A 57092-nucleotide genomic window follows, 5' to 3' on the forward strand; every position below is an offset into this window, starting at 1 on the left:
CAGCCGCACCGCTGCGGAGATGCGGCGGCTGACTTCCTCGTGCCCGGTGTGCGGGGTGAGCTCTTCCAGCGCCGCATCGACCGCCGCGGTCAGCGGCTCGCCGTTCATCAGCCGCGACACCAGGAACGCCAGCGCGCCCGCGCTCAGCCAGGCCGCCGGGTGTCCATGGGTGAGCGCCGCGGTTCTCATGCCGACGTGGAAGACCTCCGCCGGGTCGTTGCTCCACAGCGCGGCCGGCACCGCCCGCATGATCGCGCTGCTGCCCTGCGAGTCGCTGACCGGGTGGTCCGGCGAGCCCATCCGCTGCTGGCCCTTGGCGAACGCGATGAGCGTGCGCATCATGGTGCGGCCCGGGTTGCGCGTCTGGAACAACGCCCGCTGGCGCACCAGCCAGCCGTCCGGCTCCGGGGTGCCGCCCAGGAACTCGCCGGCCGCGCGCGGCCAGCTCAGGTGCTGGGTGTGCAGCCAGCGCTGGTAGGCGTGCTGGATGTGCCGGGCCGGGTCGTCGGTGCCGGTGGTGCGGCGCGCGACGTTGGCTCGGATCGTGCCCTCCAGCGAGAACAGCAGCAGCTGGGTGTCGCTGCCGAGCCGTCCCGAGGGGTGCCCGGCCGGGATGTAGTCGGTGAGGCCGTCCGCGCCGTGCCGGGCCCGGATCTCGTCCCAGCCGTCCGCGGCGATGGGCATGCCGAGCGCCTCGCCGACCGCGCAGCCGAGCACCGCGCCGAGGAACCGGTCGCGGGACGCGGCCAGCCGGGGCACCGCGGTCAGCCCGGTTCGGTAGTCCGTCGTGGACGATGCTTGGGGCTCGGCGGATTCGGTGGTCGGATAGCGGTGCTGCCACCGGTCGGATTCGTCCGGGTACGGGCCGAATTCCGTTGCTGCGTCCGCGGAAATCCGCTCGACCAGCTCGGTGATCGGCAGCTTCTCCCGCCATTGCGACGGAATCGCCGTCGGGCCGTGCAGCGCGCCGAGCAGCTGCCCGCACAGCGCGGCCGCGTCGCCGCCGTGCAGGCTCGCCGATTCGATGGCGCCGGCGAAGTCGTCCTCGCAGGCCGTGGCGACCCGGGCCGCGATCGCCAGCGCGTCCAGGCCGCTGCGGCCAGCGGACATCGCGTCGAGGTGGGTCCGCCCGGGGCGGAATCCGGCGGGGCTGAGCCGGCCGAGCCGCATGGCCCGGGTCAGCGTCGTGCGTCCCGCCTGCCAGCCGGAAAGCCCTTGTCCCAGCGAGGTTTGCAGCGAGTTCCCGCGCAGCAGCCACAGCATCGTCACGCCGAGCACGCTGGCGGGGCTGTGGCCGCTGGGATGGCCGTGGGTGAGCGCGGCGAGGTCACCGCCGAGCGCGAACACCGTGCCGGGATCGCCCGACCACAGCGCTGCCAGCGCACCGAGCGGCACGGCGGATGCCGTGTCCGAGGCGTTGATCGGCTGTTGCCGGGAACCGGCGGCGTGCCCGGCGGCGACCCGGGCGAGCGCGGTGAGCATCGTCGGGTCGTCGCTGTCGGTGCCGCGCAGCGCGGGCTCGGCCACCAGCCAGCCGTTGGGCCGGGCGGTGTCGGCTCCGCAGTCGCGCCACGGCACGCCCCGGGTGTGCAGCCAGCGCTGGAGCCCGTCGAGGGCGAAGCCGACCGGGTCGCCGTCGCCCGTCGACCGCGCGTTGGTGTGCGCGCGGATCAGGCCCTCCAGGACGAAGAGCACGGCGGTGGTGCGCTCACCGACCCGCCCGAGCGCGACGAACTCGCCGACCGCGCCGCCGAGCAGCATGCCGAGCAACCGGCCCGGCGCTTCGGGCAGCGCGCCGTTGCGGTCGGCCAGGCCGGTGGCGGGTGCCGGCGGGGTTTCCGCGGCGAGCCGGTGTTGCAGAGCCGTCGCCCACAGCGGCCTGGTGGCGGGATGCCGCCGCCACTGCCGCCAGGTGTCCAGCAGCCGCTGCTCCACCGGGTCGCGGCGGCTGGTCGCGCGCGCCTCGCGCCAGGCCGCCAGCAGCGCTCGTTCCGTCTCGTCGAGCCCTATTTCGTCCACTGTGGATTATCCGAGGTAGCGCCCGGCCCAGTCGGGCGCCGGCGCGTCGGTGAAGATCTCCGTCCGGGCGCGGTGCTCGTCGGCGACCAACTGGGCGAGGACCTCCCGCAGTTCCAGCTCGCCGACCCAGTCCGCGGGGATCTCCTCGGCACCGCGGGCAGCGCCGATCAGGCTGCCGCAGATGGCTGCGGTGGCCGCGGTGTTCCCGGCGTGGGTGGCGGCCAGCGACACCGCGTCGGGGAAGGAGTTCGGGTGCGACAGCGCCGCCGCGACGCCGATGGCCAGGGCCTCCGGCGCGTTCCAGCCCAGGCCCAGTTCGTCGAAGCTGGTGGGCGAGGCCGGCCCGCTGCCGGCGATCTGGATCGCCGAGCGCAATCCCTGCGCGGTGTTCTCGGCGCCTTCCACCTGGTCGAGCTCGGCCAGCACCACGTGCACGGCGTCGACGAGTGTCTGGCCGCTGTTCAGCGCGCGCACCAGGCCGGCCAGCGCGCCCGCGGGCAGGTAGCCGTCCGGGTGGCCGTGGGTGATCACGGCGATCTCCGCGCCGAGCGAGATCGCGTGCGGCACGTCGGCGGCGTCGAAGCCCACCGCCGCCCCGCGCACCGTGGCGGCCGCGGTGCGGGCGGCGTTCGGCGGGCTGGCCGGAGTGGGGACGTCGCGCCGGTCGGCGAAGCGGGCTAACGCCGTCAGCGTCGCCTCGTCCGGGAACCGTTGCGCGCGAAGGGCTTCGGTCTCGGCGAGCACTCCGCCGAGCGACTCGTTCGACACCTGCGCGCCCTGGGTGTGCATCCAATGCAGCAGGGCCAGGCGCACCATCGACGGCCGATGCGCGGCGATGCCGCGCAGGGCCGAGCGGATGTGCGAGCTGATCAGCGCGTCCAGCACGAACGTGGTCTGCTGCGTGTACACCGTGGCCGAGCCGCGACGGCCGAAGAGCTCGGCGAGCTCACGGACGCCTTCAGGGTTCTCGCGCAGGATCTTGCGCAGGTCGGTGAACATCCACGGCGCACCTAGGGCGTCGCCGACGGCGGAGCCCAGCACGCAGCCTTCGAGCCGCTCGCTCCGGCTGAGCTCCACCTGGGTTTCGGCGGCGAGCTCGGCCTCGGCTTCCGGCTCGGCCGCGGCCTCGCCGATCAGCTGGGCGGCGCGTTCCGCGCCGAAGGCCTCGACGAGCAGCTTCTGCAGGCCCTGCGTGAGGTCGGCGGAATTCCCTTCGCCGTTGTCGCGGAACTTGCGCCACACGCTGAGCAGCTGCAGCTCCTCGTCCGACAGGCCCTCGTCGGCCTCGTCGACGGCATCGGCCGGCGCCTCCGCGACGGCGATTTCGTCAACCGGGGCTTCGACGACAGCAGCTTCGACGACCGGAGCATCGACCGCCGGGACATCGGCAGCGGCAACTTCGGCGATGGGAGCTCCGGCCGCAGAGGCCTCGACGGCCGGAGCTTCCGGGACTTCCTGGACCGGTTCCTCGACGACGACCTCCTCAACAACCGGCTCGGGTTCCGGCTCCGGCGTTTCCGCTGCGTGCGAGGGCTCTTCGACCGCTTCGACGACGGGCTGCGCGACCGGCGCTTCGACGACGGGCTGCGCGACCGGCGCTTCGACGACGGGCTGCGCGACCGGCGCCTCGGCGACGGGCTGCGCGACGACCGCCTCGATGACCGGCGGCTCGACGGCGGCGGGCTCGGCTTCGCCGATCGGGTAGCGTTCCAGCCATTCCGCGCCCGTCGGCGGGGTCGGGCCGAACTCCTGGATCGCGTCGCCGGCCATCGCCTCGATGACCTCGCGCAGCTCCAGCTTGTCGCGCCAAGTCTGCGGGATCGCGTCCGCGGTGTGCGCCGCGCCCATGATGTTCCCGCAGATCGCCGCGGTGGAGTCGCTGTCGCCGGAGTGGTTGGCGGCGAGGATCACCGCGTCCGCGAACGACTCCGGATGCGTCAGCGCCGCGCACACCGCGATCGCCAGGGCCTGCTCGCCGAACCAGCCCTCGCCGAGGAACTCGTGGATCTGCTCCGGTGTCGGGGTGCCCGCGGTGGCCAGCTCGATGGCCCGGCGCAGCGCGGCGCTGGTCTCCTCGTGACCGTCCCACGTGGACAGTTCGGTGAGCGCGCGGTCCACCGCCTCGGGCAGCGACCGGCCCGCCAGCAGCTGCTGGACGATCACCGCGAGCGCCCCGGCCGGCAGGTAGCCGCTGGGGTGGCCGTGGGTCAGCACCGCGGTCATCGCGCCGACCTGGAACACCTCGGCCGCGTCGGCGGACCACAACCCGGCCGGGGCAGCCCGCATCACGCCGCCGCAGCCCTTCGAGTCGTTGAGGCGGTTGGTGAACGAGCCCTGCTTGTTGCCGTTGGCGTAGCCGTGCAACGCCTGTATGCAGGTGGTGCCGGGCGCGCGGCGGACGAACAGGCCCTTCTGCTTGATCAGCCAGCCGTCCGGCGGGTTCGCGGCCAGCGGCCCGCCGGCTTCCCGCCAGTCGAAGCCCTGGGTGTGCAGCCAGCGCTGGTAGGCGTGCTGCACCTGCGTGGTGGGCTCGTTCTCGCCGAAGAGCCGGCGGCGGATGCTCGCCCGGATGAGGCCTTCCAGGGTGAACAGCGTCATCTGGGTCTCGTCGCTGATCGAGCCGCCGGGCCGGTGGGCGTCGACGAAGTCGGTCAGCCCCGCCACGCCGTACTTGCGGCGGATGTCCTGCAGCGAGTCGTCCTCGATCGGGTAGCCGAGCGCGTCCCCGGCGGCGCCGCCGAGCAGGAAGCCCAGGATGCGGTTCGGGCGGAGCTCGGCCGGGTCGGCGACGGGTTCGGCCTCCGGTTCGGCCGGTTCCTCGACGATCTCGGGCGCCGCGGCGGCTTCCGCCTCTGGCTGGTCGGCGGTTTCCGCCGATTCCTCGACGTCCTCGGGCTCGACGTCCTCTTCGGGAACCTCCGGCTCGGCTTCCGCCGGAACCTCGGGAACCTCCGGTTCGGCGGCGGCTTCCGCCTCCGGTTCGGCCTCGGGCTCGGCCGGCTCCGAACCCGCCAGCGGGAGGGTGGAGGTGAAGACGAGGTCGGAGATGTCCTTCGCGGCCGGGTAGCGCGAGGTCCACGCGTCGCCGCTCGGCGGTGCCGCGCTGAACTCCAGGAGCGCGTCCTTCGCCAGCGTCTCGACGATCTCGCGCTGCTTGAGGTCGCGCAGCCACACCCCGGGCAGGGCCGACGTGCCGTAGCGGGCGCCGACGATGTTCCCGCAGATCGCCGCGGTGGAGTCGCTGTCGCCGGAGTGGTTGACGGCCACCATCAGCGCGGCGGCGATGGTGTCGGTGCTCAACGCCGCGCACACCGCGATGGCCAGCGCCTCGTGCCCGGCCCAGCCGCCGCCCAGCGTGTCCTTGAGCTCCTCCGGGCTCGGCTTGCCCTGCTTGGCGAGCTCCTCGGCGGCCTGCAACGCGCGATCGGTGTCTTCGTGTCCCCGGTACTGCACGAGCAGTTCGCGGGCCTGCCGCACCGCTTCTTCCAGCGTCTCCTCGCGCAACAAGCGGTGCACCACGACGGCCAGCACGCCGGCGGGCAGGTAGCCGTTGGGCTGCGAGTAGGTCAGGGCCGCGGTCGCGGCGGCGAGCACGAAGACCTGCTTGGGATCGTCCGACCACAGCGCGATCGGGGCGGCCCGGACGACGCCGCCGCAGTCCTGCGAATCGTTGATCGGCCGCTCGAAGGTGCCGGGCGCGCCGACCGAGGCGAACTCCCGCAGCGCGGTGATGCAGCTGCTGTTCGGCGAGCGCACGACGAACAGGTCCCGCTGGTCGATCAGCCAGCCGTTGGGCTTGGGGTGGCTCATCGTGAACGGCCCGGCCGCGCGCATCCACGCGTAGCCCTGGGTGTGCAGCCAGCGCTGGTAGGCCAGCTGGATCGCCGACAGCGGGCTGTCCGCACCGGCCGCGCGCGTCGCGATGTGCCCGCGGATCAGGCCTTCCAGGGTGAACAGCGTCATCTGGGTGTCGTCGGTGAACTCGCCCGGCTGTTCACCGGCGCGGTCGTATTCGGTGACGCCCATCGCGCCGAACCGGCTGCGGATCTGGTCCACCGGGTAGAACTCCACCGGCGCACCGAGCGCGTCGCCGATCGCCCCGGCCAGCATCGAGCCGACGAACCGGCGGCCGAACTCGGTTTCGGCCGGATCGCCCGCCGGCTTCGGGGCTTGCTCGACAGGCGGCGCGGGCAGCTGCGGCGCGGCGCTCGGCGGCGTCACGACCGGCGTCCCGGTCGCGGGGGAGTGCACCGGCACGCCCGCTGCCTTCGGCGGCACGGCGGCCGCGGCCTTGGCCAGGTCCTCGGCGGGCAGCCGGGCCTTGACCGGGCTGGTCGGATTCACCTGCACGTCGATGCCGGTGAGGGTGTGCGTCGCCAGCTGCCGGCCGGTCATCCGCTGCCAGGTCGTCCAGTTGGGCGGCAGGAACCCTTCCGAGGTGAACACCTGCAGCTGCCGGCGGCCCGACTCGTGCTCCATCGTGAACAGGCCGTTGCCCTGCGGCTGCGCGAACAGGATCAGCTCGGCGTCCAGCATCGCGGTCAGCAGCGCGTGCCCTTGGGCGTAGCCGGTGGTGGTGAGCTGCAGGGCGCGCTCGACGTCGTTGGTCGGCGCGGGCAGCCGCAGCGCGACCGGCGACGGCCGGTAGTTCGGGTTCGGCGAGAAGTCGTCGGTGATCTCGCCCTGCTCATCGACCCGGTAGCCGCCGATGAAGCCCCACGGCGGCACCTCGGCGTTCGGATCGGTGAAGATCGGGTCGACCACGTACAGCCAGGTGTTCGGCTGCTTCATGGCCTGTTCTCGCATGGTCGGCGTGATGACCGGTCGATTCGGCTGCTGCGTGTTCATCTCGCGCTGTTGTCCCCGACTCCTCGTCCAGCCTTGCATTGATCGCCCCCACCCACCGGCGGTCACTCGATAGCGCGGGCCTGGCGGGTACGACGGACACAGGGAGCGGCCGGTTCCCCGTCCAGACGCTGGCAAGCAACTCTCTCATGACCACATGGGGTGAAGCTTAGTGTTCGGAAGAACAACTCAGAGTCAGGTGTTGATTTTCGCTCCCGCCGCTGGTCGCGGCTCACGCGGTGGTGTCGGCGAGCGCGGCTGCCATCAGGCATTGCAGGCACGGCATGCCCGCCGGGCCGTCGAGTGCCTCGGCCTCGCCGGGGAGGATGCCGAAACCGCAGTAGGCGTACAGCATCGCCGGCAGCGGGCCGTCGGCAGGCAGCGGGAAGAAGTGGCAGGACTTGTCCTGCTCGCTGCGGGCGAACTCGGCGCGGACCCGCGCCATGAAGTGCGGTTGCGAATTCATCCGGCGCACCGCCAAGTCGGGTCCGGCAGCGACCTGGGCTGTCGGGGGTGTCCGGGCCGCTGCCGGTTTTCGTGTACCCAGCTGGATGACACGGCCACATCATGCCCCGCAGGTTGCCCCGACCAACCCAGTTGTCGACTTTTGCTCAGCCGCGGGCAACCGGCGCGGCCCGGGGCCGGTGCCAAGGGCGGTCATGTGGTTCCGCGCGAACCTCGAAACCGCTCGCGGAGAACTTCCTCGGTTTGTTCAGCGAGGTCTGGTTCTGCGGTGAAGGAACCCGCATATCCACTCAAATCGCGCACCGGCTCATCCGTGAGCTCGGTGGGATCGTCGGCCATCCGTCACTTCCCGTAGTGATATCGGCATGCCGCGATTCGTATCTCGTCACCCGCGACCTTGTAAACCAGTCGGTGTTCGTCGGAGATGCGGCGTGACCAGTAGCCCTGGAATCCGTGCTTCAAGGGCTCTGGTTTGCCGATGCCCTCGTTCCCGTTGCGGCAGATGTCTTTGATCAGCGCGTTGATCCGCTTGAGGATCTTGCGGTCCTCGGTTTGCCACCAGACGTAGTCGTCCCATGCGAGCTCGTCCCAGACGAGTTTCATTCGGCGAGCTCGTGCTGTTCGCCGCCGCCGGCTTCCAGGCGCTCGATCGCGAGGATCAGGCGGCGCGCGTTCTCGGGGCTGCGGAGCAGGTAGGCGGTTTCCTTCAGGGACTGGTAGTCGTCCAACGACACCATCACGACCGGCTCGTGGCCGGCGCGGGTGATCACGACTTCCTCGCGGTCGTTGACCACGGAGTCGAGTGTCTCGGCGTACTTGGCACGAGACTCGGAGTAGCTCATCGTCTTCACCGGTCACCTCCTTGTACAGAATACTGTACGTTTCGCGGGTGAGGTGGGCAAGCCCGGTACTTGACTGAACGCTGGCGTCACAGGGCTGCGGGGAGTTGCAGGGGAGCGGCGCTGAGGGTTTCGGCGTAGCGGTGGAGGATCAGGCCGGCCACGCCCGCGTCGTCGGCCATCGGGGCCGCGATCAGCGGGTCGGTCGCGTGCTCGTGGGCCAGGCCGGTGATCCGGTCCGGGAGCAGGCCCGGGGCCAGGAACCAGGAGGCGACCGCGAAGCGGCGCGCACCGCGGGCACGCAGGGCCTCGATCGCCACCGGCACGTCCGGTTCGGCCGCCGCCGCGAAGGCCGGGACGACGCCCGCCCAGGCGGTCTTCGCCTGCCAGCGCTCGGCGACGTCCGCCACGAGCCGGTTCGCCGGGGCGTGCGACGAGCCCGCGCCCGCCAGGACCACGCCCAGCTCCGGATCGCCCGGATCGGCGCCCTCGTCCACCAGCCGGCGCCACGCCGCCTCGTCCAGCCTCGGGTCCGGGCCCAGCACGTCGGAAACGTGCACCCGGAACCGCGGATAGCGCCGTTCCACGTCGGCCACCGCCGCGGGCACGTCGACGCGGGCGTGGAACGCCCGGCCGAGCAGCAGCGGGACGACGACCGCGGCGGAATGCCCGTCGCCGTGCACCGCGCTGAGCACGTCGCCGACGCGCGGTGCCGAGAGGTCCAGGAATGCCACGCGCACGTCGAGATCCGGGCGCGTCGCGCGCACCACGTCCAGCAGGGCGTGGATCGTCGCGGCCGAGCGCGGATCCCGGCTGCCGTGCGCGACAGCCACCAGCGGAGCGGTCATCTCCGGCTCATTCCGGCGCGTCGGCCAGCGGCGCCAGCGGCACGCCGATCAGCCCGGCGGCCAGCGTGGTGCCGTCGGCCTGGTCGATCACCAGGAACGAACCGGTGCGCCGGCTCGCGGCGTAGTCGTCGACCGGCAGCGGCTCCGCGGTGCGCAACTGCACCCGGCCGATCTCGTTGAGCTGCAACGAATCCGGCCCGTCGACGCTCGACAGCTGCTGCTCGTCGAAGCGGGCGGACAGCTCGGTGACGATGGCCTGCACGGTGCGGGTGCCGTGCTTGACCAGCACCTTGGCGCCCGGGGTCAGCGGCTTCTCGGCCAGCCAGCAGACCGTGGCGTCGAGTTCGTCGGTCACCCGCGGCGGCGCCTCCGCGGCGGCGATCAGGTCGCCGCGCGAGATGTCCACGTCGTCGGCCAGCAGCAGCGTGACGGAGTGCCCGGCGGCGGCGCGCGGCTTCGCGCCGTTCGGGGTGTCCACCTTGGACACCCGGGTGCGCAGTCCGGCGGGCAGCACGACCACCTCGTCGCCTTCGGCGACGACACCGGCGGCGACCTGGCCCGCGTAGCCCCGGTAGTCCGGGTGCTCGGCGGTGCGCGGCCGGATCACGTACTGCACCGGCATCCGGAACGGCGCGTCGTGCGGGTCCGGCGCCACCGGCACGCTTTCCAGGTGTTCCAGCAGCGACGGCCCGCGGTACCAGGGAGTGTTCGCGGAACGCTCGACCACGTTGTCGCCGAGCAGCGCGGACACCGGGATGGTCACCACGGCGTCGTCCAGGTAGCCCAGGGCCCGGGCGTGCTCGGCGAACTCGGCGGCGATGCGGGTGAACACCGCCTCGTCGAAGTCGACCATGTCGATCTTGTTGACCGCCAGCACCAGCTGCGGCACGCCCAGCAGCGCCAGCACCGCGGCATGCCGCCGGGTCTGCTCGATGACGCCCTTCCGCGCGTCCACCAGCAGCACCGCCAGCTGCGCGGTCGAGGCGCCGGTGACGGTGTTGCGGGTGTACTGCACGTGCCCCGGGGTGTCGGCGAGCACGAAAGTGCGCTTCGGCGTGGCGAAGTAGCGGTAGGCCACGTCGATCGTGATGCCCTGCTCGCGCTCCGCGCGCAGGCCGTCCACCAGCAGCGACAGGTCCGGGGTGGCCAGGCCGCGGTCGGCGCTGGCCCGGTGCACCGCGTCGAGCTGATCGGCCAGCACCGACTTGGTGTCGTGCAGCAGCCGCCCGACCAGGGTGCTCTTGCCGTCGTCGACGGAGCCGGCGGTGGCCAACCGCAACAGATCGCTGTGCACCGGCAGGGTCACCTCGGTGCCGCTGTCCGGCGCGGTGCGGGTGGTCGTCTCGGTCATTGAAGAACCCATTCCTGCTTCATAGAGTGCTCGGCTCGGGAAGCTGAGTCGTGAGCGCAGGCCCAGCTAGTTGGTCTGCTCACGACGTCGGACTGCTTTTGACTTCGGTTTGATCTTTTTCTTTGAAGCGGCGAAGCCGCTTAGCCCACCTAAGCCGCTTGCACCGCCGCGGGTTCTCAGACGTCTTTCTCGCGAGGACAGCCCCGACGTGGTGAATTGGCTATTCATGATGTCGGGGATCCCACAGCGAGAAGGCGTCTGAGGGGCCGCCACCCGCACCGCCACGCAGGAAGAGTCCGTGGACGTTTTTCTCAGAAGTAGCCTTCGCGCTTGCGGTCTTCCATTGCCGCCTCGGACATGCGGTCGTCGGCGCGGGTCGCTCCTCGCTCGGTGAGGCGGCTGGCGGCGACCTCCGCGATCACGTCGTCCACCGTGTACGCCTCGGATTCCACCGCGCCGGTGCAGGAACCGTCGCCGACGGTGCGGTAGCGCACCATTTTGGAAGCCGGGACCTCGCCCTCGCGCGGGCCGCCCCACGGTCCCGAGGTCAGCCACATGCCGTCGCGCAGGAACACCTCGCGGCGGTGCGCGTAGTAGATCTCCGGCAGCTCGATCTTCTCCCGCTGGATGTAGCGCCAGATGTCCAGCTCGGTCCAGTTCGACAACGGGAACACCCGGACGTGCTCGCCCGGCCGGTGCTTGCCGTTGTACAGGTTCCACAGCTCGGGGCGCTGGCGGCGCGGGTCCCACTGCCCGAAGGCGTTGCGCAGGCTGAAGATGCGCTCCTTGGCGCGGGCCCGCTCCTCGTCGCGCCGGCCGCCGCCGAAGACCGCGTCGAACCGGTTCTCGCCGATGCCGTCCAGCAGCGGCGTGGTCTGCAGCGGGTTGCGGGTGCCGTCGGGCCGCTCCTGCAGCCGGCCGTCGTCGATGTAGTCCTGCACCGACGCCACCACCAGCCGCAGGTCGTGCCGCTCCACCAGCTCGTCGCGGAACGCCAGCACCTCCGGGAAGTTGTGCCCGGTGTCGACGTGCAGCAGCGAGAACGGCACCGGAGCCGGCCAGAACGCCTTCAGCGCCAGGTGCACCAGCACCGTGGAGTCCTTGCCGCCGGAGAACAGGATCACCGGCCGGTCGAACTCCCCGGCCACCTCGCGGAAGATGTGGATCGCCTCGGACTCCAGCGCGTCCAGGTTGTCCACCTGCGGCGGCGCTTCGGCCGGATCGCTCGGCAACTCGACTGTCGTCATGTCTCCTCCGGAGTTCCTCAGCCGTGCAGTCCGCACTCGGTCTTGGCGTTGCCCGCCCAGCGCCCGCTGCGCGGATCGGCGCCGGGTGCGGGCTTGGCGGTGCAGGGCTGGCACCCGATCGACGGGTAGCCGGCCGCCACCAGTGGGTTGACCAGCACGCCGTGCTCGTCGATGTAGTGCTGCATGTCGTCGTCGGACCACGCCGCCAGCGGATTGATCTTGACCAGGCCGTTGCGCTCGTCCCAGGTCACGATCGGCGTGTTCGCGCGCGTCGGGGCCTCCACCCGGCGCACGCCGGTCACCCACGCCTCGTAGCGGGCCAGGGTGTTGCGCAGCGGCACCACCTTGCGCAGGAAGCAGCAGCGGTTCGGATCCCGCTCGAACAACCGCAGGCCCTCGCTGGCGTCCTGCTCGGCGACGGTCTGGTCGGCGATCGCGTTGACGATGCTGACGTCGTGGACCTGCGCCACGGCGTCGCGGGTGCCGATGGTCTCGGCGAAGTGGTAGCCGGTCTCCAGGAACAGGACGTCCACGCCCGGCTTGGCCTTGGCCGCCAGGTCGACCAGCACCGCGTCCTGCATGTTCGACGCGACGATCAGGCCGTCGCCGAAGGTGTCGGCGGCCCAGCGCAGCGCTTCCTCGGCGCCGGCCTCGGCCAGCCGCGGCGCGGCCTCCTCGGCCAGTGCGCGGAGCTCCTCGTCGCTGCGCCGCGCGCCGATGTTCGTGGTGGTGGTGTCGGCAGTCATTGGTCTCCGTTTCCTCCAGCCGGGTCGCCGAGGGACAAGCCCACGAGCCGAACGGTGAACACCCGCAGGCACGACCCGCACTGCCACGCCCCGGCGGGCTCGGCCTCGGGCGTGAGGTCCTCGTCCCCGCAGTACGGGCAGTAGAACGGTGCCGCCCGGCTCACTTGAGGTCGTCTTCCTCGGCCCGCGCCACCCACTGCGCGAAGCGCTCGCCGGTGCCGCGCTGCGCCAGGTAGTTGCGGACTAGGCGCTCCACGTAGTCGCCGAGCTCCGCGGAGGTGACCTTGTGGCCGCGGATCTTGCGGCCGAACCCGGCGTCCTGGCCGAGGCCGCCGCCGAGGTGCACCTGGAAGCCCTCGACCTGGTTGCCGTTGCCGTCCGGCACCATCTGGCCCTTCAGACCGATGTCGGCGACCTGGGTGCGGGCGCAGGCGTTCGGGCAGCCGTTGAGGTTGATCGTCACCGGGTCGGTGACGTCGGCCTGGATGTCGGCCAGCCGCTCCTCCAGCTCGTCGACCAGCGCGATCGCCCGCTCCTTGGTCTCGACGATGGCCAGCTTGCAGAACTCGATGCCGGTGCAGGCCAGCACGTTCCGCCGCCACGGCGACGGGTCGGCCTTCAGACCCAGCCCGCCCAGGTCCGCGACCAGACCGTCCACTTCGGACTTCGGTACGTCGAGGACGAGCAGGTTCTGCTCGACGGTGGTGCGGACGCGTCGTGAACCGATCCGCTCGGCGGCCTTGGCGACCTCCACCAGCGTGGAGCCGCTGACCCGGCCCGCCGCGGACTTCGCGCCGACGTAGAAGTTGCCGTCCACCTGCGGGTGCACGCCGACGTGGTCGCGGTGACCGGTCGGCGTCTCCGGCGCGGGGCCGTCGACCAGCTTGCGGCCCAGGTACTCGTCCTCCAGCACCTGGCGGAACTTCTCCGGGCCCCAGTCGGCGAGCAGGAACTTCAACCGGGCGCGGTGCCGCAGCCGCCGGTAGCCGTAGTCGCGGAAGATCTCCACCACGGCCTGCCACACCTCGGCGACCTCGCCCAGCGGGACCCAGGCGCCCAGCCGCACCGCCAGCTTCGGGTTCGTGGACAGGCCGCCGCCGACCCACAGGTCGAAGCCGGGCCCGTGCTCCGGGTGCACGACGCCGACCAGCGAGATGTCGTTGATCTCCGGCACGGTGTCCCAGCGCGGCGAACCGCTGATCGCGCTCTTGAACTTGCGCGGCAGGTTCGACAGCGACTTGTCGCCGATGAACCGCTCGGCGATCTCCGCGATCGCCGGCGTGGCGTCGATGATCTCGTCCGCGGCGATGCCGGCCACCGGCGAGCCCAGCACGACGCGGGGGCAGTCGCCGCAGGCCTCGGTGGTGGACAGCCCGACGCCCTCCAGCTTCTGCCAGATCGTCGGCATGTCCTCCACCCGCACCCAGTGCAGCTGGATGTTCTGCCGGTCGGTGATGTCGGCGGTGTCGCGCGCGTAGGTCTGCGAGATCTCACCGATGGTGCGCAGCTGCTCGGTGGTCAGCGCGCCGCCGTCGATGCGGACCCGCAGCATGAAGTAGCGGTCGTCGAGCTCCTCGGGCTCGATCGTGCCGGTGCGCGCGCCGGGGATGCCAGGTGCGCGCTGGGTGTACAGCCCCCACCAGCGGAAACGACCCCGCAGATCGGCCGGGTCGATCGAGTCGAACCCGCCGTGGGCGTAGATCGTCTCGATGCGCTGCCGGACGTTCAGCGGGTTGTCGTCCTTCTTCGAGCGCTCGTTGGCGTTGAGCGGCTCGCGGTAACCGAGCGCCCACTGGCCTTCGCCGCGCGTCTTGCGCTTGCGGGCGGGGCGAGCAGGGGCTTCCGTCGGGGGGACCATGTCCGACCTCCGGGATTCGGGCGCGGCAGCGCCGCGTGGAAATCCCGTCGTCGGTGACGGTTCTCACTGTTCGGCGCTCCCGGCGCCGACTGGACAAAGCAGAACGCGGCAGCGGGAATTCAACCCATGGCGCGGCACAGCGCGCTGGACACACGCCGCAGGTCCACGTAGCGGCGGGTGACCAGCAGGAGCCTCGGCAAGGTCGCACCCATGGGTGGCAGCGTGCCACGCGCTCACCGGGCGGTCCATCCCCATCCGCATGGTGAGACAGTGGTGGAGTGCCTGCTCAACTGCCTGTCGGCGAACCCGCCCCGGCGGACGGAACGCTCCCGCCCGAAGCCCTGACCGGGCTGGGCTCGCGGCCGTTCGGGGTGTACGTGCACGTGCCGTTCTGCGCCACCCGCTGCGGCTACTGCGACTTCAACACCTACACCGCCGACGAGCTGGGCTCAGCAGCGAGTTTCGGCAGCTGGCTGGACGGTTTGCGCGCGGAGCTGGAGCTGGGCGCGAGGGTACTCGCGGCGGGCGGGCGGCCGGTGCCCGCGGTGGAGACGGTGTTCGTCGGCGGCGGCACGCCGTCGCTGCTCGGCGCGCAGCGGCTGGGCGAGGTGCTGACCGCGATCCGCGAGTCGTTCGGGCTCGGCGATGAGGCGGAAGTCACCACCGAGTCCAACCCGGAATCGACCTCGCCGGAATTCTTCGCCGGAATCCGCGAGGCCGGCTACAACCGGGTGTCGCTGGGCATGCAGTCCGCCGCCGAGCACGTGCTGCGGGTGCTGGAGCGGCGGCACACGCCGGGCCGCGCGGTCGCGGCGGTCGGCGAGGCGCGCGCGGCCGGCTTCGAGCACGTCAACCTGGACCTCATCTACGGCACGCCGGGGGAGACCGACGACGACCTGCGGGCCTCGCTGGAGACGGTGCTGTCCACCGGGGTCGACCACGTCTCGGCGTATGCGCTGATCGTGGAGGACGGCACCGCGATGGCCCGGAAGGTCCGCCGCGGCGAGCTGCCGATGCCCGACGACGACGTGCTCGCCGACCGCTACGAACTGATCGACGGCGTCCTCGGTGAAGCGGGCCTGGGCTGGTACGAGGTGTCGAACTGGGCCCGCGACGACGTGGCGCGCTGCCGCCACAACCTCGGCTACTGGCAGGGCGGCGACTGGTGGGGCGCCGGGCCGGGCGCGCACAGCCACGTCGGCGGCGTCCGCTGGTGGAACGTCAAGCACCCGGCCCGCTACGCGGCGGTGCTGGCGGATGGAAACTCGCCGGCGGCGGGGCGGGAGCGCCTCGACGCCGAAGATCAGCGCATCGAGCGGATCATGCTGGAACTCCGCCTGGCCACGGGCCTTCCGGTGGAGGCGCTGGACGAACAGGGCCGTGTCGCGGCGAAGCAAGCGGCGGCCGACGGCCTCCTGGAACGCGAAGCGCTGACGGCGGGCCGCTGCGTCCTGACGGACCGAGGCCGCCTCCTCGCCGACGGTGTGGTCCAGCGCCTGATCACGTGATCAGGCGTGCCGAGAACGGCTCTCGTCGGCACGCAATTGGGGTCGCCCGATTTTGCCTAAAATTGGGAATTTTCCGCTGCGGCAACCATTTTCGGTCCTGTTGGTGTCCCGATTCTGCCTAGAATCGGGAGGGCTCCGGGCCTGCCGGTCGGGTGGGTCGATGTAGCGCGTCGAGGTCGAGGACTCGGACGTGCAGGACCGTGCGCTGGTGGAGGGCCGCTCGGAGCGCCCGGTGCAGGCCGTCCTCCAGGAAGAGCTCGCCGCGCCAGCGGACCACGTGCGGGAACAGGTCGCCGAAGAACGTCGAATCCGGGCTCAGCAGCCGGTCCAGGTGCAGCACCTTCGTCGTGGTGACCAGATCTTCCATCCGCACCGGGCGCGGCGGCACGTTCGCCCAGTCCCGCAGCGACAGCCCGTGGACGGGGTACGGCTGCCCCTCCCGGACGTCCTTGAAGATCACGGCACCTCCTGGCGAACGGCCGAACCCGGCGCCCACCGCGGTTGGTCCACCGGCGGGTACCACCGCCGCGGCGGATGTGCTCCGCTCGATCGGCGGATCGAACCGGCGCCCGTCGTCGTGGCCGCAGGCTACCGCCGCGCGCCCGCGGCTCTCGGCTCCGGTGCACGAACACCGTAAACTCGATGGTGGTACCCGGGCGGCGCCCGGGCACCGGGTATGGGCGCTGAGCATTTGCGCTGCGGTCTTGGGCAGCTGCGGGGGTGCGGAGGAGGTGGCGTGGTGAACTCGGATGAACGTCGGTTCGACGTGCTGCGGGCGATCGTGGCCGACTACGTGTCGACCAAGGAACCGGTCGGTTCGAAGGCGCTCGTCGACCGCCACAACCTCGGTGTGTCCAGCGCCACGGTCCGCAACGACATGGCCGCGCTGGAGGAGGACGGTTTCATCGTCCAGCCGCACACCAGCGCGGGCCGGGTGCCCACCGACAAGGGCTACCGGCTGTTCGTGGACCGGCTGCACGAGGTCAAGCCGCTGACGGAGGCCGAGCGCCGGGCCATCCACAAGTTCCTCGAAGGCGCGCTGGACCTCGACGACGTGATGCGCCGCAGCGTGCGGCTGCTGGCGCAGCTCACCCAGCAGGTCGCCGTTGTGCAATACCCCACGCTGACCCGGTCGACCGTCCGGCACGTCGAGGTCGTCACCATCACCCCGGCCCGGCTGATGCTGGTGCTGATCACCAACACCGGCCGCGTCGACCAGCGGATGGTCGACCTCGGCGACGTGATCACCGACGACGACGTGGCCCGGCTGCGCAACGTGCTCAACGCGGCGATGGCTGAGAAGCGGCTCGCCGACGCCTCGGCCGCGGTGGCCGAGCTGCCGGACCAGGCGCCGTCGGAGCTGCGCGACGCGCTGATCCGGGTGTGCAGCGTGCTCATCGAATCGCTGGTGGAGCATCCCGAGGAGCGGATGCTGCTCGGCGGCACGCCCAACCTGACCCGCAACGTCGCCGACTTCCCCAACTCGTTGCGCCAGGTCCTGGAGGCGCTCGAAGAGCAGGTCGTGGTGCTGAAACTGCTCGCCGCGGCCCGCGACTCGGGCACCGTGCGGGTCAGCATCGGGATGGAGAACGAGGCCAAGGAGATGCAGACGACCTCGGTGATTTCGACCGGATACGGTTCGGATGGCATGGTGCTGGGAGGCCTGGGAGTCGTCGGACCGACGCGGATGGATTACCCGGGCACCATGGCGGCCGTGCGGGCCGTCGCCGCGTACGTGGGTGAGATCCTGGTCGGTCGGTGACGGTTCACCGACGCCTGACCGGCGGAAACCCGTTGATCGAGCAGAGGAAGTACGGAGAAGGTGGCCAGGGACTACTACGCGACCCTCGGGGTGGCCAGGGACGCGACACCCGAGCAGATCAAGCGGGCGTACCGCAAGCTCGCGCGGGAACTGCACCCGGACGTCAACCCCGATGAGGCCGCGCAGGAGCGGTTCCGGGAGGTGACGACCGCCTACGAGGTGCTTTCCGATCCGAAGAAGCGGCAGGTGGTCGACCTCGGCGGGGATCCGCTGGGCAACGGCGGCGGCGCCGGCGGCGGCGGCATGGGCGATCCGTTCGCCGGGTTCGGCGGGCTGGGCGACATCATGGACGCCTTCTTCGGCGGCGGTGCCGGTGGCGGCGGCCGCGGCCCGCGCAGCAGGGTCCAGCCGGGCTCGGACGCGCTGCTGCGGCTGGAGCTGACGCTGGAGGAGTGCGCCAGCGGCGTGAACCGGGACATCACCGTCGACACGGCGGTGCTCTGCGACTCCTGCGACGGCGGCGGCTCACGAGCCGGCAGCGCCCCGTCGACCTGCGACACCTGCGGTGGTCGCGGCGAGGTGCAGTCCGTGCAGCGGTCGTTCCTGGGACAGGTCATGACGTCCCGGCCGTGCCCGGTGTGCCGCGGTTTCGGCGAGGTCATCACCGACCCGTGCCAGCAGTGCGGCGGCGACGGCCGGGTCCGCGCGCGGCGCACCATCACCGTCAAGATCCCGGCCGGGGTCGGCGACGGGATGCGGGTGCGGCTGGCCGGCGAGGGCGAGGTCGGGCCCGGCGGCGGACCGGCCGGTGACCTGTTCGTCGAGGTCGAGGAGCTGCCGCACGAGCGGTTCACCCGCGACGGCGCGGACCTGCACTGCACCGTCGAGCTGCCGATGACGGCCGCCGCGCTGGGCACCGTGCTCATCTTGGAGACGCTCGACGGCGGCCGGGAGGAGGTCACGATCGAGCCCGGCACCCAGCCCGGCACCGAGCACGTGCTCGCCGGTCGGGGCCTGCCCAAGCTGCGGTCCAACGGCAAGGTCAGCGGGCACGGCGACCTGCACGTGCACCTCGACGTCGTGGTGCCGACCCGGCTCGACGACGCGCAGTCCGAGCTGCTGCGCCAGCTCGCCGCGCTGCGCGGCGAGGAGCAGCCGGAACCGACGGTGACCGCCAACGGCAACGGCAACCGGCACGGGCTGTTCTCCCGCTTCCGCTCCTTCGGCCACCGCTGACGCATGGTTTCGAACACGGTTCGCGCGGGCGGCCACCCGGCGGGAGCCGAGCGGCCGCTTCGCCGCGAAGACGAGAGCTGAGGCCGGAAGTGTCGGAATCCTCGCTGCCGGTGTTCTCCGTCGACCGGCTGCCCGCCGTCGGCGTGACCACGCTCGACGGCCCGGAGGGCAAGCACGCGGCCACCGTGCGCCGCCTGCACGCCGGTGAGCAGCTGCTGCTCTCGGACGGGCGGGGCGGCATGGCGCGCTGCGAAGTGGTGGCCGCGGCGAAGGACTCGCTGCAGCTCGCGGTGTCCGAGACCTGGCAGGTTCCGCAGCCCGGGCTGCGGGTCCGGCTGGCGCAGGCGCTGGTCAAGGGCGACCGAGGCGAACTCGCGGTTGAGCTGGCCACCGAGGCGGGCGTGGACGCGGTGGTGCCGTGGCGCGCCGCCAGGTGCGTCGCGAAGTGGGACGACGGCCCGCGCGGCGCGAAGGCGCTGGCGCGGTGGCGCAGCACGGCCGCGCAGGCGGCGAAGCAGGCGCGGCGGTCGTGGACGCCGCCGGTCGACGAACCGGTGAGCACCAAGCAGCTCGCGGAGCTGGTGCGCGGGGCCGATGCGGCGCTGGTGCTGCACGAGTCGGCGACCACGCCGCTGGCGTCCGTCGAGCTGCCCGAGGCCGGTGAACTCGTCCTGATCGTCGGCCCGGAAGGCGGCGTGACCGGCGACGAGCTCGCGGCGTTGACCGAAGCCGGCGCGCACGTCGTCCGCCTGGGCCCGACGGTGTTGCGAGCCTCCACAGCCGCGGCGGTAGCCCTCGGCGCCCTCGGCGTCCGAACCGACCGCTGGGCTTGATCGCGAGGGGCGCAATTTCGCGAGAAATCGACACTCAATCGAGTGAAGGTCAATTTCTCGCGAATTGGCATCCCGCTCAAGCGGCGGTCACGTACCGCTAAGAAGATCAAAAACTTTGGGCTATCCGTAGCGCGAACGGTTGACTCAGCGATACGCTTCGTGTGCGAAAGATCGCGGCGAGGTTTCGTCGCGACCGGTGCCGCACGGGGCATCGGACCCCAGCACTCGTCGGACACCTCCCCCCTCGGTCCGGCGAGAGCTGCGCCGCAAACGGGACAACCCCCAGACCCGGTTGCGGCGCAGCGTGCCGGGGATGTGACCGGAACCGGGTCCGCGATGATCGAACCGCGCCGGGCTGCTCGGCTAACCTTCCGGGCATGAGCGACATGGACTCCCTTTTCCTGCGGATCATCGCGCGTGAGATCCCGGCCGACGTGGTGCGCGAGAACGACCGGGTCATCGCGATCCGCGACATCAATCCGCAGGCGGCCACGCACGTGCTCGTCGTGCCGAAGAAGCGCTACCGCAACGCCGCCGAGCTCGCCGCGGCCGACCCGGAGCTGCTGGCCGAGCTGATCACCGTCGCCCGCGACATCGCCGAGCAGGAGGGCGTCGCGGAATCCGGCTACCGGCTGCTGTTCAACACCAACGCCGACGCCGGGCAGACGATCTTCCACGTGCACCTGCACCTGCTCGGCGGCGAACCGCTCGGCGGGCTCACCGGCGGGCCGCTCCGGGGCTGATCGCGGCGGCGGCGAGGTGGCGGTGACGGCGGCAATCTGATTGCCGGGTGGACTACCATCGACGCCAGGGAGAACTGACCGAACGACCCGCGCGGACGCGCAGAAAGCAGGCCCGAAAACACGTGGCCGGTATTGCAGCGGGTGGAGCCGCCGCCCAGTCCGGAGAGCACCCCCAGACCGCAGCGCAAGAGGCAACAGCGCAGTCGAAGGTGACCGTTCCCGACAACGTCGTGCTGACGCTGGTCGGATCCAGGGACGAGAACCTGCGGGTCGTGGAGGATCTGCTCACCGCCGATGTCCATGTCCGGGGCAACGAGGTGACGCTGTCCGGGGATCCCGCGGAGGTCGCGTTCGCCGAACGGGTGTTCGCCGAGCTGATCGCGCTGATCGCCAAGGGCAGCCCGCTCACGCCGGACACCGTCCGCCGCAGCGTCGCGATGCTCTCGGCCGACCACAGCGAGTCGCCCGCCGACGTGCTCAGCCTGGACATCGTGTCCCGGCGCGGCCGGACGATCCGCCCCAAGACGCTCAACCAGAAGCGCTACGTCGACGCCATCGACCACCACACGGTGGTGTTCGGCATCGGCCCCGCCGGTACCGGCAAGACCTACCTGGCGATGGCCAAGGCCGTGCAGGCGCTGCAGGCGAAGCAGGTCAACCGGATCATCCTCACCCGTCCCGCCGTCGAGGCCGGCGAGCGGCTCGGGTTCCTGCCGGGCACCCTCTACGAGAAGATCGATCCGTACCTGCGGCCGCTGTACGACGCGCTGCACGACATGATCGACCCGGAGTCGGTGCCGCGGCTGACGCAGGCCGGCACCATCGAGATCGCGCCGCTGGCCTACATGCGCGGCCGCACCCTCAACGACGCGTTCATCATCCTGGACGAGGCGCAGAACACCACGCCCGAGCAGATGAAGATGTTTCTGACCCGGCTGGGCTTCGGCTCCAAGATCGTGGTCACCGGGGACGTCACGCAGATCGACCTGCCCGGCGGCCAGCGCAGCGGGCTGAAGATCGTGCAGAACATCCTGGGTGACGTCGACGACGTGCACTTCGCGCTGCTGGACAGCCACGACGTGGTGCGGCACCGGCTGGTCACCGACATCGTCAACGCGTACGACCGCTGGCACGCCCTGGAAGACGCCGACCACCACGACCGTTCGGGCCGGCGCAACGGGCAACGACGAGGACGAGCATGAGCATCGAGATCGCCAACGAATCCGGCGTCGCAGTGCCCGAGGCGACCATCGTCTCGGTCGCCCGGTTCGCCCTCGACAAGATGAGCGTCAGCCAGCTCGCCGAGCTGTCCATCGTGCTGGTGGAGCTCGAAGTGATGGCCGACCTGCACGAGCGGTGGATGGACCTGCCCGGCCCCACCGACGTGATGTCGTTCCCGATGGACGAGTACGACTCGGCCCGCCGCCCGGACTCCGCGGGTTCCGGCCCGGCGCTGCTGGGCGACATCGTGCTCTGCCCGGCGTTCGCCAAGGACCAGGCCCGCAAGGCCGGGCACAGCCTGCTGGACGAGCTGCACCTGCTCACCGTGCACGGGGTGCTGCACCTGCTCGGCTACGACCACGCCGAGCCGGAGGAGGAGCGGGAGATGTTCAGCCTGCAGAACCGCATCCTCGCCGAGTACCGCGAGGCCCGCGACGAGGCCGAGCGGGCTGCAGCGCAGCGCAGCGCGGACGCCCGGGTGCTGGGTGCCGTCGGGCTGGACGAGCCGGAGTCGCCGCAGGGCGGCCCGGCCGCCACCAACTAGGGGAGCCGGCGGTGGATTTGACCGGTTCCACTGCGTTTTTGATCATCGCGGTGCTGCTGGTGCTGGCGGCCGGGATCTTCGCGGCCTCCGAATCCGCCATCACCGCGGCCTCCCGGGCCCGCGTCGACGAACTGGTCCGCGAGGGCCGCGGCGGCGCCAAGCAGCTCGCGCAGCTGCTCGCCGACCGGCCCCGGCACGTCAACCTGCTGCTGTTGCTGCGGCTGGCGTGCGAGATGGGCGCGACGGTGCTGGTCACCGTGGTGGCCCTGCGGCTGGCCGACTCCGAGGCCTGGGCGGTGGTGATCGCCGGGCTGATCATGCTGGTGGCGTCCTACGTGCTGGTCGGCGTCGGCCCGCGCACCCTCGGCCGGCAGCACCCCTACGGCATCGGGCTCAAGGTGGCCGCGCCGGTGCGGGTGCTGGCCAGGTTGCTCAACCCGCTGACCAGGCTGCTGATCCTGATCGGCAACATGATCACGCCCGGCAAGGGCTTCCGCGAGGGCCCGTTCTCCACCGAGGTGGAGCTGCGCGAGCTGGTCGACCTCGCCGGCGAGCGCGGCGTGGTGGCCGCGGGCGAGCGGGAGATGATCCACTCGGTCTTCGAGCTCGGCGACACCCTCGCCCGCGAGGTGATGGTGCCGCGCACCGAGATCATCTGGATCGAGCAGACCAAGTCCGCCCGGCAGGCGATGGCGCTGTGCCTGCGCTCCGGCTTCTCCCGCGTCCCGGTGATCGGCGAGAGCATCGACGACATCGTCGGCGTGGTGACCCTCAAGGACCTGACCCGCGGCGTGCTGGACGGCCGCGACCAGGCCGGGCCGGCGGTTGCGGAGCTGATGCGCCCGGCCAGCTTCGTGCCGGACACCAAGCGGCTCGACGAGCTGCTCGGCGAGATGCAGATCTCCCGCAGCCACCTGGCCATCGCGGTCGACGAGTACGGCGGCACCGCGGGGCTGCTGACCATCGAGGACATCATCGAGGAGATCGTCGGCGAGATCACCGACGAGTCGGACCTGGAGGAGCACCGCCCGATCGAATGGCTCGACGACGGGACCGTCCGGGTCAGCTCGCGGCTGCCGGTCGAGGACCTCGGCGAGCTGTTCGGCGTCGAGCTCGACGACTCCGACGTGGAGACGGTCGGCGGGCTGCTGGCGCAACGGCTCGGCCGGGTGCCGCTGCCCGGCGCGGAGACTGAGATCGCCGGCCTGCGGCTGCGTGCCGAGGGCGGCAAGGACCACCGCGGGCGGATTCGCATCAACGCGCTGCTCGTCCGTCCGGTGAACGCAGATCAAGCACCGCTGCGCGGTGCCGACCAGGAGGGAAGCAACGCCCGTGGCTGAGCACGTCGAAGCAGCGGCCCCGCAGGAGATCGACCCGGAGGACGCCAAGATCGTCACGCTCGCGCGGTCGTCCCGGGCCCGCACCGGAGCGGCCGAGGGCGCGGCGGTGCGCGACACCGACGGCCGCACCTACGCGGCGTGCACCGTCGCCCTCCCATCCCTGCGGCTGACCGCGCTGCAGGCGGCGGTGGCGGCAGCCGTCGCCAGCGGCGCCGAGGGCCTCGAAGCGGCCGCGGTCGTCACCGACGCGGACGCCGTCGACGGCGCCTCGGTGGCCGCGGTTCGCGACCTCACCGCCGCGGCACCGATCCTCCGCGCCGACGCCCGCGGCGACGTGGCAGGCATCCTCTCCTAACCCGTTCGGGTGGGTTGTTCGAGGTGAGGGGCACCTTTCGCCGCACGGTTCGGCGGTAGGTGCCCCTCCTTCGTCGCCGGATCGGGTTGATGCACCCAGGTGCGCCGGGGTGCGGGCGGGCCGGTCACAATGGTGCGGTGACCAGCTCCGCAGATGTGCACCGCTCCGGATTCGCCTGCTTCGTCGGCCGACCCAACGCCGGGAAGTCGACGCTGACGAACCGCCTGGTCGGCTCGAAGGTGGCGATCACCTCCAGCAAGCCGCAGACCACCCGGCACGCCATCCGCGGCATCGTGCACCGCCCCGACGCGCAGCTGATCATCGTCGACACGCCCGGCCTGCACCGGCCGCGCACCCTGCTCGGGCGGCGGCTCAACGACCTGGTGTACGAGACGTGGTCCGAAGTGGACGTGGTCGGCTTCTGCGTGCCCGCCGACCAGAAGGTCGGCCCGGGCGACCGGTTCATCGCCGAGCAGCTGAAGAAGGTGGCCCGCCGCACGCCGGTGCTGGGCATCATCACCAAGACCGACCTGGTCAGCAAGGAGCAGGTCGCGCAGCAGCTGCTGGACCTCCAGCAGGTGATGGACTTCGCCGACCTGGTGCCGGTGTCCGCAGTGGACTCCTTCCAGGTCGACGTGCTGGCCGATCTGCTGGTCGCGCAGATGCCGGAGGGCCCGCAGCTGTACCCGGACGGCGAGCTCACCGACGAGCCGGAGACGACGCTCATCGCGGAGCTGATCCGGGAGGCGGCGCTGGAGGGCGTGCGCGACGAACTGCCGCACTCGCTGGCCGTCACCATCGAGGAGATGATCCCCCGCGAGGACCGCAAGGACCTGATCGACGTGCACGCGGTGCTCTACGTCGAGCGCTCCAGCCAGAAGTCGATCGTCATCGGCCGCGGCGGGGAGCGCCTGCGCGCCGTCGGCACCCAGGCGCGCAAGCACATCCAGGCGCTGCTGGGCAGCAAGATCTACCTGGATCTGCACGTGAAGGTCGCCAAGGACTGGCAGCGCGACCCGAAGCAGTTGCGCAAGCTGGGGTTCTGATCACAACTTCGGCGCGGAATGCGTGGAACCCACCATGACCCGAGTACGTCTCAGGTACGTTGCTGGCCGGATCTTTGCGCACGGGCAAGGACACCCCGGCTTTTTGTTGGACAATTAAAGGATCAATCGTGACTAATCCCTATGGCGGCCCGCCCTCGGGGCCCAACCCGCAGCAGCCGTACGGTCAGCAGCCGGGCGGATACGGTCCGCCGTCGGGGCCGATGCCCCAGCAGCCGTATGGCCAGCCCGACCCGTACGGGCAGCAGAACCCGTACGGCCAGCAGAACCCCTACGGGCAGCAGCCCGGCGGCGCCCCGCCGAGCAACAACATCGGCTGGGGCATCGGTTCGATCTTCCTGTGCTGGCCGTTCGCGATCCCGTCGCTGATCAAGGCCACCTCGGTGCAGAACCTGTGGGCCCAGGGCCAGTACCAGCAGGCCCAGGCCGCCGCGGACGACGCCAAGAAGTGGGGCAAGATCGGCATCATCGCCGGCGCCGCCTGGTGGGTTCTGATCATCCTGATCTACGTGGTCTTCTTCGTGATCATCGCCGCTTCGGTGAGCTCCTCCTACTGATCAAGTCGTGCCGTTGCGGTCAGCGCCGCTGGCCGCAACGGCATGCGCAAACTTCTTCCGGGGGAAACGATGACGGAGCCGTCCGACCCGACCGGCATTCCGCAGCAGCCGGCCGAGCAGCCTATTCACCAGCCGATTCAGCAGCCGGTCCACCAGCCGGTGCCGATGCCGCCGCATTCCTATTCGGCGCAGTTCGGTGTCGGACCCGTGCCGTTGAACAACAACCTGGGCTGGGCCATCGCCGGAATCCTGGTGTGCTGGCCCTTCGGGATCCCGGCGCTGATCAAGTCGCTGCAGGTCAACTCGCTCTGGTACCAGGGCCAATACGACCAGGCCCAGATCTCGGCCAACGAGGCCAAGAAGTGGGGCAAGGTCGCCGTCATCGTCGGCGCCAGCCTGCTGGGCCTCTACATCCTGGCGTTCGTGGCCTACTTCGTGATCATGATCGCGGTGTTCGGCATCGCCGCCACATCGGGCTGATGGCCGCCACGCGCCTGCGCGCCATGCTGCTCCCGGCCGCGACCGCGCTGGTCGGCTGCGCGGCGGCCGGGATCGTGCTAGCGGCCGACCCGACTTCCGATGCCGGATTCCCGCTGCCGCCCTGCCCGGTCAAATGGCTCACCGGGCTCGACTGCCCCGGCTGCGGCGCGACGCGGATGTTCTACAGCCTGCTGCACGGTGACGTGCTGTCGGCTCTGCATTTCAACGCGGCGGCGGTCGCGTTCATCCCGTTCTTCCTGTGGACCTGGGGCGCCTGGGTGCTGGGCCGCTGGCAAGGCCGCCGGATCCTGACCTGGGAGCAGTGGCGCTGGTCCCCGCTGGCGGCGCTGGTCCTGATCGCCGTCTGGTCGGTGATCAGGAACCTGCCGTTCCCGCCGTTCGACGCGCTCTACGTCTAGTCGTTGAACGAGCTCTCGAGGCCGCTGCCGAGGACACCGGTGGCGGCCAGGATCATGAACGTGATGAAGGCCGCCCAGAGCGCGGGCACGACCCAGCCGACGATGATGCCGGTCAACGCCATGCTGCGATTGGTGTAGGCCTGCGGGTTCCGGTTGATCTCGCGCAGCGAGACGTGGCCCAGGATCGCGCCGACCGGCCCGATGAGGATGGCGCCGTAGCAGGTGAAGATCGCCGCCAGCGAGACGCACATCGAGGCGATCGCCATGCCGTTGTTCCGCGGCATCATCGGATAACCCGGCCCGTACGGCATCGGTGCCTGCTGGTAGGGGTTCTGGTCGTACGGGTAGGTCATGACGTCCTTTCGGCGCGGAATGTCCGTTCATTCTTCCGCGCGGCTTCGATGCCGTCGCCCACGGGTGTGATGATGGGCGGGTGAGCCTCTACCGGGATACCGCGGTCGTCCTGCGGGTGCAGAAGCTGGGCGAGGCAGACCGGATCATAACCTTGCTGACCCGGCGGTACGGCAAAGTTCGGGCAGTCGCCAAGGGCGTCCGCCGCACGACGTCGCGGTTCGGCGCCCGGGTCGAGCCGTTCTGCCACGTCGACGTGCAGCTCTACACCGGACGCACGCTCGACGTGATCACCCAGGTGCAGACCGTGGACGCCTTCGGCGCGCACATCGTCGACGACTACCAGCGCTACACCGCGGCCTGCGCGGTGCTGGAGACCGTCGACCGGCTGGCCGCGGAGGAAGGCGAGCCGGTGCTGCGGCTCTACCTGCTGGCCATCGGTGCGCTGCGCGCGCTGGCGGGGCGGGACCGCGACTCCTCGCAGGTGCTCGACGCCTTCCTGCTCCGCGCGATGTCCTTCGCGGGTTGGGCGCCGGCGCTCTCCGAGTGCGCGCGCTGCGGCGAAGCGGGCCCGCATGCCGCCTTCAACGTGCAGGCGGGCGGCGCGGTGTGCGTCCGTTGCAGGCCCGCCGGTTCGGTGCGGCCTTCAGTGCACACGTTGCCGTTGATGGAGTCGCTGCTGCACGGCGACTGGCCCGCGGCGGAGGCGACCACGAACTCGGTCCGCCGGGAGGCCAGCGGCCTCATCGCGGCGCACCTGCAGTGGCACATGGAACGGCAGTTGCGGTCGTTGCCGCTGGTCGAGCGGACCGTGCCGGAGCTGATCCGGGAGCGGGCCGCCGATGCCGCATTGGTCGCCGCCGCCGAGGACGGCGGGCGCTGAGCCGTTGATCGACGCGGGCGAGGACAATGAAAGCCTCACGCCCAGCAGTCCGAAGGAGAATCCAGTTATGTTGCGACGCCGTGGGCGGGGCAAGAACGACCCGACCGTGCGGACGCCGGAACCGCACGCCTCCGGCGAGAAGCCGCCGGCGTTGCCGCCGGAGTTCGTGCCCAAGCACGTCGCCATCGTGATGGACGGCAACGGCCGCTGGGCCAACGAGCGCGGGCTGCCCCGCATCGAGGGGCACAAGCGCGGCGAGGCGGTCGTGCTGGAGCTGGCCCGGGGCGCGATCGAGCTCGGCGTCAAGTGGCTGTCGCTGTACGCCTTCTCCACCGAGAACTGGAAGCGCAGCCCCGACGAGGTCCGATTCCTGATGGGCTTCAACCGCGACGTGATCAAGCGCCGCGTCGACGAGCTCGACGGGCTGGGCGTGCGGGTGCGCTGGGCGGGCCGGAAGCCGCGGCTGTGGCGCAGCGTGGTGAACGAGCTGCAGGCGGCGGAGGTCCGCACGCAGAACAACGATGTCATGAACCTGACCATGTGCGTCAACTACGGCGGCCGGGCCGAGATCGGCGATGCCGCGCGCGAGATCGCCCGGCTGGCGGCCGCCGGGAAGATCAACCCTGACCGGGTGGACGAGCGCACCGTCGCCCGCTACCTGTACCAGCCGGAAATGCCGGACGTGGACCTGTTCATCCGGCCTTCGGGCGAGCAGCGGACCTCGAACTTCATGCTCTGGCAGTCGGCCTACGCCGAACTCGTCTTCCAGGACACCCTTTTCCCCGACGTGGATCGGCGGCACCTGTGGCGCGCGTGCGAGCAGTACGTGCGTCGGGACCGGCGGTTCGGCGGGGCCATCGATCGGGCGGCGGCCGGTGCGCCCGCCGAATCCGCCCAGGAGGGCAATTGATGACCCAGGAGGCCGCAACCACCGCGCGGTTGTTGACCGCGGCGAAGGAAGCTCTGGAGAACTACCACGACGTGCACGTCGACGACGACGGCGCACTCACCTTCCGGCACGCCGATGTCCCGTGCGCGGTGCAGGCGATGCAGCTCGCCGACGGGCTGACGGTGCTGAGCCTGACCTGCGTGGTCGCCTGGGATCTGCCGCCGACCGACGAGCTCGCGCAGTCGGTCGCGGAGCGAGCGGGGCAGGGCCTGTTCGGCACGCTCGGGGTGGTTCGCACCGAGCGCGGCATGGACGTGACCTTGCGCTACGCGTTCCCGGCGGAGGGGATGGCGGCGACGCCGCTGGGCACCCTGCTGATGCTGGTGGTGGCGACGGCGTCCCAGCTGCGCACCGAACTCCTCGCCGAGCCCGAAGGCACCGCCAGCTAGCGGCGCCCGGCCGGGGTTGGCCCGCGGTTTCAATGGAAATCGGACCTTCGATTTCCGTTGAAACCGCGTGCCGTCACGGAACCGGGGGACGCGTCGGTGTGTCGGTACGGTGGCTGACGCCCTGCTTGAACTGGGCTGATGGTGTCGGTGCACGGAGCCGTGGGCGCGACTTCGCCCCCTAGTGCGAACGATTATCAGTTCGAACTGGCACGATGACCGCGTGACCGAGATCGTCGACCCGCCGCGCACGCGGCGCCCCGTGGTCACCTCGTTGGAGGTGCTCTGCGTCCTGCTGGTCGTGGCAGCGGTGTTCCAGGGGCAGCTGACCGCGCTGCTGGACGTCCCCGCGCTGCGCACCGGCTCGACGGTGTTCGTCGCCGTCTGCGTCCAGGCCATGCCGTTCCTGGTGCTCGGCGTGCTGGTCAGCGGTCTGATCGCGGCGTTCGTCCCGCCGGGGGCGCTGCGCCGCTGGCTGCCCGCCAACCCCGCCGCCGCGGTGCCGGTGGCGGGTGTCGCGGGCGTGGCGCTGCCCGGCTGCGAGTGCGCTTCGGTGCCGGTGGCGCGGCGGCTGATGCAGCAGGGCGTCGCGCCGGCCGCGGCGCTCGCGTTCCTGCTGGCCGCGCCGGCGGTGAACCCGATCGTTCTGGTGTCCACTGTGGTCGCGTTTCCGGACGAGCCGTTGATGGTGCTGGCCAGGTTCCTCGGTTCGCTGCTGACGGCGTGCGTGATGGGCTGGCTCTGGGCCCGGCTGGGCAAGGCGGAATGGCTCGCCGAGCGGGCGCTGCGCCGGGTCGAGTCGCATCACGGATCCGGCAGCCGGTGGGTGGTGTTCGCCGAGTCCGCCCGGCACGACCTGGTCGAGGCGGGCGGTTTCCTGGTGCTCGGCGGCCTGACGTCCGCGGTGTTCAACGTCGTCGTGCCCGCGGCCTGGCTGGAGTCGCTCGGCGGTCAGCTGATGCTGGGCGTGCTGGTCATGGCCGTGCTCGCGGTGGTCCTCGCGCTGTGCAGCGAGGCCGACGCCTTCGTGGTCGCCTCGATGCCGGGCCTGCCGCTGATCCCGAAGCTGGTGTTCCTGGTCGTCGGCCCGGCCGTCGACCTCAAGCTGATCGCGCTGCAGTCCGGCGCCTTCGGGCGCCGCTTCGCCGCCCGCTTCGCGCCCGCCACGTTCGTGGTGGCGATCGGCTGCGCGGTCGGTGTCGGTGCCCTGCTGCTGGGAGGTTCGTGATGCGCCGGGAAACCCAGAACCTGCTGTTGCTGCTGCTGGGCGGCGCGCTGCTCAAGATCGCGCTGGGCGGCAGCTACCTCCGCTACGTCAAGCCCGCGCTGTTCCCGTGGCTGGTGGTCGCCGGGGCGGTCATGATCGGCCTGTCGATCTTCGCGATCGTCCGCGACATCCGCGCCGGCGGAGCCGGGCAGCACGAGCACAACTCGCGCAGCCCGTGGATGCTGCTGCTGCCGGTGTTCGCGATCTTCCTGATCGCGCCGCCGGCCCTCGGCTCGGACTCGGTGACCCGCGACCGGATGGCGGCGCCGGCGGCCCCGAAGGAATCCCTCTTCTCGGACCTGCCGCCCGAACAGGCGCCGCTGCTGGGCGTGTCGGAGTTCGTCACCCGCGCCATCTGGGACGGAAGTGGCGCTCTCAACGGCCGGACGGTGCGCCTGCAGGGCTTCGTCGTGCACCTGACGCCGGGAACGACGCAGCTCGCCAGGATGCGCATCAGCTGCTGCGCGGCGGACGCGGCGCCGGTGAAGGTCGAGCTCGCGGCTCCGCCGCAGGCGGCGGAGCTCCCGGCGGACACCTGGATCGAGGTGACCGGCAAGCTTCGACCGGGCTCGGCCACCGACGCGAACGACTACGTCCCGACGCTGGATACGACCCTGATCCGCCCGATCCCGGCCCCGCAGGACACCTACGAGTACTGAACCGGATCTGGTCATACGTGTCAGCGAGAAGGCGGCGGTAAACCCCGCAGGGGGCCGCCACCCGCACCGCTACGCGGGACGAGTCTGGGATTCCAAGAACGTCAGACGCCGCGGGAGGTGCAGTCCGGGCAGGTGCCGATGATCTCGACCGTGTGGCTGACGTCGGAGAAGCCGTGCTCCTGGCCGATCCGCTCGGCCCAGTTCTCCACCGGCGGGTCGGCCACCTCCACGGTCCGCCCGCAGTGCCGGCACACCAGGTGATGGTGGTGGTGGCTGGAGCACCGCCGGTAGACGGCCTCGCCGGACGGGTTGCGCAGCACGTCGACCTCGCCCGCGTCGGCCAGGGTTTGCAGCGTGCGATAGACCGTGGTCAGGCCGATGCCCTCGCCCTGCCGCCGCAGCTCCTCGTGCAGTTCCTGGGCGGAGCGGAAGTCGTCGACCTGGTCCAGCAGGTTCGAAACCGCCGCTCGCTGCTTGGTGGCCCGCAGTCCCGGTACGACCGTGGGACCCTCGCCGGTGGTCACGCTGTCTCCGTCTCCTGTCGAGCGTTGGGTGCGATGGAACGTGGCGCCGAACCGCGCGACCGCACGCCGGAGATCTCCTCCGCGTGCGCGGCGGCGTCCACCACGATATGCGCCAGGTGCTCGTCCACGAGGCGGTAGACGACCTCGCGGCCGTGCCGCTCGCCGTGCACGACCCCGGCGGACTTCAGCACCCGGAGGTGCTGGCTGATCAGCGGCTGGGCGACGCCGAGCGCGTCGACCAGCTCGTGCACGCAGCGCTCCGACTCCCGCAGCTGCAGGACGATCGCGATGCGCACCGGGGCGGCCAGCGCCCGCAGTAGCTCGCCGGCCTCGACCAGGATCCGCTGGTCCCGCATCGGGGCCGGGTGCGCATCCCGCTCCGGCGAGTGCACGTGGTCGTCGAGGCTGTCCAGGCCGGGGCCCGCAGTCGACCGGGCCGGCTCGGAATCCGGGCTGACGGCGGGCATCGCTTCCTTTCCGGCGAGCCTCGACGCGGCGTCGCCTGCCTGCGGTGGCGTCGGTTGGGCGGACACCCGAACGGTGCCCTGCACGCGGGGACGCTCCACGCACCCCATCCTACGGGTACGCCCCGCCTGACCTGTCACATCAATACCGCACGCCCCGTCGGCGGTGCCGCGTCGCCCGGGTGGCCAGCCCGGGCGAACGTCACCCGGTCCGGGATCGGTACGCTGGGAAACTCCAGCCCGACCAGCTGGTTCGATGCAGTCCAGCGATGATTCCGGAGTGAACGTGCCCGCCGACCAGATCGACACGATCGTCAATCTCTGCAAGCGCCGTGGTTTCGTCTACCCGTCCGGCGAGATCTACGGCGGTACGCGGTCGGCCTGGGACTACGGACCGCTCGGCGTCGAGCTCAAGGACAACATCAAGCGCGAGTGGTGGAAGTCGATGGTGCAGGGCCGCGACGACGTCGTGGGCCTGGACTCGTCGGTGATCCTGCCCCGCCCCGTCTGGGAGGCTTCCGGCCACGTCACGGCCTTCCACGACCCGCTGGTGGAGTGCACCTCCTGCCACCACCGCTTCCGCGCCGACCAGCTCGCCGAGGAGTACGCCGAGCGCACCGGCAAGGAGACCGCCGAGGACGACCTCTCCGATGTCCCGTGCCCCAACTGCGGCACCCGCGGCCAGTACACCGAGCCGCGCGAGTTCAACATGATGCTCAAGACGTTCCTCGGCCCGGTGGAGAGCGAGGAGGGGATGCACTACCTGCGGCCGGAGACCGCGCAGGGCATCTTCGTCAACTTCGCCAACGTGATGACCACCGCGCGGAAGAAGCCGCCGTTCGGCATCGGCCAGATCGGCAAGTCGTTCCGCAACGAGATCACGCCCGGCAACTTCATCTTCCGGACCCGCGAGTTCGAGCAGATGGAGATGGAGTTCTTCGTCGAGCCCGGCGAAGACGAGCAGTGGCACCAGTACTGGATCGACCAGCGCATGAACTGGTACGCCGACCTGGGCATCAGCCGGGACAACCTGCGGGAGTTCGAGCACCCGAAGGAGAAGCTCTCGCACTACGCGAAGCGCACCGTCGACATCGAGTACCGGTTCCGGTTCGGCGGCCAGGAGTGGGGCGAGCTGGAGGGCATCGCCAACCGCACCGACTTCGACCTCACCACGCACTCGAACCACTCCGGCGTCGACCTGTCCTACTTCGACCAGGCCAGCAACTCCCGGTACCGGCCGTACGTGATCGAGCCGGCCGCGGGCGTGGGCCGGCCGATGATGGCGTTCCTGATCGACGCCTACCACGAGGACGAGGCGCCGAACGCCAAGGGCGGCGTGGACAAGCGCGTGGTGCTGAAGCTGGACCGCAGGCTGGCGCCGGTGAAGGTGGCGGTGCTGCCGCTGTCGCGCAACGCCGAGCTGTCGCCGAAGGCCCGCGACATCGCCGCGCAGCTGCGCCGCAACTGGAACGTCGACTTCGACGACGCCGGCGCGATCGGCCGCCGCTACCGCCGGCAGGACGAGGTCGGCACGCCGTTCTGCGTGACCGTCGACTTCGACTCGCTGTCCGACCACGCCGTCACCGTCCGCGAGCGCGACACGATGTCGCAGGAGAGGGTGGCGATCGACAAGCTGGAGGAGTACCTGGCGGTTCGCCTCCTCGGCTGCTGAGCTGGGCTCGGGCCGGCGGTGTTCTCGGACGCCGCCGGCCCGTTTTTCTGAAAGCGGTTGAGTAGGTTGGAGTTCCCGCGCCCGCGGCTGCTGCCCGGCCTGCACCGGTGGCCCCGAAGATCTGCGAGGATGCCAACGTGAGCCCCCATCGAGCCGCCCACCGGCGCCGACCCGCAGGCCGGATGCTCGGACGCGTCCTGATCGGCGCCTTGCTGATGGTGCTGCTGGTGATCGGCGGCACCGCGTTCCGAGTGTGGCAGGTGGCTCGCGCCGATGATCGGCGGCCGGTGGACATCGTGATCGTGCTCGGCGCCGCCCAATACCACGGCAAGCCCTCGGACGTGCTCGCCGCGCGACTCGAACAGGCCCTGGAGCTCTACCAGGACGGCCTGACCAAGTACATCGTCACGGTCGGCGGCCGGCTGCCCGGCGACGCCTTCACCGAGGCGCAGGCCAGCAAGAATTGGCTGACCGACAACGGGGTGCCCGCCGAGAAGATCGTCGACGTCGACGTCGGCAGCGACACGCTAGGCAGCCTGCAGGCGGTCGCCGACATCTCCGAGCAGCGGGGTTGGGCGAGCGCACTCATCGTGAGCGACCCCTGGCACTCGCTGCGGGCGCGGACGATGGCCAGCGACTTCGGGCTCGAGGCGTGGGCGTCCCCGGCCCGCTCCGGGCCCGTGGTGCAGACCCGCGAGGTCCAGTTCAAGTACATCGTCCGGGAAACCGGCGCGCTGCTGTACTACCGGCTCACGCACGCACCGGCGGAGATAGCGGGCGACGGGCTGGGCTGATGCCCCGGGCGGGTCGACGCCGCGGAACCGCCGCCGGAATGCGGGGGTCTGTCGGGTTCGCGCCGTAATCTGAGCGGGATGAGCCCCGAAGACCGCGCCCTGCCCGGCTACGACGCGCACGACCTGCGGCGGCTGCTGCCCGAGCCGCCGAAGTCCGCCGTGCCCGCCGAGGCCCGGTCGGACGATCGGAGCCCGTTCGCGCGGGACCGGGCGCGGGTCCTGCACTCGGCGGCGCTGCGCAGGCTGGCGGGCAAGACGCAGGTCGTGGGCCCGGAAGAGGGCGATGTGCCGCGCACCCGGCTGACCCACTCGCTGGAGGTGGCGCAGATCGGGCGGGGCATCGCCGCCGCGCTGGGCGCCGATCCCGACCTGGTGGACACCGCCGGGCTCGCGCACGACATCGGGCATCCGCCGTTCGGGCACAACGGCGAGCGGGCGCTGAACGACCTGGCCGACGGCTGCGGTGGCTTCGAGGGCAATGCGCAAACCCTGCGCATCCTCACCAGGCTGGAGCCGAAGCTGGCCGACTCGGATGAGGTCGGCCGCGGCCTGAACCTGACCCGGGCGTGCCTGGACGCGGCGACGAAGTACCCGTGGCCGAAGCGCCCGGGCGAAGCCAAGTTCGGTGCCTACCCGGACGATCTGGCGGTGTTCGAGTGGCTGCGCGACGGCGCACCGGCGGACCGCCGGTGCCTGGAGGCCCAGGTGATGGATTGGTCCGACGACGTGGCCTACTCGGTGCACGACGTCGAGGACGGGGTGCTGTCGGGGCGGATCTCGCTGCGCTCGCTGACCAGCGGCGAGGAGCGGGCGGAGATCGTCCGGATGGCCGCGAAGCACTTCTGGGGCGACGGCTCGGGGGACACGGCCGGGCTGCTCGAACACGCGGCGGCGGAGCTGGTGCGGTGGCCGGTGGTGGCCGCGGTGCTGGACTACGACGGCACGTTCCGCGCGCAGGTCGCGTTGAAGCGGCTCACCAGCGAGCTGGTCGGGCGGTTCGTGGCCGCGGCGGTGACCGGGACGGTGGAGCGCTTCGGGCCCGGGGCGTTGACCAGGTACCGCGCGGAGCTGGTCGTGCCGGAGCCGGTGGTTGCGGAGGTCGCGGTGCTCAAGGCCGTCGCCCTGCGGTACGTGATGAGCGACCCGCAGCGGTTGGGCATGCAGGAGCGGCAGCGGGCGCTGCTGACCGAACTCGTGGGGGCGCTGGCCGAGCGGGCCCCGGAATCGCTGGATCCGGCGATGGCCGCGGCCTGGCGCCGGGCGGGCGACGACCGGGCCCGGTTGCGGGTGGTGCTGGATCAGGTCGCGTCGCTGACGGACGCGCAGGCGATCGCCTGGCATCGAAAGTGTGTACGGAACGTGTCCGAATCGATGTGACGTTAATCCGAAAGGGGAGAGTTGATCTGGGATTCGCCCCCAGAATTCTTACTCAGAGTGTTGCTCGGTGAATCCCGAACGCCGACGGCACCGTCCCCCGATCCCCGTCCGGCTGTCCGAGCGTCCCGCGCGAAGCAGCCCGCGGCCCGGCCCCGAAACCCGGGCCGCAAGGAGACCCCGATGCGCAACCGGCACTACATCCAGAAGCTCGTCGTCGGCGGCGAGCCGTACGTGAACACCGACAACCTGGCCGACTGGGTCCGGGACCTGCAGTGGCAGGATCCGGCGGCCCAGCGCGCGGCCCACTACATCGCCCAGGAACTCCGCCTGATGGGCCTGTCCGACATCGAGGAATCCGTCCGCTAACCCGGGCCGCGGAGCCGGCGGGCGAGAACCCGCCAGTCGCTCGCGCCCCCCGCCCGCCGTTCGGCTGGCAGACTCGGGATCAGCCCCGAGTCAGCCGACGCGGAAACGGAGCCCAGCGGCCGTGAGCGAACACCTCGACTTCAGCCTGTCCCTGCACCGGCGGCTCGCTCCGCCGGTGGACACCCCGTTCTGCTGGTCGCCGTACTCGGTGGCCAGCGCGCTCGGCCTGGCCGCGACCGCGACCGGCGGCCGGACCAGGGACGAACTGGTCACTGCGCTGCGCGACGACCCGGCGGGCCTGCTGAAACTGCTCGGCGGCGCCGCCGAGCTCTCCGGCGGCGGTCCGGCAGCCGAGCCGCCCGTGCTGGCGGTGGCCAACACCCTGTGGACGCACGCGGATCTCCCGGTCCACCAGTCCTACCTGACCGCGCTGGAAGACTGGCCCGGCAGCGCGGTGCGCAACGCGCCGTTCCGGACGGCCCCGGAGGAAGCCCGGCGGCTGATCAACGCCGACGTCGCCGAGACGACGCGCGAGCTGATCCCCGAGCTGCTGCCCCCAGGTTCGGTCGTGCCGGACACGGTCGCGGCGCTGGTCAACGCCCTCTACCTGAAGGTTTCGTGGCGGGAGGCGTTCGACGAGAAGGCCACCGGTCAGCGGCCGTTCCACGCCCCGGCGGGCGACCGCGACGTGCCGACCATGCACGCCACCCGCCGCCTCGGCTACGCCGCGACCGAAGGCTGGCAGGTCGTCAGCCTGCCGGCGGCCGGCGGAGTCGAGGCCGTGGTGCTGCTGCCGGACGCCGACCTGGCGACGGCGGAGCCGGGGCTCGACGCCGCGCAGCTGCGCAGGCTCCTGGCTGCCGTCGAGCAGCAGCGGCTGGAGCTGTTCCTGCCGAAGTTCGACGTCACCGGCGACGCCGAGCTGACCAGGTCGCTCGGCGCGCTCGGCGTGCAGGCGCTGTTCACCCCCGCGGCGGACTTCTCGCCGCTGACCGATCAGCCGCTGCGGGTTTCGACGGTCGTGCACCAGGCGGTGCTCGAAGTCGACGAGAGCGGCCTCGAAGGCGCCGCCGCGACGGCGGTGATGATGCGGCTGACCGCGATCGTCCGGGAACCGGACCCGATCCGGGTCGAGGTGGACCGGCCGTTCCTGTTCCTGGTGCGCCACCAGACCACGGGCGCCCTCTACTTCCTGGCCCGCGTCACCGACCCGAGCTGAGCGCCGACCGCTCCGAGCTCGTCCGCTGGTCACCCAGGTCGTGAACACTCACGACCCGCTGATCACCAGGGGACGCGGGTGAGCTTGTCCGGGTTGACAACGTCGAAGATCTCCGCGGTGCGGCCTTCCCGCACTGACAGGGTGAACACCCGCGGGGCGGCCGTTCCGTCGGCGTTGCCCGTGAACACGACGCCGAGGTCGCCGTTCACCAGCACCGGCCGGATGTTCTCGACCAGGCCGTCGCCGTACTTCTCCATCAGCCCCACGATGAACCGGGCGACCTTGTCGAAGCCCACCACCGGGCGCCGCGCGGTGCGGGCCTTGCCGCCGCTGTCGCCGTAGACCGTCGCCGCCGGGTGCAGCACCCGGGTGATCGCGTCGATGTTCTTCGACGCCACCGCGGTGAGGAAGTCCTCCAACACCTGCTGCTGCTCGGGCAGCGGCACCCGCTCCGGCGGGTCGGCGTCGGCCATCGCCCGCCGCGCCCGCGACGCGTGCTGCCGCGCCGCCGCCACGCTGCACCCGAGCACCTCGGCGATCTCGGCGAACGGCATGTCGAAGCCGTCGTGCAGCACGAACGCCAGCCGCTGGTCCGGCGGCAGCTCGTGCAGCACCCGCATCGCCGCCATCCGCAGGTCGTCCTGGGTCGCCACGATGTCGCCCGGGTCCGCGTCGAGCGAGGTCACCAGCGGTTCCGGCAGCCACGGCCCGACGTACTGCTCGCGCCGGACGGCGGCCGAGCGCATCCGGTCCAGGCACAGCCTGCTGACCACGGTGGTCAGCCAGCCGGTCAGGTCGCGGATCGACTCGCGGTCGGTCGACGCCAGCCGCAGCCAGGCGTCCTGGACCGCGTCCTCGGCGTCGGCGATCCGGCCCGTGAGCCGGTAGCCGATACCGATCAGCCGGCTCCGGTGCTGGTCGAATTCCGTGGCCAGGGCGGTGTTCGTTGCGGACACAGGCGAGATTCTGCCGCACCGGCAAGCCACCTCGAATGTGACGATCACGATGCCCCTAGACTGGGGACGTGGCAGGCAGGATCCGGGAAAGCGACATCGCCGAAGTGCGCGATCGCATCCGGATCGACGATGTGGTCGGGGAATACGTCGCCCTGCGCAATGCCGGTGGCGGCGCGCAGAAGGGCCTGTGCCCGTTCCACGACGAGAAGACGCCGTCGTTCAACGTCCGGCCCAGCCACGGCACGTTCCACTGCTTCGGCTGCGGCGAGGGCGGCGACGTCATCGCCTTCGTGATGAAGATCGAGCACCTCGGCTTCGTCGAGTCCGTCGAGCGGCTGGCCGACCAGGTGGGTCTCCAGCTGCAGTACGAGGGCGGCACGCCGGGCCCGAAGCGGGATCGCGGCACGCGCGCCCGGATGGTCGAGGCGCACCGCATCGCCGCCGAGTTCTACGCGGAGCAGCTCCGCTCCCCGGAGGCGCTGAAGGCGCGGGAGTACCTGGCGCAGCGCGGTTTCGACGAGGCGGCGGCCGAGCGCTTCGGTTGCGGCTTCGCGCCGGCCGGTTGGGACAAGCTCACCAAGATCCTGCTGATCAAGGGCTTCGAGCTCGACGAGCTGATCAAGTGCGGCCTGTCCAAAGAAGGCCGCCGCGGCCCGATCGACCGGTTCCACCGGCGCCTGCTGTGGCCGCTGAAGGACCTCAGCGGCGACGTGGTCGGCTTCGGCGCGCGGCGGATCTTCGACGACGATCCGATCGAGGCCAAGTACGTCAACACCTCGGCCACCCCGATCTTCAACAAGTCGCAGGTGCTCTTCGGCATCGACTTGGCCAAGCGGGAGATCGCCAAGCGCCGCCAGGCGGTGGTGGTCGAGGGCTACACCGACGTGATGGCGATGCACCTGGCCGGCGTGCCGACGGCGGTGGCCTCCTGCGGCACGGCGTTCGGCGACGACCACATCTCGGTGCTGCGCCGGCTGATGATGGACGACGACGCGTTCCGCGGCGAGGTCATCTTCACCTTCGACGGCGACGCGGCCGGGCAGAAGGCCGCGTTGAAGGCCTTCGACGGCGAGCAGCAGTTCGCCAGCCAGACCTACGTGGCGATCACCCCGGACGGCATGGACCCGTGCGAGCTGCGGGAGGCCAAGGGCGACGCGGCGGTGCGCGACCTGGTCGCCCGCCGCCGGCCGCTGTTCGAGTTCGCGATCCGCAGCCTGCTCACCGAATACGACCTGGACTCGGTCGACGGCCGGGTCGCGGCGTTGAAGCGCACGGTCCCGCTGGTCGCGCAGATCAAGGACCCGGCCCGCCGCGACGGTTATGCCGCGAAGCTGGCCTGGTGGGCGGGCTGGAACGACGAGAACCAGGTGGTGCGCCGGGTGCGGCAGAGCTCCGGCGCTCCGGCTCGCCCGACGCGGCGTCGCCCGCGGCAGGACGAGGCGCAGCAGTCGTTGGGCATGGAGGTCGACCTCCCGAAGCGCGCGCCCCGGCACGACCCGCGGTTCCTGCAGCGGGAGGCGCTGAAGGCGGCGCTGCAGGTGCCCGCGCTGGCGGGCCCGCTGTACGACGCGCTGCCCGAGGAAGCGTTCACCGAGCCCGCGTACGCCGAGCTGCACCGGTCGTTGCTGGCCGCGGGCGGCACGGTGTCCGGGCTGTCCGGTGCGGCGTTCGTGGACGCGGTGTCGCAGCAGTGCGAGAACGAGGTCACGCGCAGCCTGCTCACCCAGCTCTCGGTGGAGAAGCTGGAGAACCAGTCGGAGGAGGATCCGCGCTACGTCGCGGCCTTGATCGCCCGGTTGCAGGAGCGGCTGGTCAGCAGGCAGATCGCGGACATCAAGTCGAAGGTGCAGCGGATGTCGCCGCTGGAGGACGCCGAGGAGTACAACGCACTGTTCGGCGACATGGTCGCGCTCGAGGGCTACCGCAAGGCGTTGCTGGACCAGGCCATGGGGACGCTGTGATCGCCTGGCTGCGGCGGCTGGTCGCGCGGCTGGGCGGCATGGCCGACGTGCCTGCGGACTTCCCCGGCACGTTCGACACCGAGGAGCAGGTCCTCGCGGTGGCGAAGACGGCCGAGGGCGCGCTGGTCGCCACGCACCTGGGGCTGTGGCTGCCGGAGGGCCGTCGCCTCGGCTGGCACTTGCTCAGCAAAGCGACCTGGAACAGCGGCGCCCTCACCGTGATCGAGGCGGAGGAAACCGGTGCCGCGGGCGATGCGGTGCTGCTGCGAGACCTGCCGGATCGCCGACTCGACCTGACCGGACCGAGCCGGTTGCCCGACGTCGTGCACGAGCGCGTCAACCAGTCCATCCGCTCCCGCCACCACCGGGACCTGCCCGGTGGGGGAGCGTGGTTCGTGCAGCGCAAGGTACCCGGCCGGGACGGGATCGTGTTGCAGGTCCGGGCCGATCGGGGCGCGGACGAGGCGGCGGTGGCCGAGTTCGCCGCGACCGTCGCGGAGCGGCTGCAGCAGGCGAAAGGCCCTGAGCGAGACTGATTTTCGCTCGACACCGGCCACACTCCGGATATACAGTACGGACGTACTGTTAACGGAGGTGTGGAAGTGTGGGATCCGCAGAAGTACCTGTCGTTCAGTGACCACCGCGACCGCCCGGCCCACGACCTGATGGCCAGGGTCGGCGCGACCCGAGCTCGCCGGGTGGTGGATCTCGGCTGCGGAGCGGGAAACCTGACCTCGCTGCTGACCGACCGGTGGCCCGAAGTGGCGGTCGAGGCGACTGATGCGTCGCCGGAGATGGTCGCGGCGGCCCAGACTCGCGGTGTGGCTGCGCGACAGGAAGACGTGCGGGACTGGAAACCGTTGCCGGACACGGATGTCGTGCTCTGCAACGCCGTCCTGCAATGGGTGCCGGAGCACGTGGAGCTGCTGCAGCGCTGGCTGCCCCAGATGCCGGCCGGAGCGTGGTTCGCCTTCCAGGTGCCGGGCAACTTCGAATCGCCGTCGTACGTGGCGATCCGCGAACTGGTCGCGGAGCCACGCTGGCGCGACCGGGTGGGCGGCGTGCTGCGACCGGACGCGGTGCTGCCGCCGACCGGCTATGCAGACGTGCTCTCCGACCTCGGCGCGGAGGTCGACGCCTGGGAGACGACCTACGTCCACGCGCTGACCGGAGCGGACCCGGTGCTGGAGTGGGTCACGGGCACGGCGCTGCGGCCGGTCCGGACGGCGCTGGACGACGCGGAGTGGACGGAATTCCGCGCGGAGCTGGCGCCGAGCCTGGCGGCCGCGTACCCGAGGCGTGCCGACGGCACGACCTGGTTCCCGTTCCGCCGCATCTTCGTCGTGGCACACCGTCGCTGACCAGCTGTTACACCGGATGGATCAATAACAGGGGGGTGCGGTGAAGTGGCTTGGGAGCATGGGCTAAAGTAGTTCCTGTCAGCGCGACGAGGGCTGATGACAACGAGATATTCCTCCGTAGCTCAATTGGCAGAGCATTCGGCTGTTAACCGAAGGGTTACTGGTTCGAGTCCAGTCGGAGGAGCAAAAGCCCAGGTCAACGACCTGGGCTTCTTCTTTTTGGGGCCGATTTCGGGCCCGAGGGTGCAGAAAAGGTGCAGAATCACGGAGCCGCGCCGCTGTGGCTGCAAGCGGGGCAGCGGCGGTTTGTTGGGCGATGTGCATATCTACGCAGGTCATCGTTTGTATTCGGCTGCCGCTGTGGTGCGGTCAAGCGCGGGCGTCTGTCAGCGTTCGTTGGGATGTCCTGCGGTTGGTATTCGATCTCGGTCACTTTCCTTGCGGATGGTTGGGGCTGATTGTCGCGTCTCCAGGGCCTTGTAGATGAGCGGGAGCGAACTGATTGCCAGCGATCTTCTGCTTGGCGGAGCCGACCCGTCTGGGGGTGGCCAATTGGCCATGATGCGGCTCTCCGTCCGGGAGTGGGATGCCCTTCAATGGTGGCCGAGACGTCTTCTGGAGACATGCCACACGCCTGGTCGGGCATCTGGTGATAAAAAATTAAGTGATCGTGCTACCTTGATCTTGTTCAAGTAAGCGTTGCGCGCGTGGGAGGGTGCATGGGCAAGGGCGAGGGTGTGCCGTATTGGGCTGCTAGGCATTTCGGGGATCAGGCCGAGGAGGTGTCTCGGCGGGTCGTGGCCGCCATGGTGAAGGCCCAGAAGGCGTCCTTCGAGGTGCAGGCATTCGCGAGTGGCGAGGGGGCGACCAATCGGCGGCCGTACGGCAGCATGTGGGAATCCCGGTACACCTTCCTCGAGGACGAGATGAAAGGGTTGGACGGCTACGAGACATTTCGTCCGCCCGGTGCGTCCTTCCGGTTGGTGCGGCTGAATGGGTGCCTGCTGCTGCCGATCCGGCACGCCAGCTCGCTCAGCAAGCCCCTCTCGCAGGTGCACATTCCCGACGCATCCCACTCCAGGTAGCACAGATGCGCGGAGTGCGTCCGCCGGCGACCTTGTTCGACGGGCTCAGCGACGCACTTGCCCTTGGTGGCGTCGCTGCCGCAGACGAGGAGGCCGACCTGGTCGAGGAGGGCCCAGTCATTTGCATCGCCGTCGTGGTCAACGCCGAGACCCAGCAGCCGTTGGGCCTGTGGTGGGGCGAGGTGGAGTCGATGGACGACGACGGCCTGATCGAGTGGACCCCGCGTGTGCTTTCTCAAGAGCTCGCGCAGCATTCGGTCTCGGACGCCACCGATGGGCGCAGGCTTAACGTGGTGGAACAGCCCAAGGTGGTGGGTTTCAGCGATGGTGCCGAGCCGCCGCTTGCGGTCAACCCTCGCCAGGGGGTCAACTACAACCCTCAGGCTGAGGCAGAACCGCCGGCAGACCACGCAAACATCGAAGATGAGTGATGACTGACACGCTCCGCCCCCGTCTGTTCACCCCTTCTGGCACCGCCGCGATCTCACCCGCGGCGGTGCAGGAGGCTTTCGACCCGGCCCGCCTGACCCAGGCCCGCAACCTTGCCGGGATGACCAAAAAACGCCTCGCCGAGTTGATCGGGGTCACGCCGGCAGCGATGAGCCAGTACGAGATGGGCACGAATCGTCCACGGCCGGACATGGTGCCCCGGCTCGCCGAGGCCCTGGATGTACCAATGTCGTTCTTCGTGGCAGGGCGCCCGAACGGACGCCTGGACTCCTCCGCCGCGCACTTCCGTAGCCTGCGCACGACCCGCTCTTACCAGCGCGCGAAGGCGGTCGCCTACACCGAGCAAGCGTGGGAGCTGACCTACGCTCTGGAAAAACGCGTCCAACTACCTCTGGTCGACCTGCCCGGCTTTTCTGGCGGTGAGGTCAGCCCGGGCGAGGTATTGCCTGCCGAGCCGGCTGCGGCAGCACGTGCGTTGCGCGAGTACTGGGATCTGGGTACTGGCCCAGTGAGCCATCTCGTGCGGCGTATAGAAGCCCGCGGGATCGTCGTGCTCACCCCGCAACCCGATCCCGATCTGGAAACGGTCGACGCCTTTTCCACCAGCCGCCTGCCACGACCGATAGTGGTGCTGACTCCCAATCGCGCCGACGATGTCTACCGCCACCGCTTCAGCGCCGCCCACGAACTCGGCCATCTGGTCCTGCACGGGGACAGCGCCCCGGGGGATCTAACTCAGGAACGCGAAGCCGACGCCTTCGCCGCTGAGTTTCTCACTCCTCGCGACAGCATCCTGCCTGCACTCCCACGTCGGGTAGACCTACGTGCCCTGTCCGAGCTGCGCCAGATCTGGGGCGTATCGGTGGACTCGCTGCTGTACCGCTGCCGCGAACTCGGCCTGGTCTCCGACTCTGCGGCCAGCCGCGCCTACCAACGGCTCGCCGTACTGCGTTCCGAACCCGGCTTCGCCCAGGATCCGCTCTCGGGCTATCCCGGTGAGCAACCCGCCCTTCTGTCCCAAGCCTTCTCGCTTTCGGGCCTGAACATCACCGCGCTGGCCCGCGAATTGGCCTGGACCGTGCCACGCGTACGCAACATGCTCGGCATCGACCAAGGACGTCCCGTACTCACACTCCTGAAATGACCACCACCCCCAGCGTCGCCCGAGCTGCTGCCCACTGGCTGGTCACCTACGCACGGTATCCACTGGAGACGAACGCGTGCGTGACCTGCTCCGATGCGATGATCCGCAACCGGCGATCGAGGCACTCGGTACGGCGGTGCCCTTGCAGTTCCGCAACTACACCCCGCCGGGCCATTTTGTGAAGCCAGGACTGCTCCTGGCCATCGTCTGACGGGGCTGAGGGCCAGAGATGCAGTCGACAACGGATGCGCCCGGTACATCAGGCACGCGCCAAGACGTGTCCGAACCCGGCAAGTACCGTTGAGCCGAATCGATCTTCGTGTTGATCGCCATGGCGATGGATCTGATGGACAGCACCATCGTCGTCGCTCTTCTCGTCATCGAGGACTGTCTGAACGCAAGTCCGGCCCAGCTGCAGTGGATCTCCGCCGTGTCTACACGCTGACGTTCGCGACGGTCGGCTGATCCGGCGACATCGCGGGTCGCAAGCGGACGGTGCTGCTCGGGATCGGCGAAGTTTTGTGGTCGCCTCGGCCGCGTACAGCTTCGTGCCAACGATCGAAGTGCTGCTGGCCGGTCGGGTCCTGCGGGGCTGGCCGGAGCTTTAATCCTCAGTAAACACGCAACTTGCGCCAGGCAGACTGAATACGATCTCAAGGGAGATCATCGCGAGGTTGCAGCTGAAGCTCGGGTTCGTGAGGGCGCGGGCTCAAAGGCCATAGTGGTGGAGGGTTATCTGTGTTGCGGGTTCCGCCGCCGGACTTCGAAGTCCCGTACTCCGCCCTTGCGTTCCCACCGGGCACGGTGCCGCGCAGCGGCGTGTTGACGTTCTCGGTTGACGACCTCGCGCACGCGCTGATCGTCACTGGCCGAGCTCCGGGGGATCGACTGTCGTACGGTGCCGCATCGGTGTGGGAATGGCTGCATCGGGCCTCGCTGATCCCGGCTTACCTCCGACGCACCTACCGTGCGGAACTCGTTCGGTCCGATCTCGCGCTCAGCCTGGATCGTTCGGAGTCGGCGGCCCTTTCCTACACGCTGGGACAAGCGATCACCGGGATCTTCTGTCAAAAGCTGCTATCGGTGACGCACCTGATGCACATCGATCGGTACGCGAGCGAATATCGTGTCGGTTTCGGGAACACTCGCAAGCGTTCGGACTTGTTCGGTTTGGCGCCGGCCGGGTGGGTGGTGGCTGAGGCGAAAGGCCGTGCCGGCGCCATGGATCTCAAACTCCGGCGTCAACTGGAGGCGCAGAAGCGCTCCGTGGTCTCGATCGACGGCGAGAAGCCGTGGGTCGCGTTGGGCTGTGTCGCTTCCTTCCCAGTCCGCGGCGCAGGCATGCGGATCGACGCTGTTGACCCGGAGGAGGAAGAAATCGAACCCATTTCGCTCGACGCGGTCACGCGGGATCGGTTTGCTCTCGCCTACTACCTGCCGTTCCTACGCGTGCTGGATTTCGGGGGCGCGGTGAACGCTGACCTGCGGGTGAACGACTTCAACGAGACGTTTGTGGCCACCGACATCGCCAACTTCGGCCTGCGTCTCGCGTTGCCTCGGGCACTGGTAGCACGGCTGCGGGGTGCTCTCGCCGGGGAACTCACCGGACTCCACGACAGCGTGCACGCCACCCTGGACGACGTGCACAGTCGAGAACTTCAGGTGTTCCCGGACGGCACCCGAGTGGAGACCGACTGGCAAAGTGCCTTGGCAGTGGGGGAACTCTAGTCAAGGAAAGCCAGAGCTATCAGGCCGGCTGCTTCTCCCACCTTGTCGTTTGGATCATGACACCTTGAGAATGAGTGCGGTCTTCAGTTTCCTTGGGCGAGCTGTCGCATCATGGACTGCGCCGTATTGACCAGCGACTGATCAACGCCCGCAGTCCGTTGGCACACGAGCAGGACATGGCGGAGTTCGGACATGGCTGCTGCAACTTCCCCCACTAGCTGGCATGCGTACGCGAGATTGATGCGAGCGGCGAGCGTGCGCTCGTCGTCCGCTCCGAGAACCTGGTCCATGCGCGTAACAAGCCCGCTGAACTCGGCTAGTGCTGCGGCGGCGTTGCCCTGGATGAGGCGGATCGCTGCGGCCTCGCTTTGGGTGGTGAGGGTGTCTGCGTGGTCGGCGCCCAGTACTCGCGTTTCCACGGCGACGATCTGGCGAAGCTCGACCTCTGCGGGTGCGTATCGACCCGATCGAGTCAAGAGGTCGGCGAGTTGATGGTGGGTGCTGATCGTGTCCGAATGCTCCGTGCCAAGGTGTCGCACCATGGTCGTGAGAAGGTGGCGCAGCTCGGTTTCCGCGTCGGCGTTCTTGCCACGTCTTTCCAAGATAAGGGCGACGTTTGTGCGTGCGGTAAACGTTTCTGGATGATCGGAGCCGACGGCCCGTACCATCGCCGAAAGTACGTGTCGGTACTCGGTCTCGGCGTCGACATTATCACCCCTGATCATCAACAGGTTGCCCAGGTCTCCGCGAGTGCTGAGAGCGTGGGGGTGGTCTCCAGCGCCTGCTCGTGACCACGCGGCGAGGATGTCGCGGATCTCAGTCTCTGCGGCATCGAATTCCGCTTGGCCCATGAGTGCCCTGGCGAGGCCACTGCGGGTGACGAGCGTGCTGGGGTGCTCGGGGCCCAGTGTCCGTATTTCAACGGCGAGGATGATGCCGAACTCGGTCTGAGCCGCAGCCGACTCGCCCTGTCGTAGCAACACGTCTGCCAGTTCGTGGCGAGTAGCCAGCGTGAGCGGCGAGTCAGCTCCGAGCACTCGTGTCGTGATCGCGCTGAGCTTCTCGAAAACGCTTCTGGCGGCATCGAGTTGCCCTCGGTCGCGGAGTGATCTGGCGAGTTCGTGCCGGGCGGCCAGAGTGTGCGGGTGCTCTGGACCTAGCACCCGGGTCATATGCGGGACGAGTTTTGAGAACTCACGTTCCGTGGCTTCGTGTTTCCCTTGGTCGCGGAGCACGCGGGCGAGTTCATGTCGCGTTGCCAGCGTGTTCGGATGGTCCGGGCCTAGGGTTTCGTTCGCGATGCGCGCGATGTCACGGAACTCTGCCTCCGCGTCTAGGAATCGACCCTGGTCTCGCTTCAGCGACGCGAGGTTGTGCCGAGTAGCGATGATATCTGGGTGTGTGGAGTGCACCAGCCTTGCCCGGAATCCGAGTGAGCTGTTGTAGTGCTCTTCCGCCGCCGCCCATAGACCTGCCGACCAGGCAAACTTTGCGGCCCGATAGGCTAGATTTGAGTGCAGCAGCACTTCGTCGCCGTGCGCGTGCATTGTGTCCGCGTCTGTGAAAGTGCAGTGTGGCAGCAAGAGTCGCCACGAAGTCCACGTTGCGGGATCATCCGAGTCAAGTTCTGCCGCGGAATTGCAGAGTAACGTGATGCGCAGCGTTTGGTATAGGGCAGCGTGTTCGATGGCATCCGGCTGGTTTCTGGTGATCTCACCGATAAGTGGGTGGAGCACGAATGCCTCGGCCGAACGGTGATCTGCGCTGGTTCGGTTGCGGCGCAGTAGTCCGAACCCGATGAGCCCATGCACGGCAGCTTCCAACCTGGCGGTGTCGAGGTCTGGGAACAGGGCGACCGCGCGTTTCATGATGCTGGTCTTGACCACCGTGATGGGAAGGGGATTCGGCCTGAAGAACGCGATAAGGCGTAGCAGAGGGCGAGCGGCCGTAATCCCCTGGGATTCCAACAGGTCTAAGGACAGCTCCCAGGTGTGAGAGAGCCGCTGGCCGTCATACGAGTGCGGTAGGGATGAGATCGCGTCTGGGAACGCGGCGTCGAGGGCGGCTTTGTACTCGCCGAACGAGCGAGGGGTTCGCGACTCGGGAAGCACCGGGTCGGTGCTCGTCCTGGCGAGGTAGCGACCGACGAGCATCAGGGCTAGCGGAAGCCCACCCAAGCGTCCCGCTAGGCATTGAGCCTCGTCGTCGGACCCGGCTTCCGGCGCCAGCTCGGTAAGGATCGCGGCGCCGTCGGTGTCAGAGATTGGAAGCATGGTTCGTACGAGCGCACTTCGCCCCCAGGTGCCTGTCCGCTGGTCCCGGCTAGTCACCAGTACCGTGTTGCCTCCTGTGGGTTCGCGGATCCACCCAGCGAGCAGGTCGGGCTCGTCAGCGTTGTCCACGACCAACAACCACGGCTGGGTGGCAGGACTGTGCAAGGTCTGCCACAGCAAATCCTTGGCGGATTCGCCGTTTCGCCACACCTCGCGTGCCTCCGCCCGCGGTGCACCTGCCTGGACGGCGACTTCGAGTAGCCCTGCCACGAGACTGTCCCGGCTGGTTGCGTCGACCCACCAGACGGTTCTTCGCGTGCTTGCTGCTCTGGCCACAGCCCAGGCGACAGTGCTTTTCCCACTGCCGCCTGCTCCATACAACACCACGCGCCCACCGACCGTGTCCACAACCGTGGTCAACTCCACGAGCAACTCGCCACGGCCACGAATCTGGTGCTCCAGCATGCCCTCGGGTACGGCTACAGACAGGTCGCTTGCATCGGAGTTGTTGTTCCGCTCGGGACTGTCGAAGACGTGGTTGATTGAAATATCTCCGAAGAAGTTACGGCCTTGGATCGCGCTTCCCCGCACGGTCCCACTGATGTTGTTGATCGCGAAGTCGCCCTGCACCGCTTGCCTCCCCAGCGCTCGACTTGGCGGCATGTCGAACCGACATGATCCCAGTCCCGGGTCAACGGTATCCCTCGGCTCGGCCCCACGGGTTGCTCTTCGCGAGATGCGGTCGTTTGGTCCCAAGTGGGCAGAGGGCTGCCCCCGCCAAGTCCGTAATCGTTGACGCACGAGGTGAAAACCGATCACACCGAGCTGTTCCTGTTCGATCCTGAGGCGGGCGAACAGCGTCGGCTCACTCGTGTCGACGCGGTGAATACGGAGCCGGCGTTTCCCCGGAGAAGGGCGAACTCGGCCGACCAAACGGGAATTGCGGGCAAACTAGTGAAGGTTCCCGCGTCGTAACCTGCAGGAGTCCGCGAACCTGCGCACCTACATCCAATTGGACTCGAACGCCCACCCTCCCTGTGGGGGTGGCGCCTCCGGAGCGAGAAGCATCGGCCCCGCCGGAGCCAGGCAGGCCCCACCACCCAAGTCAGAACCACGCGCTAGGCGTGCCCTAGCAGGCCGTCGTGCGCAGGAACCGAAACTGTGCTGGGCGACAGTTCGTTCTCTGGAGCTCGATCGTTGATGCGTTCGTCGACGGGGTGCGATCACGGATGGCAACAGAAAGGGAACCCAAGGGCTGGCCCGGTGTCAGCTGCCCGGGCAGGCGTGTTCCCTGCGGCGGTGAAAGGCAACAGCCTCGACCTGCTCGGGGATTTATGAGTCGCTTTCGATGATGTCTTCGAGGGCGTTGGCGGCGTGTTTGTTGGCGACTTTGCGGGCGATGTAGTGCTTTTCGGCGATTTTGCGGGTGTTGCCGAGTTGGTCGGCGACGTCGCCGACGGGCAGTCCTGCTTCGTCGAGGACGGTGGCGACGGTCTTGCGGAAGACGTGGCTGGTGACCCAGCCGTAGCCGCACTCGTCGAAGGCTTCGCTGATGCGGTTGATGACGTTGCTGGGGTCGAGCCAGCCGCCACGGGCGGAAGGGAACAGAGGGCCTTCGTCTCCTGCGGCCGCAGCGCGGCGGCTGAGCATGGGCACCGACCACGTTGGTACACGTAGGAGCAGTCCGCCTTGGTTTCCCTTGCGGAGCTTTCGTCGGACCAGCCCAGCACCCTGGACGCGGATGATGTGGTAGTCGACGGCGATGGTTGGACCGTCTGCGTCGAACTCCGCTCCTGTGAAGGCGAGGACTTCGCCGATTCGGGCACCTGTGGACAACATGGCACGAACCAGATCAGGAAGGTCGGACCAGATCCGGGCCCGTGGGCCGAGACTGCGCCCACGCGCGTCGACAGCCCGCTTGGCTCCGAGCGCTTCCAGCTTCGCGAGCAGGTCGGAGCGTTGATCGGCGGTCAGGGCGCGAACTTCCTTTTGTTCGCCGCGCACGAGCCTGCCGATGGAGCGGACCGGGTTGGTCGTCAACGCGCCGTGCCGTACCGCGTAACCGCACATTCCTGAGAGGGCGGCGCGGACAGTTTTGGCAGTGTCGTAGCTTTTCTTGTCCTGGGCGCGTTTCACTGTGCGGTCGCATACGCTCACGGTCAGTTCGACGGCGCGGAGTTGGCCTACGTAAGGGAGGATCCAGTTGTCGAGATAGCTGCGGTACAGTCGCACGGTTTCCGGGGAGCGGTCGCCCAGCGTTGCCTCGCGCTGGATCTCGGTGTACCAAAGTTCGGCAATTGCGGTGATCCGTGTCGTTGGCTTAATCTCGGTTTTGAGCATATTCTCTGTGGCTTCTTTGAGTGCGTCCCTAAGTCTGTTCTCGGCTTTGTTCTTGGTTCTGTCTCGTCGCTTTACTGGTACAAGGCTGCCATCGTGCGAGCGGTAGCGTGCAAATGCTTCCCAGCTCTGTTCTGACAGTTTTCTGGTCTTGATCGCGCCGTAGGTTCCTACGGGCATGGGTAGCCTGCTCATTGCCCTGCCTTAAGGGGCGTCGTAGCTGTCTCGATGGCGTTGCGGTTAGCCGGGGTCAAGGCGCGGCAGTCATGCACTGTCGCGACTCCTGTTCTTTGGGGGTGAAAATGGAAATTTTTCCTCGGAGCGCGATACTACGTCTACCTCTGTGTTTCTTCCAGAAATATCTGCAATTCGAAATCTGGTACGAGATAGTAGCGTCCCGCTTTGGTTGCTCTGAGTCGGTTGGCGTGGATGAGATCGAGGACGGTCTCGTAGGGGATTCCCAGTTGTTGGGCGACTTCTTTTGGGGTCCATGCGCGTCGAGGTAGAGGTTGGTCCATGAGTATTCCTTCTAGTGGGCCGGTGATCAGTTGGGTTAAGTAGGCTTATTAGGTGCTCGACGAAGGTGGGCGAGGACAGGGAGGCCGAGCCGCGCGGTTGTGTGGGAAAGGGTGCGGCGCCCGAGGATTCGCTCCCGTCGGTAGATGGCCGTGGAGGAGGTTCCCGCCGCCGACTCAACCAGTTCTGAACTTGCGGGGACTGCCCGCGAATCTGGAATGGCTGCGGATCGACAGGCAACTCGAGGAAGCCCTTGCCTCGGTGGAGATCCTCTCCACCGAGGCGCCGTGTTTGGAATCGATGGGAGAACTGCGATTTCGCTACGCGGTCAACGCCCGCCAACTGCTCGCCGAGGGCGGTTACGCCGCTACGTCCACGGGTTCCCCGCGAACCCAGTTGTCCGATTCCGACAGCGACGCCAACGAGCATCTGGGTTCCGACTGGAGTGGCTTTGGTTTTCCCGAACTCAAGGAGTTCTGTGGTTTGGTGAAGATGAGGACGTCTTCGTGGGCGATGAGGTGGAGGGGGAGTCCTGCGTCGCGTTGTTTGCGGATGAAGTCGCGTTGGAAGAAGCTGCCGCGGGCGACGAGGTCAGTTTCGGCGACGCGGGCGAGGAGTGCGACGCAGCGTTCGGTGGGGATGAGCCCTGCTTGGCGGCCGCAGGTGAGGATGTGGGAGGGCAGGTCGATGAGTTCGGAGTGTTCGCGCCAGGGGCGCAGCGTGACCGCGACGTGTCCGCCTGGCCGGAGGAAGACGGCGGCGTGCGTGAGGATCCGGGTGAATCCGGCGAGGAGTCGGTGGTGGCCGATGTTGGCGAGGTTTCCTCGGTCGAGGGTGTTGCCGTAGCGGTGGTGGTGTTTGTGGACGCCGGCGGTGCCGGTGCTGACCTGACCGTGGGTCGACGGTCCGTAGGGCGGTGAGGTGACGACCAGTGCGACCTGGCCGTGAAGATCGGCTGGTAGGAGCGTGGCAAGTTGGCGGGCGTCGCCGTGCACCACGCGGCCGGCGGTAGCGCTGGTGTGGTGGGCGAGGTCGAGGTTGGTTTGGGTGACCTTGACCCAGTGGGGTTCGTATTCGACGCCGATGGCGCGGCGTCCGAGGTGGAGGGCTTCGACGAGGGTGGTGCCGATGCCGCACATGGGGTCGAGGACGAGGTCGCCGGGCTGGGTGTAGTGGGCGATGGCGTGGGCGGCCACGGCGGGCAGCATTTTGGCGGGATGCGCGGTGGACTCGGGGCTGTAGTGGCCCTTGCGTTGCGCTGCTGGAGAGGACTGGGCGGTCGCCCAGACCGACAGCGCGGATGGTGCCTGACCGGTCGGGGTGGTGCTGGGCAGGCGATGCGACATGGGCGGGACGCGGTGGTAATCGGGGTTGTCGCGCACGGGGATGCCTTTCTCAACGCGGTTTTCAAGGTCGGCAGGGCGGGCGTGGGTCACCGGAGAGCTCCCGCGCCGTAGCCGTCGTGCGGTGGAGTTGGGCTGGGGTGCTCGTGTGGTTGGGCGAAGATCAGGACGTCGGCGTGAACACGGTGATGCGGCATCAGGTGCACGGGCGTCTGGGCGGACGAGGTACGGCGGTCGCAGGCGTCGATGCGGAGGCGTCCGTCCTGGATCGGGGTGAGGAGGGCGACGATGTGCTGGAGGTAGAGCAGGTCGGCGTTTTGTGCCGCGGAGACGACTGGCCCGCTTGGGTCGACGAGCCGTCCGCCAGTGGTCTCGGTGTGGGTGAGCACGGCGAGGATTCCACCGGTGCGCAGCAGGCGGGCTGCACTTCGTGCGAGGTGATCACAACGGGCCGTCGTCCCGTCTTCCGGCGCCAGGCTCGCGATGACCAAGTCAGCTCGACGCTCCTCGCCACCGAGGCGGTCGTCGACGAGCGGCGCGTGGCGAATGACCTCCCCATCGGGCAGGGCAGCGGGAGGATCGGCCCAGCCGTTCGCCGCGGTGCCGGTATTCACCTCGGCGGTGTGGACGAGGCGTGTGTTGCGGTCGAGATCGTCAAGGGCATCCCGCGCTGCTGCCGCGCCGCCGCGCCCAGTGCAGGGCCCCTCCATGCGGTCGCCGGTCTGTGCGGCCGTCTGGAGGTCGAGCAGGACGACCTCTGCGTGCCGTGTGGTGAAGGCGGTGACGATCTTTTCCAGAATCGGTGTGGGCCAGGGGGTGTCGGCCGCGATCGGGGACGACCCGCACGCCCACACGGTGGCGGGCGTGCCCGAACCGGCGCGGGTACGTGGGCTGCGTCGCCGCGATGCCGGCGGCCGGGTAGTGCTGTCGGTGGCCGACTCGCGCCCACGTGGGTGCGCGGGCTGAGGCGAGCGCGGGGAGTGTGGCCGCCGAGGGTCGGGCGGCGGGGTTTGGTGGGGTGGGTTCATGGAATGCCTCCGAGGTGCTGGTGACATCCCTGAACTCCGCAATACAAGCCTGCTAGGGACAGCGCCTGCAGGATTTCTCAAAAGAACAAGCCATCGCCGTATTCCTCCCAGAGAAAACGGACGTCTAGCGTGACAACGAATACGCACCGCGGTCTTCCGGCAGGCGTGCAGCAATGGGCTCCCGTCCGGTGCGTTTCGCCGCAACCGTCCGAGCATGTTCGTGGTCTTCAACGTTGTGAGATGCCCGCATGGTCTCGGCGTCGGGGGGCGGTCCTTGCGCTGCTACACAGCTACTACCGCAGGGCGTTGTCCCAGCGTGGGGACTACTACGGGAACGCAGGCGTGATCAAGTCGCGCACCGCTGTCTGATCGACTTCACGGTGCGACTCGGCCAGTGGCCTGGTCGGATAAGGAATCGGCGGAGATCGGCGGTAGTAGTGTCGTTTGAATTAGGTAGTAGCGTTGTAGAAATTCGGTAGCAGTGCCTGTGGCGTCCTTGTCGTGTTGTTGTTTCGGCTCGCGGCAAGGAGTCACGACATGGTCAGAGGCGGAGAGCGTCAACTTCTCAAGGGTGACGGTTTTGGGCGTGACCGGATGCCGTTGGATACGGCGCGGACCGCGTTCGCGTGGCTGGTGACGGGGCCGCATCCGGTCTGCGTGGATGGGCGCTTGTTCGCCGGGTTGCCTGATCGTCTGCTGCCGTTGAACGAGGTGCGGGATCTGTTGCTGCGCCGCCGCTGCGGGCAGGGCACGAGGGATGCGGTGTGGGCGCATCTGGTGCTGCGCTCACGCACCGAGGGCGCGACGTGGACGGTCGGCTGCGTCGGTGTCGCGCTGCCGGGTTTGACCCGGATCGCCGCGCGCCTGTCGGCTCGGTTCGCCGGCGATGTCACCGACATTCACGCCGCTGTGCTAGCCGGGTTTCTCGCCGAGCTCCCTCGTATTGATCTGCGTCGGCCGCGGATCATGTTGCGGTTGCGGTGGGCGGCCTACCGGGCTGGACACGCCTCTGTTCGTGAGGCTCTGGATGCGCCGGTTCCGTCGGGGAGTGGTTTCCGGTCGGCGCCGCCGAGCCAGCCGTGGGGGCATCCCGACTTCGTGCTCGCCCGGGCGGTCGCCGAGGCGGTGCTCACCGCGGAGGAAGCCGAGTTGATCGGCTCCACTCGGCTGGAAGGCCTGCCGCTGGCGGAGGCTGCCCGGCAGCGCGGCGTCACTTACGAGGCCATGAAGAAGACCCGGCGTCGTGCCGAGCTGCGGCTCCTGGCTTACCTGTGCGAGGAGAACGTCGACGGCACTAGGGAGGCCGAAGGGGGCGTCGCGTTGCAGGTTGGGGACACCCTGGCCGTCACTTTCGCTGCACAAACCGCCGCGGAGCTGCCCGCCGCCATTCCCCGCCGTGGCAGTACGCCGGCGCAGAAATCCTGGGCACGGGTGTCCCGGCGGGGCAGCGACAGCGGAGTTCAGGGATGCGGGGGACGACCAGCCCCGTCTTCCGCGATCTCGTCGCCGGCTCCGTTGACGCAGGAGGCTCCCCGATGTGCCTGACCATCCCTTCACACCCCCGCCAGCTGCGGCCCAGTCCACCCGCATCACCACGCCGACACCCTGGCCGTCGGCGTGCCCGCCGGCCGTCGACGGACTGGTGGCTTCTGGTCGGCGGGATCGTGGCTGCCGGGCTGCTGCTGCCCGGGTCGGCGGCATGGGCCGAGACCACACATGTGCTCGCTGTGGCGCCCACGTTGGAGGTTGTGCTCACCAACGCCCGGAACTGGATCATGGGCATTCTCGCGTTGGTGGCGACGGTGTTCCTGACCGTTGGTGGCTTGCGCTATCTGATGGCCGGCGGGAATCCCGGTGAGGTGGAGAAGGCCAAGCAGGCGTTCAAAAGCGCCGGGATCGGCTTCGGGCTCACCGCGTTGGCTCCGGTCGTGGTCGAGATCCTGCGGCAGATCCTGGGGATGTGATCGACCGTGTCGATACCACCCCCGCTCACGGGGCGCATTGTGGTGGCGAATGCGATGTTGTTGTCCGCGCTGATCGGCAGCCCCATCACCGCACACGCACAACCGCCCGTTGCGGAACCCCCGAGCCCGACCTCTACCTCGCCACCAACGGAATCACCCCCGCCGCCAGTCCCCGCACCGCCGGTCCTGGAAACGCAGCCGTGTGAGGGGGAGTACTGCATTCCCGTAGCGCCGACGGCACCTGCTGTTCCCGCCGGGGAGAGTGAGGATCACGGCACGTGGCTGCAGCATTTTCTCACGGATTGGTTCTGGGACTTCTTTTCCGGACTCGCTACCTCCGCGCTCAACAGTGTGCTGGATTGGCTCGGTACCTCACTGTTGGTCACGCCCCGGCTGGATGAGATTCCGGTCGTCGGGCAGGTCTGGGGAAGCTCGCAACGCATCATGATTGCCTGCTCGGTGCTGGTGGTGATGATCGCCGGGCTGGTGGTGATGGCATATCAATCAGTGCAGACTCGTACTTCGCTGAAAGAAACCCTGCCCCGGCTGGTTGTGGGATTCACCGCCGCGAACTTGTCGCTGTTTTTCGGTGGGAAAGGAATCGAACTCGCCAACGCCCTCTCAGTGGCTGTGCTCGGTGGTGATCAGGCGGGCATCGATCAGACCGCGCAAGCATTCACCGACACTCTCCGGGGAAATTTGCCGACCGAAGAGGCACAGTACAGCGACCTGTATGCCATTTTCACGGCACTGGTGCTTGTGGTCATGATCTTCGTGGTGTTGCTGTCCTATGTTGTTCGGATCGCGTTGACCGTCATTCTTCTGGCGGGTGCTCCGTTGGCATTGATGTGTCATGCACTGGCGCCGTTCGAATTGATCGCGTTCTGGTGGTGGAAAGTCTACGGCGGGCTGCTGGCCATTCAGATCTGCCAGTCGCTGGCATTCATCGCCACCATCAAGATCTTCTACCTCCCTGGCGGAGTCACACTGTTCTAGCACCCCCTCCGTGAAAAGGGTGGTTGGGCATGTCGAGTTTTCTCGTCGCTATCGCGATGTGTTACATCCTGATCAAGATCCCGTTCTGGGTTCTGAGTTCCGTTCGCGGCGGCGGCCGGTCCCGCGTTGGCTCGCTGATCAAAGGATTCCTCGCCTACAAAACCTTCGGGCTGATCCGGGGCGGCATGGCGAGCATGACCGGACATCAGCGTTCTCGCGGAGCTCGCTCATCGTCTGCGCCGGATCCTTATGAGAACTCCCGTGCCGGCGCGGACGGCCAGTACCTGTTGCCGCTGACCGGACTCACACGGGGCCGCCTGCGGCAGCCATTCCCGCACCGCCCCGCATCCGCCGCGGGAACACGCTCTCCGCGAACGCCCGGGGGACGCCAAGGGACTCTGTTCTCCCTGGACGGCAAGCCTGTGCGTTCGGCACTGCCACCGGAGTTGGGGCCGTCCGCGATGCGCCTGAATCCGCGCCCGGGTGAGCAGCACATGCTGCCGGTCCACGCCCGCCACGATCCCGGCCGCGCCGTCCCCGACCCCGCGCCCAGCCCTGAAGCCGACCCGCAGCCCGGCGCGGGGCAACTGTCGCTGTTCACCCGCTCGGGCCGACCGAGGCCGCAGGCCTTGCCGCCCAAACCAGGCAACCCCGGCGCGATACCCACCCGGATCCCGCCGGGCGGGCAGTACCCGCTGCCGCTGGTGGGACCGTTCACCACGCAATCCATCCCCACACCACCCACCCCGCCTCCTACCC

General features: G+C 69.3%; 58 protein-coding genes and 1 tRNA gene (2 of these 59 cut by a window edge). 37 read left to right on the plus strand and 22 right to left on the minus strand.

What is annotated here, in order from left to right; genetic code table 11:
• From AB0I53_RS16245 to AB0I53_RS16300, 12 genes are all read right to left on the minus strand, one after another.
• A protein-coding gene (locus AB0I53_RS16245; protein WP_358602733.1) for an ADP-ribosylglycohydrolase family protein crosses the window boundary here: on the minus strand, window positions 1-2019 show its 5' portion. 339 nt of this gene lie to the left of the window's left edge; only the first 2019 of its 2358 coding nucleotides appear in the window; its start codon is at window positions 2017-2019; its stop codon lies beyond the left edge, outside the window.
• 6 nt (window positions 2020-2025) lie between these two features.
• A complete protein-coding gene (locus AB0I53_RS16250) occupies window positions 2026-6867 on the minus strand; it encodes a type VII secretion system-associated protein (RefSeq protein ID WP_358602736.1) in 4842 nt (1613 codons plus the stop codon).
• A gap of 229 nt (window positions 6868-7096) precedes the next feature.
• The gene (locus tag AB0I53_RS16255; RefSeq protein WP_358602739.1) at window positions 7097-7330 is read right to left on the minus strand and encodes a hypothetical protein; all 234 of its coding nucleotides are present in this window, start codon (window positions 7328-7330) and stop codon (window positions 7097-7099) included.
• Window positions 7331-7671: 341 nt separating this feature from the next.
• Complete coding sequence (locus tag AB0I53_RS16260) at window positions 7672-7932, minus strand: Txe/YoeB family addiction module toxin (RefSeq protein WP_093271694.1); 261 nt, start codon at window positions 7930-7932, stop codon at window positions 7672-7674.
• Window positions 7929-8171, minus strand: coding sequence for a type II toxin-antitoxin system prevent-host-death family antitoxin (locus tag AB0I53_RS16265; protein WP_245761466.1), 243 nt, complete (start codon window positions 8169-8171; stop codon window positions 7929-7931). Before AB0I53_RS16265 ends, AB0I53_RS16260 begins: the two co-directional genes overlap by 4 nt.
• An 86-nt stretch (window positions 8172-8257) precedes the next feature.
• On the minus strand, window positions 8258-9016 hold the full coding sequence (locus AB0I53_RS16270; RefSeq protein WP_358602742.1) for a sirohydrochlorin chelatase: 759 nt from the start codon (window positions 9014-9016) through the stop codon (window positions 8258-8260).
• Window positions 9017-9023: 7 nt separating this feature from the next.
• Window positions 9024-10367: a GTP-binding protein gene (locus AB0I53_RS16275; protein WP_358602745.1), complete on the minus strand. Its 1344-nt coding sequence runs from the start codon at window positions 10365-10367 to the stop codon at window positions 9024-9026.
• 311 nt (window positions 10368-10678) lie between these two features.
• Window positions 10679-11614, minus strand: a complete 936-nt coding sequence (cysD, locus tag AB0I53_RS16280) for a sulfate adenylyltransferase subunit CysD (RefSeq protein WP_358602748.1) — start codon at window positions 11612-11614, stop codon at window positions 10679-10681.
• Between the two features lie 17 nt (window positions 11615-11631).
• Complete coding sequence (locus tag AB0I53_RS16285; RefSeq protein WP_358602751.1) at window positions 11632-12360, minus strand: phosphoadenylyl-sulfate reductase; 729 nt, start codon at window positions 12358-12360, stop codon at window positions 11632-11634.
• Entirely contained in the window at window positions 12357-12524 is a 168-nt protein-coding gene (locus AB0I53_RS16290; protein ID WP_358602754.1) for a hypothetical protein, read from the minus strand. The genes AB0I53_RS16285 and AB0I53_RS16290 overlap by 4 nt, the downstream gene beginning before the upstream one ends.
• A complete protein-coding gene (locus AB0I53_RS16295; protein ID WP_358602757.1) occupies window positions 12521-14218 on the minus strand; it encodes a nitrite/sulfite reductase in 1698 nt (565 codons plus the stop codon). The genes AB0I53_RS16290 and AB0I53_RS16295 overlap by 4 nt, the downstream gene beginning before the upstream one ends.
• Before the next feature lie 119 nt (window positions 14219-14337).
• Window positions 14338-14430: a putative leader peptide gene (locus AB0I53_RS16300; protein ID WP_328592488.1), complete on the minus strand. Its 93-nt coding sequence runs from the start codon at window positions 14428-14430 to the stop codon at window positions 14338-14340.
• A gap of 66 nt (window positions 14431-14496) precedes the next feature.
• Here AB0I53_RS16300 and hemW point away from each other — a divergent pair, with 66 nt between their 5' ends.
• Window positions 14497-15726, plus strand: a complete 1230-nt coding sequence (gene hemW / locus AB0I53_RS16305) for a radical SAM family heme chaperone HemW (RefSeq protein ID WP_358602760.1) — start codon at window positions 14497-14499, stop codon at window positions 15724-15726.
• Between the two features lie 118 nt (window positions 15727-15844).
• On the opposite strand, the gene AB0I53_RS16310 is transcribed toward hemW, so the two are convergent.
• Window positions 15845-16186: a type II toxin-antitoxin system VapB family antitoxin gene (locus tag AB0I53_RS16310; protein WP_358602763.1), complete on the minus strand. Its 342-nt coding sequence runs from the start codon at window positions 16184-16186 to the stop codon at window positions 15845-15847.
• A gap of 276 nt (window positions 16187-16462) precedes the next feature.
• On the opposite strand from AB0I53_RS16310, the gene hrcA reads away from it, so the two are divergent.
• From hrcA to AB0I53_RS16370, 12 genes are all read left to right on the plus strand, one after another.
• Entirely contained in the window at window positions 16463-17488 is a 1026-nt protein-coding gene (hrcA, locus tag AB0I53_RS16315; RefSeq protein WP_358602766.1) for a heat-inducible transcriptional repressor HrcA, read from the plus strand.
• A gap of 60 nt (window positions 17489-17548) precedes the next feature.
• Window positions 17549-18724 (plus strand): molecular chaperone DnaJ, encoded by a 1176-nt coding sequence (gene dnaJ / locus AB0I53_RS16320; protein ID WP_358602769.1) that lies wholly within the window; start codon window positions 17549-17551, stop codon window positions 18722-18724.
• Between the two features lie 89 nt (window positions 18725-18813).
• Window positions 18814-19557 carry a 16S rRNA (uracil(1498)-N(3))-methyltransferase gene (locus AB0I53_RS16325; protein ID WP_358602772.1) on the plus strand — a complete coding sequence of 248 codons (744 nt, stop codon included), beginning with the start codon at window positions 18814-18816 and terminating at the stop codon, window positions 19555-19557.
• 377 nt (window positions 19558-19934) lie between these two features.
• Entirely contained in the window at window positions 19935-20300 is a 366-nt protein-coding gene (locus tag AB0I53_RS16330; RefSeq protein WP_358602775.1) for a histidine triad nucleotide-binding protein, read from the plus strand.
• Window positions 20301-20422: 122 nt separating this feature from the next.
• On the plus strand, window positions 20423-21502 hold the full coding sequence (locus tag AB0I53_RS16335) for a PhoH family protein (RefSeq protein WP_358602778.1): 1080 nt from the start codon (window positions 20423-20425) through the stop codon (window positions 21500-21502).
• A complete protein-coding gene (ybeY, locus tag AB0I53_RS16340; RefSeq protein WP_358602781.1) occupies window positions 21499-22065 on the plus strand; it encodes an rRNA maturation RNase YbeY in 567 nt (188 codons plus the stop codon). Before AB0I53_RS16335 ends, ybeY begins: the two co-directional genes overlap by 4 nt.
• Window positions 22066-22082: 17 nt before the next feature.
• Window positions 22083-23405, plus strand: coding sequence for a hemolysin family protein (locus tag AB0I53_RS16345; RefSeq protein WP_358602895.1), 1323 nt, complete (start codon window positions 22083-22085; stop codon window positions 23403-23405).
• Window positions 23398-23760: a cytidine deaminase gene (locus tag AB0I53_RS16350; RefSeq protein ID WP_358602784.1), complete on the plus strand. Its 363-nt coding sequence runs from the start codon at window positions 23398-23400 to the stop codon at window positions 23758-23760. Before AB0I53_RS16345 ends, AB0I53_RS16350 begins: the two co-directional genes overlap by 8 nt.
• Before the next feature lie 137 nt (window positions 23761-23897).
• The gene (era, locus tag AB0I53_RS16355) at window positions 23898-24806 is read left to right on the plus strand and encodes a GTPase Era (RefSeq protein ID WP_358602787.1); all 909 of its coding nucleotides are present in this window, start codon (window positions 23898-23900) and stop codon (window positions 24804-24806) included.
• A gap of 128 nt (window positions 24807-24934) precedes the next feature.
• Complete coding sequence (locus AB0I53_RS16360) at window positions 24935-25381, plus strand: CD225/dispanin family protein (RefSeq protein ID WP_358602790.1); 447 nt, start codon at window positions 24935-24937, stop codon at window positions 25379-25381.
• 69 nt (window positions 25382-25450) lie between these two features.
• Window positions 25451-25861, plus strand: a complete 411-nt coding sequence (locus AB0I53_RS16365; protein ID WP_358602793.1) for a CD225/dispanin family protein — start codon at window positions 25451-25453, stop codon at window positions 25859-25861.
• Entirely contained in the window at window positions 25861-26280 is a 420-nt protein-coding gene (locus AB0I53_RS16370) for a DUF2752 domain-containing protein (RefSeq protein ID WP_358602796.1), read from the plus strand. Before AB0I53_RS16365 ends, AB0I53_RS16370 begins: the two co-directional genes overlap by 1 nt.
• Here the strand turns inward: AB0I53_RS16370 and AB0I53_RS16375 are convergent.
• Window positions 26277-26633, minus strand: coding sequence for a DUF4190 domain-containing protein (locus AB0I53_RS16375; protein ID WP_358602799.1), 357 nt, complete (start codon window positions 26631-26633; stop codon window positions 26277-26279). The two genes, AB0I53_RS16370 and AB0I53_RS16375, sit on opposite strands and share 4 nt — an antisense overlap.
• 80 nt (window positions 26634-26713) lie before the next feature.
• Between AB0I53_RS16375 and recO the strand changes: the two genes are divergently transcribed.
• From recO to AB0I53_RS16400, 5 genes are all read left to right on the plus strand, one after another.
• On the plus strand, window positions 26714-27514 hold the full coding sequence (recO, locus tag AB0I53_RS16380; protein WP_358602802.1) for a DNA repair protein RecO: 801 nt from the start codon (window positions 26714-26716) through the stop codon (window positions 27512-27514).
• 67 nt (window positions 27515-27581) lie between these two features.
• Window positions 27582-28424, plus strand: coding sequence for an isoprenyl transferase (locus tag AB0I53_RS16385; RefSeq protein ID WP_358602805.1), 843 nt, complete (start codon window positions 27582-27584; stop codon window positions 28422-28424).
• On the plus strand, window positions 28424-28852 hold the full coding sequence (locus tag AB0I53_RS16390; RefSeq protein ID WP_358602808.1) for a hypothetical protein: 429 nt from the start codon (window positions 28424-28426) through the stop codon (window positions 28850-28852). Before AB0I53_RS16385 ends, AB0I53_RS16390 begins: the two co-directional genes overlap by 1 nt.
• A 220-nt stretch (window positions 28853-29072) precedes the next feature.
• Window positions 29073-30077: a permease gene (locus AB0I53_RS16395; protein ID WP_358602810.1), complete on the plus strand. Its 1005-nt coding sequence runs from the start codon at window positions 29073-29075 to the stop codon at window positions 30075-30077.
• Window positions 30077-30775, plus strand: a complete 699-nt coding sequence (locus AB0I53_RS16400) for a TIGR03943 family protein (RefSeq protein WP_358602813.1) — start codon at window positions 30077-30079, stop codon at window positions 30773-30775. Before AB0I53_RS16395 ends, AB0I53_RS16400 begins: the two co-directional genes overlap by 1 nt.
• Before the next feature lie 101 nt (window positions 30776-30876).
• Here AB0I53_RS16400 and AB0I53_RS16405 read toward each other — a convergent pair whose 3' ends face one another.
• Both AB0I53_RS16405 and AB0I53_RS16410 read right to left on the minus strand, forming a co-directional pair.
• A complete protein-coding gene (locus AB0I53_RS16405; RefSeq protein WP_358602815.1) occupies window positions 30877-31299 on the minus strand; it encodes a Fur family transcriptional regulator in 423 nt (140 codons plus the stop codon).
• A complete protein-coding gene (locus AB0I53_RS16410) occupies window positions 31296-31766 on the minus strand; it encodes a metalloregulator ArsR/SmtB family transcription factor (RefSeq protein ID WP_358602898.1) in 471 nt (156 codons plus the stop codon). Before AB0I53_RS16410 ends, AB0I53_RS16405 begins: the two co-directional genes overlap by 4 nt.
• Window positions 31767-32049: 283 nt before the next feature.
• Here AB0I53_RS16410 and AB0I53_RS16415 point away from each other — a divergent pair, with 283 nt between their 5' ends.
• From AB0I53_RS16415 to AB0I53_RS16435, 5 genes are all read left to right on the plus strand, one after another.
• Window positions 32050-33435, plus strand: coding sequence for a glycine--tRNA ligase (locus AB0I53_RS16415; RefSeq protein ID WP_358602901.1), 1386 nt, complete (start codon window positions 32050-32052; stop codon window positions 33433-33435).
• Between the two features lie 182 nt (window positions 33436-33617).
• A complete protein-coding gene (locus AB0I53_RS16420; RefSeq protein ID WP_358602904.1) occupies window positions 33618-34229 on the plus strand; it encodes a YdcF family protein in 612 nt (203 codons plus the stop codon).
• Window positions 34230-34307: 78 nt separating this feature from the next.
• On the plus strand, window positions 34308-35606 hold the full coding sequence (locus tag AB0I53_RS16425) for a deoxyguanosinetriphosphate triphosphohydrolase (protein WP_358602818.1): 1299 nt from the start codon (window positions 34308-34310) through the stop codon (window positions 35604-35606).
• 180 nt (window positions 35607-35786) lie between these two features.
• Window positions 35787-35972: a hypothetical protein gene (locus tag AB0I53_RS16430; RefSeq protein WP_358602821.1), complete on the plus strand. Its 186-nt coding sequence runs from the start codon at window positions 35787-35789 to the stop codon at window positions 35970-35972.
• A 121-nt stretch (window positions 35973-36093) separates the two neighbouring features.
• Window positions 36094-37191: a serpin family protein gene (locus AB0I53_RS16435; RefSeq protein WP_358602824.1), complete on the plus strand. Its 1098-nt coding sequence runs from the start codon at window positions 36094-36096 to the stop codon at window positions 37189-37191.
• A gap of 62 nt (window positions 37192-37253) precedes the next feature.
• On the opposite strand, the gene AB0I53_RS16440 is transcribed toward AB0I53_RS16435, so the two are convergent.
• Window positions 37254-38147, minus strand: a complete 894-nt coding sequence (locus AB0I53_RS16440) for a sigma-70 family RNA polymerase sigma factor (RefSeq protein ID WP_358602827.1) — start codon at window positions 38145-38147, stop codon at window positions 37254-37256.
• 68 nt (window positions 38148-38215) lie between these two features.
• On the opposite strand from AB0I53_RS16440, the gene dnaG reads away from it, so the two are divergent.
• The 10 genes from dnaG (at window position 38216) to AB0I53_RS16490 (ending at window position 45876) form a co-directional block, all read left to right on the plus strand.
• Window positions 38216-40108 carry a DNA primase gene (gene dnaG / locus AB0I53_RS16445; RefSeq protein WP_358602829.1) on the plus strand — a complete coding sequence of 631 codons (1893 nt, stop codon included), beginning with the start codon at window positions 38216-38218 and terminating at the stop codon, window positions 40106-40108.
• Entirely contained in the window at window positions 40105-40644 is a 540-nt protein-coding gene (locus tag AB0I53_RS16450) for a hypothetical protein (RefSeq protein WP_358602832.1), read from the plus strand. The genes dnaG and AB0I53_RS16450 overlap by 4 nt, the downstream gene beginning before the upstream one ends.
• 66 nt (window positions 40645-40710) lie before the next feature.
• The gene (locus AB0I53_RS16455; protein WP_358602835.1) at window positions 40711-41469 is read left to right on the plus strand and encodes a trans-aconitate 2-methyltransferase; all 759 of its coding nucleotides are present in this window, start codon (window positions 40711-40713) and stop codon (window positions 41467-41469) included.
• A 111-nt stretch (window positions 41470-41580) separates the two neighbouring features.
• Window positions 41581-41653, plus strand: a tRNA-Asn gene (locus tag AB0I53_RS16460).
• A gap of 535 nt (window positions 41654-42188) precedes the next feature.
• Entirely contained in the window at window positions 42189-42554 is a 366-nt protein-coding gene (locus tag AB0I53_RS16465; RefSeq protein WP_358602838.1) for a hypothetical protein, read from the plus strand.
• 5 nt (window positions 42555-42559) lie between these two features.
• Complete coding sequence (locus tag AB0I53_RS16470; RefSeq protein WP_358602841.1) at window positions 42560-42985, plus strand: hypothetical protein; 426 nt, start codon at window positions 42560-42562, stop codon at window positions 42983-42985.
• Window positions 42985-44148 (plus strand): XRE family transcriptional regulator, encoded by a 1164-nt coding sequence (locus AB0I53_RS16475; RefSeq protein ID WP_358602844.1) that lies wholly within the window; start codon window positions 42985-42987, stop codon window positions 44146-44148. Before AB0I53_RS16470 ends, AB0I53_RS16475 begins: the two co-directional genes overlap by 1 nt.
• Before the next feature lie 76 nt (window positions 44149-44224).
• Window positions 44225-44359, plus strand: a complete 135-nt coding sequence (locus tag AB0I53_RS16480) for a hypothetical protein (protein WP_358602847.1) — start codon at window positions 44225-44227, stop codon at window positions 44357-44359.
• Window positions 44360-44467: 108 nt separating this feature from the next.
• On the plus strand, window positions 44468-44593 hold the full coding sequence (locus tag AB0I53_RS16485) for a hypothetical protein (protein WP_358602850.1): 126 nt from the start codon (window positions 44468-44470) through the stop codon (window positions 44591-44593).
• 293 nt (window positions 44594-44886) lie between these two features.
• Window positions 44887-45876: a hypothetical protein gene (locus AB0I53_RS16490; RefSeq protein WP_358602852.1), complete on the plus strand. Its 990-nt coding sequence runs from the start codon at window positions 44887-44889 to the stop codon at window positions 45874-45876.
• Window positions 45877-45959: 83 nt separating this feature from the next.
• On the opposite strand, the gene fxsT is transcribed toward AB0I53_RS16490, so the two are convergent.
• The 5 genes from fxsT to AB0I53_RS16515 form a co-directional block, all read right to left on the minus strand.
• Window positions 45960-48779: an FxSxx-COOH system tetratricopeptide repeat protein gene (gene fxsT, locus AB0I53_RS16495; protein WP_358602855.1), complete on the minus strand. Its 2820-nt coding sequence runs from the start codon at window positions 48777-48779 to the stop codon at window positions 45960-45962.
• 702 nt (window positions 48780-49481) lie between these two features.
• On the minus strand, window positions 49482-50666 hold the full coding sequence (locus tag AB0I53_RS16500) for a site-specific integrase (protein WP_358602858.1): 1185 nt from the start codon (window positions 50664-50666) through the stop codon (window positions 49482-49484).
• Between the two features lie 155 nt (window positions 50667-50821).
• Complete coding sequence (locus AB0I53_RS16505) at window positions 50822-51004, minus strand: excisionase family DNA-binding protein (protein ID WP_358602861.1); 183 nt, start codon at window positions 51002-51004, stop codon at window positions 50822-50824.
• A gap of 357 nt (window positions 51005-51361) precedes the next feature.
• Window positions 51362-52348, minus strand: a complete 987-nt coding sequence (locus AB0I53_RS16510; RefSeq protein ID WP_358602864.1) for a DNA methyltransferase — start codon at window positions 52346-52348, stop codon at window positions 51362-51364.
• Between the two features lie 86 nt (window positions 52349-52434).
• On the minus strand, window positions 52435-53199 hold the full coding sequence (locus AB0I53_RS16515) for a hypothetical protein (protein ID WP_358602867.1): 765 nt from the start codon (window positions 53197-53199) through the stop codon (window positions 52435-52437).
• 681 nt (window positions 53200-53880) lie between these two features.
• On the opposite strand from AB0I53_RS16515, the gene AB0I53_RS16520 reads away from it, so the two are divergent.
• The 4 genes from AB0I53_RS16520 to AB0I53_RS16535 form a co-directional block, all read left to right on the plus strand.
• A complete protein-coding gene (locus AB0I53_RS16520) occupies window positions 53881-54918 on the plus strand; it encodes a hypothetical protein (protein ID WP_358602870.1) in 1038 nt (345 codons plus the stop codon).
• Window positions 54919-55037: 119 nt separating this feature from the next.
• Entirely contained in the window at window positions 55038-55337 is a 300-nt protein-coding gene (locus tag AB0I53_RS16525) for a pilin (RefSeq protein WP_358602873.1), read from the plus strand.
• Between the two features lie 42 nt (window positions 55338-55379).
• Window positions 55380-56333: a hypothetical protein gene (locus tag AB0I53_RS16530; protein ID WP_358602875.1), complete on the plus strand. Its 954-nt coding sequence runs from the start codon at window positions 55380-55382 to the stop codon at window positions 56331-56333.
• Between the two features lie 422 nt (window positions 56334-56755).
• Window positions 56756-57092, plus strand: partial view of a hypothetical protein gene (locus AB0I53_RS16535; RefSeq protein WP_358602878.1) — the 5' portion only. Its footprint extends 320 nt past the window's final position; the window shows 337 of its 657 coding nt (coding positions 1-337); the start codon lies at window positions 56756-56758; its stop codon lies beyond the right edge, outside the window.

The organism is Saccharopolyspora sp. NPDC050389 (genome assembly GCF_040655595.1).
Classification (GTDB): domain Bacteria; phylum Actinomycetota; class Actinomycetes; order Mycobacteriales; family Pseudonocardiaceae; genus Saccharopolyspora.

Coding starts and splice junctions, on each gene's coding strand:
- AB0I53_RS16250 (WP_358602736.1), bottom strand. CDS start 6,867: ATGAACACGCAGCAGCCGAATCGACCGGTCATCACGCCGACCATGCGA.
- AB0I53_RS16255 (WP_358602739.1), bottom strand. CDS start 7,330: ATGAATTCGCAACCGCACTTCATGGCGCGGGTCCGCGCCGAGTTCGCC.
- AB0I53_RS16260 (WP_093271694.1), bottom strand. CDS start 7,932: ATGAAACTCGTCTGGGACGAGCTCGCATGGGACGACTACGTCTGGTGG.
- AB0I53_RS16265 (WP_245761466.1), bottom strand. CDS start 8,171: ATGAGCTACTCCGAGTCTCGTGCCAAGTACGCCGAGACACTCGACTCC.
- AB0I53_RS16270 (WP_358602742.1), bottom strand. CDS start 9,016: ATGACCGCTCCGCTGGTGGCTGTCGCGCACGGCAGCCGGGATCCGCGC.
- AB0I53_RS16275 (WP_358602745.1), bottom strand. CDS start 10,367: ATGACCGAGACGACCACCCGCACCGCGCCGGACAGCGGCACCGAGGTG.
- cysD (WP_358602748.1), bottom strand. CDS start 11,614: ATGACGACAGTCGAGTTGCCGAGCGATCCGGCCGAAGCGCCGCCGCAG.
- AB0I53_RS16285 (WP_358602751.1), bottom strand. CDS start 12,360: ATGACTGCCGACACCACCACCACGAACATCGGCGCGCGGCGCAGCGAC.
- AB0I53_RS16295 (WP_358602757.1), bottom strand. CDS start 14,218: ATGGTCCCCCCGACGGAAGCCCCTGCTCGCCCCGCCCGCAAGCGCAAG.
- AB0I53_RS16300 (WP_328592488.1), bottom strand. CDS start 14,430: ATGGGTGCGACCTTGCCGAGGCTCCTGCTGGTCACCCGCCGCTACGTG.
- AB0I53_RS16330 (WP_358602775.1), top strand. CDS start 19,935: ATGAGCGACATGGACTCCCTTTTCCTGCGGATCATCGCGCGTGAGATC.
- ybeY (WP_358602781.1), top strand. CDS start 21,499: ATGAGCATCGAGATCGCCAACGAATCCGGCGTCGCAGTGCCCGAGGCG.
- AB0I53_RS16365 (WP_358602793.1), top strand. CDS start 25,451: ATGACGGAGCCGTCCGACCCGACCGGCATTCCGCAGCAGCCGGCCGAG.
- AB0I53_RS16370 (WP_358602796.1), top strand. CDS start 25,861: ATGGCCGCCACGCGCCTGCGCGCCATGCTGCTCCCGGCCGCGACCGCG.
- AB0I53_RS16375 (WP_358602799.1), bottom strand. CDS start 26,633: ATGACCTACCCGTACGACCAGAACCCCTACCAGCAGGCACCGATGCCG.
- AB0I53_RS16385 (WP_358602805.1), top strand. CDS start 27,582: ATGTTGCGACGCCGTGGGCGGGGCAAGAACGACCCGACCGTGCGGACG.
- AB0I53_RS16390 (WP_358602808.1), top strand. CDS start 28,424: ATGACCCAGGAGGCCGCAACCACCGCGCGGTTGTTGACCGCGGCGAAG.
- AB0I53_RS16400 (WP_358602813.1), top strand. CDS start 30,077: ATGCGCCGGGAAACCCAGAACCTGCTGTTGCTGCTGCTGGGCGGCGCG.
- AB0I53_RS16410 (WP_358602898.1), bottom strand. CDS start 31,766: ATGCCCGCCGTCAGCCCGGATTCCGAGCCGGCCCGGTCGACTGCGGGC.
- AB0I53_RS16420 (WP_358602904.1), top strand. CDS start 33,618: ATGCTCGGACGCGTCCTGATCGGCGCCTTGCTGATGGTGCTGCTGGTG.
- AB0I53_RS16425 (WP_358602818.1), top strand. CDS start 34,308: ATGAGCCCCGAAGACCGCGCCCTGCCCGGCTACGACGCGCACGACCTG.
- AB0I53_RS16430 (WP_358602821.1), top strand. CDS start 35,787: ATGCGCAACCGGCACTACATCCAGAAGCTCGTCGTCGGCGGCGAGCCG.
- AB0I53_RS16465 (WP_358602838.1), top strand. CDS start 42,189: ATGGGCAAGGGCGAGGGTGTGCCGTATTGGGCTGCTAGGCATTTCGGG.
- AB0I53_RS16470 (WP_358602841.1), top strand. CDS start 42,560: ATGCGCGGAGTGCGTCCGCCGGCGACCTTGTTCGACGGGCTCAGCGAC.
- AB0I53_RS16475 (WP_358602844.1), top strand. CDS start 42,985: ATGACTGACACGCTCCGCCCCCGTCTGTTCACCCCTTCTGGCACCGCC.
- AB0I53_RS16500 (WP_358602858.1), bottom strand. CDS start 50,666: ATGCCCGTAGGAACCTACGGCGCGATCAAGACCAGAAAACTGTCAGAA.
- AB0I53_RS16505 (WP_358602861.1), bottom strand. CDS start 51,004: ATGGACCAACCTCTACCTCGACGCGCATGGACCCCAAAAGAAGTCGCC.
- AB0I53_RS16510 (WP_358602864.1), bottom strand. CDS start 52,348: ATGTCGCATCGCCTGCCCAGCACCACCCCGACCGGTCAGGCACCATCC.